The sequence below is a fragment of the Cupriavidus pauculus genome (assembly GCF_003854935.1).
In the GTDB taxonomy this organism is placed as follows: Bacteria; Pseudomonadota; Gammaproteobacteria; order Burkholderiales; family Burkholderiaceae; genus Cupriavidus; species Cupriavidus pauculus_C.
Genome location: NZ_CP033970.1, coordinates 740,203 through 797,873, shown reverse-complemented (window position 1 = coordinate 797,873; position 57,671 = coordinate 740,203). Strand labels below are relative to the sequence as shown.

The 57,671-nt window shown below is 68.1% G+C and carries 47 protein-coding genes and 1 tRNA gene (1 of these 48 running past the window's edge); 18 read left to right on the top strand and 30 right to left on the bottom strand.

The annotated features are described in order from the left end of the window. Positions 1-94 precede the first annotated feature (94 nt). From EHF44_RS21630 to EHF44_RS21605, 6 genes are all read left to right on the top strand, one after another. Entirely contained in the window at positions 95-5,416 is a 5,322-nt protein-coding gene (locus EHF44_RS21630; protein ID WP_172966152.1) for a beta strand repeat-containing protein, read from the top strand. A 336-nt stretch (positions 5,417-5,752) separates the two neighbouring features. After that, complete coding sequence (locus tag EHF44_RS21625; RefSeq protein ID WP_253700316.1) at positions 5,753-7,456, top strand: ShlB/FhaC/HecB family hemolysin secretion/activation protein; 1,704 nt, start codon at positions 5,753-5,755, stop codon at positions 7,454-7,456. A 54-nt stretch (positions 7,457-7,510) separates the two neighbouring features. Continuing rightward, the gene (locus tag EHF44_RS21620; RefSeq protein ID WP_124685758.1) at positions 7,511-9,364 is read left to right on the top strand and encodes a peptide transporter; all 1,854 of its coding nucleotides are present in this window, start codon (positions 7,511-7,513) and stop codon (positions 9,362-9,364) included. Between the two features lie 132 nt (positions 9,365-9,496). Then, the gene (locus EHF44_RS21615) at positions 9,497-11,170 is read left to right on the top strand and encodes a methyltransferase domain-containing protein (protein ID WP_253700314.1); all 1,674 of its coding nucleotides are present in this window, start codon (positions 9,497-9,499) and stop codon (positions 11,168-11,170) included. A gap of 81 nt (positions 11,171-11,251) precedes the next feature. Then, positions 11,252-11,563, top strand: a complete 312-nt coding sequence (locus EHF44_RS21610; protein WP_124685757.1) for a hypothetical protein — start codon at positions 11,252-11,254, stop codon at positions 11,561-11,563. A gap of 37 nt (positions 11,564-11,600) precedes the next feature. Continuing rightward, positions 11,601-13,460, top strand: a complete 1,860-nt coding sequence (locus EHF44_RS21605) for a peptide transporter (protein ID WP_124685756.1) — start codon at positions 11,601-11,603, stop codon at positions 13,458-13,460. 23 nt (positions 13,461-13,483) lie between these two features. On the opposite strand, the gene EHF44_RS21600 is transcribed toward EHF44_RS21605, so the two are convergent. The 5 genes from EHF44_RS21600 to EHF44_RS21580 form a co-directional block, all read right to left on the bottom strand. Beyond that, complete coding sequence (locus EHF44_RS21600) at positions 13,484-13,972, bottom strand: SgcJ/EcaC family oxidoreductase (protein ID WP_124685755.1); 489 nt, start codon at positions 13,970-13,972, stop codon at positions 13,484-13,486. Between the two features lie 177 nt (positions 13,973-14,149). Next, positions 14,150-14,830 carry a response regulator transcription factor gene (locus EHF44_RS21595; protein WP_124685754.1) on the bottom strand — a complete coding sequence of 227 codons (681 nt, stop codon included), beginning with the start codon at positions 14,828-14,830 and terminating at the stop codon, positions 14,150-14,152. After that, on the bottom strand, positions 14,811-16,472 hold the full coding sequence (locus tag EHF44_RS21590; protein ID WP_124685753.1) for a sensor histidine kinase: 1,662 nt from the start codon (positions 16,470-16,472) through the stop codon (positions 14,811-14,813). The genes EHF44_RS21595 and EHF44_RS21590 overlap by 20 nt, the downstream gene beginning before the upstream one ends. Before the next feature lie 102 nt (positions 16,473-16,574). Further along, on the bottom strand, positions 16,575-17,978 hold the full coding sequence (fumC, locus tag EHF44_RS21585; protein ID WP_124685752.1) for a class II fumarate hydratase: 1,404 nt from the start codon (positions 17,976-17,978) through the stop codon (positions 16,575-16,577). A gap of 209 nt (positions 17,979-18,187) precedes the next feature. Further along, the gene (locus EHF44_RS21580; RefSeq protein ID WP_124685751.1) at positions 18,188-18,538 is read right to left on the bottom strand and encodes a four-helix bundle copper-binding protein; all 351 of its coding nucleotides are present in this window, start codon (positions 18,536-18,538) and stop codon (positions 18,188-18,190) included. 206 nt (positions 18,539-18,744) lie between these two features. Here EHF44_RS21580 and EHF44_RS21575 point away from each other — a divergent pair, with 206 nt between their 5' ends. Beyond that, positions 18,745-19,116: a hypothetical protein gene (locus tag EHF44_RS21575; RefSeq protein ID WP_124685750.1), complete on the top strand. Its 372-nt coding sequence runs from the start codon at positions 18,745-18,747 to the stop codon at positions 19,114-19,116. A gap of 52 nt (positions 19,117-19,168) precedes the next feature. Here EHF44_RS21575 and EHF44_RS21570 read toward each other — a convergent pair whose 3' ends face one another. Beyond that, entirely contained in the window at positions 19,169-21,154 is a 1,986-nt protein-coding gene (locus EHF44_RS21570; RefSeq protein WP_124685749.1) for a sensor domain-containing diguanylate cyclase, read from the bottom strand. 385 nt (positions 21,155-21,539) lie between these two features. Here EHF44_RS21570 and EHF44_RS28440 point away from each other — a divergent pair, with 385 nt between their 5' ends. Further along, the gene (locus tag EHF44_RS28440) at positions 21,540-21,707 is read left to right on the top strand and encodes a hypothetical protein (RefSeq protein WP_172966151.1); all 168 of its coding nucleotides are present in this window, start codon (positions 21,540-21,542) and stop codon (positions 21,705-21,707) included. 82 nt (positions 21,708-21,789) lie between these two features. On the opposite strand, the gene EHF44_RS21565 is transcribed toward EHF44_RS28440, so the two are convergent. Further along, entirely contained in the window at positions 21,790-22,119 is a 330-nt protein-coding gene (locus EHF44_RS21565; RefSeq protein ID WP_124685748.1) for a PadR family transcriptional regulator, read from the bottom strand. Between the two features lie 535 nt (positions 22,120-22,654). On the opposite strand from EHF44_RS21565, the gene EHF44_RS21560 reads away from it, so the two are divergent. After that, complete coding sequence (locus tag EHF44_RS21560; RefSeq protein WP_124685747.1) at positions 22,655-23,566, top strand: DMT family transporter; 912 nt, start codon at positions 22,655-22,657, stop codon at positions 23,564-23,566. Positions 23,567-23,576: 10 nt separating this feature from the next. On the opposite strand, the gene EHF44_RS21555 is transcribed toward EHF44_RS21560, so the two are convergent. Together EHF44_RS21555 and fur are read right to left on the bottom strand one after the other, a co-directional pair. Further along, entirely contained in the window at positions 23,577-23,948 is a 372-nt protein-coding gene (locus tag EHF44_RS21555) for a hypothetical protein (protein WP_124685746.1), read from the bottom strand. Between the two features lie 120 nt (positions 23,949-24,068). Beyond that, positions 24,069-24,527 carry a ferric iron uptake transcriptional regulator gene (fur, locus tag EHF44_RS21550; RefSeq protein WP_124685745.1) on the bottom strand — a complete coding sequence of 153 codons (459 nt, stop codon included), beginning with the start codon at positions 24,525-24,527 and terminating at the stop codon, positions 24,069-24,071. A 505-nt stretch (positions 24,528-25,032) separates the two neighbouring features. Here fur and EHF44_RS21545 point away from each other — a divergent pair. From EHF44_RS21545 to EHF44_RS21530, 4 genes are all read left to right on the top strand, one after another. Beyond that, positions 25,033-25,764, top strand: a complete 732-nt coding sequence (locus EHF44_RS21545) for a 2OG-Fe(II) oxygenase (RefSeq protein ID WP_124685744.1) — start codon at positions 25,033-25,035, stop codon at positions 25,762-25,764. Between the two features lie 186 nt (positions 25,765-25,950). Beyond that, positions 25,951-26,412: a tripartite tricarboxylate transporter TctB family protein gene (locus EHF44_RS21540; protein ID WP_124685743.1), complete on the top strand. Its 462-nt coding sequence runs from the start codon at positions 25,951-25,953 to the stop codon at positions 26,410-26,412. A 13-nt stretch (positions 26,413-26,425) separates the two neighbouring features. Continuing rightward, on the top strand, positions 26,426-27,928 hold the full coding sequence (locus tag EHF44_RS21535; protein ID WP_124685742.1) for a tripartite tricarboxylate transporter permease: 1,503 nt from the start codon (positions 26,426-26,428) through the stop codon (positions 27,926-27,928). A 309-nt stretch (positions 27,929-28,237) separates the two neighbouring features. Continuing rightward, positions 28,238-29,536 (top strand): SGNH/GDSL hydrolase family protein, encoded by a 1,299-nt coding sequence (locus EHF44_RS21530; protein ID WP_124685741.1) that lies wholly within the window; start codon positions 28,238-28,240, stop codon positions 29,534-29,536. A 53-nt stretch (positions 29,537-29,589) separates the two neighbouring features. Here EHF44_RS21530 and EHF44_RS21525 read toward each other — a convergent pair whose 3' ends face one another. From EHF44_RS21525 to EHF44_RS21515, 3 genes are all read right to left on the bottom strand, one after another. Beyond that, a complete protein-coding gene (locus EHF44_RS21525) occupies positions 29,590-30,300 on the bottom strand; it encodes a glycosyltransferase family 2 protein (RefSeq protein ID WP_124685740.1) in 711 nt (236 codons plus the stop codon). A 256-nt stretch (positions 30,301-30,556) separates the two neighbouring features. Further along, positions 30,557-31,621: a selenide, water dikinase SelD gene (gene selD / locus EHF44_RS21520; protein WP_124685739.1), complete on the bottom strand. Its 1,065-nt coding sequence runs from the start codon at positions 31,619-31,621 to the stop codon at positions 30,557-30,559. Further along, positions 31,621-32,760, bottom strand: coding sequence for a transglutaminase-like domain-containing protein (locus EHF44_RS21515; protein WP_124685738.1), 1,140 nt, complete (start codon positions 32,758-32,760; stop codon positions 31,621-31,623). The genes selD and EHF44_RS21515 overlap by 1 nt, the downstream gene beginning before the upstream one ends. Before the next feature lie 171 nt (positions 32,761-32,931). Here EHF44_RS21515 and EHF44_RS21510 point away from each other — a divergent pair, with 171 nt between their 5' ends. Then, entirely contained in the window at positions 32,932-33,126 is a 195-nt protein-coding gene (locus tag EHF44_RS21510) for a hypothetical protein (RefSeq protein WP_124685737.1), read from the top strand. Between the two features lie 56 nt (positions 33,127-33,182). Here EHF44_RS21510 and EHF44_RS28225 read toward each other — a convergent pair. The 9 genes from EHF44_RS28225 to EHF44_RS21465 form a co-directional block, all read right to left on the bottom strand. Next, positions 33,183-33,278, bottom strand: a tRNA-Sec gene (locus tag EHF44_RS28225). Beyond that, positions 33,257-35,188 (bottom strand): selenocysteine-specific translation elongation factor, encoded by a 1,932-nt coding sequence (gene selB, locus EHF44_RS21505; RefSeq protein WP_124685736.1) that lies wholly within the window; start codon positions 35,186-35,188, stop codon positions 33,257-33,259. Before selB ends, EHF44_RS28225 begins: the two co-directional genes overlap by 22 nt. Further along, the gene (gene selA / locus EHF44_RS21500) at positions 35,185-36,624 is read right to left on the bottom strand and encodes an L-seryl-tRNA(Sec) selenium transferase (RefSeq protein WP_124685735.1); all 1,440 of its coding nucleotides are present in this window, start codon (positions 36,622-36,624) and stop codon (positions 35,185-35,187) included. Before selA ends, selB begins: the two co-directional genes overlap by 4 nt. After that, positions 36,621-37,556: a formate dehydrogenase accessory protein FdhE gene (fdhE, locus tag EHF44_RS21495; protein ID WP_124685734.1), complete on the bottom strand. Its 936-nt coding sequence runs from the start codon at positions 37,554-37,556 to the stop codon at positions 36,621-36,623. The genes selA and fdhE overlap by 4 nt, the downstream gene beginning before the upstream one ends. Positions 37,557-37,601: 45 nt before the next feature. Continuing rightward, positions 37,602-38,246: a formate dehydrogenase subunit gamma gene (locus tag EHF44_RS21490; RefSeq protein ID WP_124685733.1), complete on the bottom strand. Its 645-nt coding sequence runs from the start codon at positions 38,244-38,246 to the stop codon at positions 37,602-37,604. Next, positions 38,233-39,207, bottom strand: a complete 975-nt coding sequence (gene fdxH / locus EHF44_RS21485; protein WP_124685732.1) for a formate dehydrogenase subunit beta — start codon at positions 39,205-39,207, stop codon at positions 38,233-38,235. The genes EHF44_RS21490 and fdxH overlap by 14 nt, the downstream gene beginning before the upstream one ends. 10 nt (positions 39,208-39,217) lie before the next feature. Continuing rightward, positions 39,218-42,286 (bottom strand): formate dehydrogenase-N subunit alpha, encoded by a 3,069-nt coding sequence (gene fdnG, locus EHF44_RS21480; protein WP_148094324.1) that lies wholly within the window; start codon positions 42,284-42,286, stop codon positions 39,218-39,220. 248 nt (positions 42,287-42,534) lie between these two features. Further along, positions 42,535-43,545: a hypothetical protein gene (locus tag EHF44_RS21470; RefSeq protein ID WP_124685729.1), complete on the bottom strand. Its 1,011-nt coding sequence runs from the start codon at positions 43,543-43,545 to the stop codon at positions 42,535-42,537. A gap of 252 nt (positions 43,546-43,797) precedes the next feature. After that, entirely contained in the window at positions 43,798-44,691 is an 894-nt protein-coding gene (locus EHF44_RS21465) for a metal-dependent hydrolase (RefSeq protein WP_124685728.1), read from the bottom strand. Positions 44,692-45,016: 325 nt separating this feature from the next. Between EHF44_RS21465 and EHF44_RS21460 the strand changes: the two genes are divergently transcribed. Further along, complete coding sequence (locus tag EHF44_RS21460) at positions 45,017-45,385, top strand: mechanosensitive ion channel protein MscS (protein ID WP_124685727.1); 369 nt, start codon at positions 45,017-45,019, stop codon at positions 45,383-45,385. 75 nt (positions 45,386-45,460) lie between these two features. On the opposite strand, the gene EHF44_RS21455 is transcribed toward EHF44_RS21460, so the two are convergent. The 5 genes from EHF44_RS21455 to EHF44_RS21435 all read right to left on the bottom strand — a co-directional run bounded on the left by EHF44_RS21455 (position 45,461) and on the right by EHF44_RS21435 (position 50,535). Continuing rightward, positions 45,461-45,679, bottom strand: coding sequence for a DUF3079 domain-containing protein (locus EHF44_RS21455; protein ID WP_124685726.1), 219 nt, complete (start codon positions 45,677-45,679; stop codon positions 45,461-45,463). 136 nt (positions 45,680-45,815) lie between these two features. Further along, positions 45,816-46,709 carry a DMT family transporter gene (locus tag EHF44_RS21450; protein WP_124685725.1) on the bottom strand — a complete coding sequence of 298 codons (894 nt, stop codon included), beginning with the start codon at positions 46,707-46,709 and terminating at the stop codon, positions 45,816-45,818. Between the two features lie 73 nt (positions 46,710-46,782). Continuing rightward, positions 46,783-48,996: a xanthine dehydrogenase family protein molybdopterin-binding subunit gene (locus tag EHF44_RS21445; protein ID WP_124685724.1), complete on the bottom strand. Its 2,214-nt coding sequence runs from the start codon at positions 48,994-48,996 to the stop codon at positions 46,783-46,785. Positions 48,997-49,027: 31 nt separating this feature from the next. Beyond that, positions 49,028-50,011 carry an FAD binding domain-containing protein gene (locus EHF44_RS21440; RefSeq protein WP_124685723.1) on the bottom strand — a complete coding sequence of 328 codons (984 nt, stop codon included), beginning with the start codon at positions 50,009-50,011 and terminating at the stop codon, positions 49,028-49,030. Beyond that, the gene (locus EHF44_RS21435; protein ID WP_216644007.1) at positions 50,011-50,535 is read right to left on the bottom strand and encodes a (2Fe-2S)-binding protein; all 525 of its coding nucleotides are present in this window, start codon (positions 50,533-50,535) and stop codon (positions 50,011-50,013) included. The genes EHF44_RS21440 and EHF44_RS21435 overlap by 1 nt, the downstream gene beginning before the upstream one ends. 338 nt (positions 50,536-50,873) lie before the next feature. On the opposite strand from EHF44_RS21435, the gene EHF44_RS21430 reads away from it, so the two are divergent. Both EHF44_RS21430 and EHF44_RS21425 read left to right on the top strand, forming a co-directional pair. Beyond that, on the top strand, positions 50,874-52,094 hold the full coding sequence (locus tag EHF44_RS21430) for a helix-turn-helix domain-containing protein (RefSeq protein ID WP_124685721.1): 1,221 nt from the start codon (positions 50,874-50,876) through the stop codon (positions 52,092-52,094). 37 nt (positions 52,095-52,131) lie between these two features. Continuing rightward, positions 52,132-52,764, top strand: coding sequence for a Vgb family protein (locus EHF44_RS21425; RefSeq protein WP_124685720.1), 633 nt, complete (start codon positions 52,132-52,134; stop codon positions 52,762-52,764). 21 nt (positions 52,765-52,785) lie between these two features. On the opposite strand, the gene EHF44_RS21420 is transcribed toward EHF44_RS21425, so the two are convergent. Then, positions 52,786-53,811: an MBL fold metallo-hydrolase gene (locus EHF44_RS21420; protein ID WP_124685719.1), complete on the bottom strand. Its 1,026-nt coding sequence runs from the start codon at positions 53,809-53,811 to the stop codon at positions 52,786-52,788. Between the two features lie 313 nt (positions 53,812-54,124). Between EHF44_RS21420 and EHF44_RS21415 the strand changes: the two genes are divergently transcribed. Then, positions 54,125-54,679: a ferritin-like domain-containing protein gene (locus EHF44_RS21415; RefSeq protein ID WP_124685718.1), complete on the top strand. Its 555-nt coding sequence runs from the start codon at positions 54,125-54,127 to the stop codon at positions 54,677-54,679. A 109-nt stretch (positions 54,680-54,788) separates the two neighbouring features. On the opposite strand, the gene EHF44_RS21410 is transcribed toward EHF44_RS21415, so the two are convergent. The 3 genes from EHF44_RS21410 to EHF44_RS21400 all read right to left on the bottom strand — a co-directional run. After that, positions 54,789-55,832 (bottom strand): DUF1254 domain-containing protein, encoded by a 1,044-nt coding sequence (locus EHF44_RS21410; RefSeq protein WP_423194005.1) that lies wholly within the window; start codon positions 55,830-55,832, stop codon positions 54,789-54,791. Between the two features lie 183 nt (positions 55,833-56,015). Continuing rightward, positions 56,016-56,405, bottom strand: coding sequence for a hypothetical protein (locus EHF44_RS21405; protein ID WP_124685717.1), 390 nt, complete (start codon positions 56,403-56,405; stop codon positions 56,016-56,018). Positions 56,406-56,510: 105 nt separating this feature from the next. Next, on the bottom strand, positions 56,511-57,671 hold the 3' portion of the coding sequence (locus EHF44_RS21400) for a cytochrome c biogenesis protein DipZ (protein ID WP_124685716.1). 627 nt of this gene lie beyond the right edge of the window; 1,161 of the gene's 1,788 nt are visible here — the last part of the coding sequence; its start codon lies beyond the right edge, outside the window; it ends in the stop codon at positions 56,511-56,513.

The window sequence follows — 57,671 nt, the reverse complement described above, 5'->3', positions numbered from 1 at the left end:
CCGGCACGGTCGTGGCCGATGCTGGCAAGACCGGTGACGTGGTCATGACCGGCCGCATCGACGCCTCCAACCGCAACGGCGGCCAGGCGGCACGGTGGTACTGGCCGGCGACCGCGTCGGCCTGTTCGACAGCGCTTCGATCGACGCTTCGGGCGACTCGGCTGGCGGCAAGGTCATCCTTGGTGGTGACTCGCTCGGCAAGCTGGAAGGCACCGAAGCACGCAAGCTGCTGCAGGACGGTGCTGGTTTTGCCAACTTCACGCAGGTGGGTGTCAACGCGCGGGTCGATGCGGGTGCACGGCATGGCGATGGCGGGTTCGTGGAGACGTCAGCCCACGACCTCAACGTCCAGGGCACGATCACTGCCTCAGCGCCGAACGGCAAGTCTGGCGAATGGTTGATCGATCCGACCAACATCACCATCGGCACAGGTAACGATGCTGGCTACAGCGGTAGCGTCTCGGGTGGCTTCACGCCCACGGGCAGCACCGCCACGGTTCGCAACACGTCCATCAACGACGCCCTGAACGCAGGCACCGACGTCACGATCACCACGGGCAGCTCAGGTACGGCGACCGGGAACATCGTGCAGAACACCGGTGCCGACATTACAAAGACCGGCGGCGGCGCGGCGAATCTCACGCTGGTGGCAAACAGATCGATTACCCTCAACGGCAATATCACGTCCACCTCCGATGCGCTGAATCTGAATCTGACCTCGGGGATGGGCGGCGGATATGGCACCGTTTTCCAAGCAAGCGGCAGAACCATCGACTTGAATGGCGGACGGTTAACGGCGTACGGGGACACGACAAGCGCCTCAAGCGGCCATGCCATCAACATAAGCGGCACCCTGGCAAATATCGGCGGCGGCACCATTACCGGCTTTAGCGCCGGCAGCACTGGCGTGTATATGAACACCGCCCTGACGCAGGTGGGTGGCAGCCTTTCCATCTATGGCAGTTCCCGCTCGCAGACCGGCGTCTATATTGACAACGGATCCAACCTTACGATCTCCGGAGGATCACAACTGGTCATCCATGGGGAAGGTGGCGGCTACGACGGCATCATGCACCGCGGCGTTCTTACCCTCAATGATGATGCCGCCGTCAGCTTGATTGGCAACACGACGGGCCGTTTGTACTCGGGCATCCGTCTCAACACGCTCAAGATTACAGTCAACAACAACGCCTCGCTGGATATCGAAGGCCACTCCACGGGCTCAGGAATCGACTCGCAAGGCGTGACGATCCTGGGTGGCAATTACGCGACCAGCAGCATCTCGGTCTCGGGCAACGGGGTCGTCAACATTACCGGCGTAGGCAACTACGCGGATGGTATTCGAGCCTGCGGTGCGACGTCTATCAATATCTCGGACAACGGTGCGGTGAATCTCAACGGTACATCGAACAACGAGCCAGGCATATTCTTCGACACACTTCGGTATAACCTGCAGAACAATGCCACGCTGAATCTCAGCGGCAGCGGTAACGGATCGAATCCCGAATGGGCCGGCGTGGGTATCCTTGGCCAAGGATCCATGTCCGGAGACAGCAAGCTGACAGTCAACGGCGACGGACCCAAGGCCGCCGGTGTACGTTGGCAAGGTACGTTGAATATGTCGGGAAACGCGACCGTCGACATGACCGGCCAGTCGGATACCCAGGACGGCGTACTGATCCAAACCGTCATCAACGCCACTGACGATGCTCGAATCAACGTTTCGGGCACGTCGCGCGCCAACACCGCCACCTCAGCCGGCGTGCGCTTCGCATCCAACTCCAGCCTGAATCTCTCTGGAAACGTGAAGACCGACATCACTGGCGATTCGCGGTACCGTGAAGGGGTCCATTTCCAGGGTGGCGTCAACATCACCGACAACGCCTACATGAACGCTACCGGCACCTCCAGCGGTGGCGGTGACGCGGGCATCGGCGTGCGCGTGGGCACCACCAGCAACATTACCGTGAACGGCAACGGTACTGCCGTCCTGACGGGCGCCGCCCCCGACGGCCGCGACCACGCGCTAGAAGGCCGCATGCGGGTAAACGGAAACGGTGCCATCCACATCCTGACCGGCGATCGCGTCGCGCCTACCGATGGCAATGGCAACGGGACTGACGGTAACGGCAATGGCCCGGACGGCAATGGCAACGGTCCCGATGGCAACGGTAACGGCCCTGACGGCAATGGCAACGGTCCCGACGGGAACGGCAATGGCCCCGACGGGAACGGTAACGGCCCCGACGGCAATGGCAATGGCCCCGACGGCAACGGCAACGGTCCCGATGGGAACGGCAATGGCCCCGATGGCAACGGCAACGGCCCCGATGGGAACGGCAATGGCCCCGACGGGAACGGTAACGGCCCCGACGGCAACGGCAATGGCCCGGACGGCAACGGCAATGGCCCGGACGGCAACGGTAACGGCCCCGACGGTAACGGCAACGGTCCCGACGGCAACGGCAATGGCCCGGACGGCAACGGTAACGGCCCCGACGGTAACGGCAACGGTCCCGACGGCAACGGCAATGGCCCGGACGGTAACGGCAACGGCCCCGACGGGAACGGTAACGGCCCGGACGGCAATGGCAACGGCCCCGATGGGAACGGCAACGGCCCCGATGGGAACGGCAACGGCCCCGACGGCAACGGTAACGGCCCCGACGGCAATGGCAACGGCCCGGATGGCAATGGCAACGGTCCTGACGGCAACGGCAACGGCCCCGACGGTAACGGCAACGGTCCCGACGGTAACGGCAATGGCCCGGACGGTAACGGCAATGGCCCGGACGGTAACGGCAACGGCCCCGACGGGAACGGTAACGGCCCGGACGGCAACGGCAACGGCCCAGACGGCAATGGCAACGGCCCCGACGGTAACGGCAATGGCCCCGACGGTAACGGTAACGGTCCCGACGGCAACGGCAACGGCCCGGATGGTAACGGCAACGGCCCGGACGGCAATGGCAACGGCCCTGACGGGAACGGCAACGGTCCCGACGGCAACGGCAATGGCCCGGACGGCAACGGTAACGGTCCCGACGGCAATGGCAACGGCCCAGACGGCAACGGCAACGGCCCCGATGGGAACGGCAATGGCCCGGACGGCAATGGCAACGGTCCCGACGGGAACGGCAACGGTCCCGATGGCAATGGCAACGGTCCCGACGGGAACGGCAACGGCCCGGACGGCAATGGCAACGGCCCCGATGGGAACGGCAATGGCCCGGATGGCAATGGCAACGGTCCCGACGGGAACGGCAATGGCCCGGACGGTAACGGCAACGGCCCCGATGGGAACGGCAACGGCCCGGACGGTAACGGCAACGGCCCCGATGGGAACGGCAACGGCCCGGATGGCAATGGCAACGGTCCCGACGGGAACGGTAACGGCCCCGACGGCAATGGCAACGGCCCCGATGGGAACGGCAATGGCCCCGACGGCAACGGCAACGGCCCGGACGGCAATGGCAACGGCCCGGACGGGAACGGCAACGGCCCCGATGGGAACGGCAACGGCCCGGACGGCAACGGTAACGGCCCGGACGGGAACGGCAACGGCCCCGATGGCAACGGCAACGGCCCCGATGGGAACGGTAACGGCCCCGACGGCAACGGCAACGGCCCGGACGGTAACGGCAACGGCCCCGATGGGAACGGTAACGGCCCCGACGGCAACGGCAACGGTCCCGATGGGAACGGCAATGGCCCGGACGGGAACGGCAACGGCCCCGATGGGAACGGCAACGGTCCCGACGGCAACGGCAATGGCCCGGACGGGAACGGCAACGGCCCCGACGGTAACGGCAATGGCCCGGATGGCAATGGCAACGGTCCCGACGGTAACGGCAACGGCCCGGATGGGAACGGCAATGGCCCCGACGGCAATGGCAACGGCCCCGATGGCAACGGCAATGGCCCCGATGGGAACGGTAACGGCCCCGACGGTAACGGCAACGGCCCCGACGGGAACGGTAACGGCCCGGACGGCAATGGCAACGGCCCCGATGGCAACGGTAACGGCCCCGATGGGAACGGCAACGGCCCCGACGGGAACGGCAACGGCCCCGACGGCAATGGCAACGGCCCCGATGGCAATGGCAATGGCCCCGACGGGAACGGAAACGGTCCCGACGGCAATGGCAACGGTCCCGACGGGAACGGCAATGGCCCCGATGGGAACGGCAACGGCCCCGACGGGAACGGCAACGGCCCCGACGGGAACGGCAACGGCCCCGACGGCAATGGCAATGGCCCCGACGGGAACGGAAACGGTCCCGACGGCAATGGCAACGGTCCCGACGGGAACGGCAATGGCCCCGATGGGAACGGCAATGGCCCCGATGGGAACGGTAACGGCCCCGACGGCAATGGCAACGGCCCCGATGGCAATGGCAACGGCCCGGACGGTAACGGCAACGGCCCCGACGGAAACGGCAATGGCCCGGACGGGAACGGCAATGGCCCCGATGGGAACGGTAACGGTCCCGACGGCAATGGCAACGGCCCCGACGGCAATGGCAACGGCCCCGACGGTAACGGCAACGGCCCGGACGGTAACGGCAACGGCCCCGACGGAAACGGCAATGGCCCGGACGGGAACGGCAATGGCCCCGATGGGAACGGTAACGGTCCCGACGGCAATGGCAACGGTCCCGACGGCAATGGCAACGGTCCCGACGGCAATGGCAACGGCCCCGACGGTAACGGCAACGGCCCGGACGGCAATGGCAACGGCCCCGATGGGAACGGCAATGGCCCTGACGGCAACGGCAACGGCCCCGACGGCAACGGCAACGGCTCCGACGGCGGTAACGGCTCCGACGGCGGTAACGGCTCGAACGGTGGCAACGGCTCCGACGGCGGCGACAAGACGCCTGACGGTGGTTCGGACGGCTCCGGTGGTTCGGGCTCGGGTGGCTCCAACTCGGGTGCCACGGCCGGTGCAATCATGGGCGCGGTTGGCGCGGGCGGTATCCTTGCCTACGTGATCGACGACCTGGCCGACGCAAGCTGGTACCTCGATGCCCCGGTGCCGCTGACGGTCGAGTCCGATGAGGACAAGGCGTGGGAAGGTGCGCTGATGTCGGGTGCCACCGTCCAGGTGAAGGGCACGACGGCCACGGTCCAGGTGAAGACCAAGACCGGGACTGTCGAGCGCACGCTGACGTTGCGGGACGGCGCCAACGGGACGAAGCACTTCGTCTACGAGGACCCCGTCACCAAGACCAAGGCCGATCTGGCGGTGAACATGGAGACACGCGAGTTCTTCTACACCGAGGCCGGCGCGCCGAATGGCAAGCGCTACGTCGTGAAGAGCCACGGCTGGTTGAAGAGTGACGCTGCGCCAGCAGCAAGCACCAGCTCCACCGTCTCGGCTACGCCGGGTACGGCAGGCGGTATCGGCGGCTGACGATAGCCATGTGCCGGCGTCGAAAGGCGCCGGCATATTGGCGCCCGCCATGGGTCCAATCATTCAACAAGAACCAGCGGTTCCGATCAGTTTCCGATGCTGTCGATGCGGAAACTGATTCGGACCATTTTCATTTCGAACGCGCACATTCCCTGCCACACTCCGCTCACATGCATGGGGTGGGAGATGCTGGGTATGCGCCTAACGCTCGGGTCCACGTCGAGATTTCGTAAAACGGCTATTAGCCAGTGGCCGCTGCGCCGTTACGCTGACTTGCATGAACGCTCTCTGAGCAGAATCGGACATGCAAGATGTCTCGACCGGTTCTGGAAAATCTTGAAAACCATCGAAACCATGCTCCGGCAGCATGCCAGCCGTACGCGCATGCTCATGCGCTGCCTGTGCACCACGCTGCTAATCGCCGTCGCGCCTGTGCAGGCGCAGTCGGAAACACCACCCATCACGCAGACTGGCATTGCCGCCGCCAACGTCGCCTTTGACGTCGTCCCGGCGGGCAGCCGCGCACACGACGACATCGTCGGCGTTCTTCGCAAGGCTTCCGCCACGCTGGGCGACACGCCGACGACCCTCGAAGCCGTCGGGCAATGGTCGGACAGCCTCACCAATGCGTTGCGCCAGGGCGGCTATCCCGTCGGCCAGGTCCTCGTGACCGAGCCAGACTGGCAGGCGAGCCGGCAAGGCGCGCCGCTGAAATTCACGGCCTTTCCTGGCCGCATTCATGAAGTCAAGATCGACAACAAGTCGCGCGTGAAGGATGCCCGGCTCTATCGGCTCATCACGAAGGCACTCTGTGGTGCCGACACGCTCGACCGCGTCTGCGTACTGCAGACGTCGCGGCTGGAACGCACCACGCAGCTCCTGCAGGACGTGCCCGGCGTGGCGATTGCCAAGGCGCCGCAGTTCTCGTCCGGTGGCGCGCTGGGCGGCATCGACGTGCTGTTCAGCCTGCAGCAGCGCGGCAAGCCCTTGAGCGGCGACATCTTCATCGACAACCAGGGTATCGAGGCAACAGGTCTCACCCGACTCGGCGTGACCGGCTCCGGCAACAACTTCTTCGGGCTGGGCGAAAGCTACGCGCTGACGCTGACCGGCACCGAGAAACGCATGTGGACCGGGTCGCTGACCGGCAGCATCCCGATCTTCGACGACGGGCTGCGCCTTACGGGCGGCTTCACGCGCCAGCAGTACACGATCAACGCCTCCACGCGGCTGGCCGGCGTGGCCAACACCGCGCAGCTCGGGCTGAGCTACCCCATCACGCGCGGGCTCGACCGCAACGTGTGGGTCGGCGGCTCCTACCTGCACAGCCGCACGTCGACGTCGTATGTCGACTTCGAGAATGCGTTCTCGCACAGCACGCTCGATGCCTTCCGCTTCTCGCTGCAGGGGAACAATGGCGACCGGGCGCAGCAACTGCGTACCAACATCTGGAGCGGCGAAGTGGCCCTGACGGCCGGCCGTCGGCGCAGCAGTTCCCCGGCCACCGACGCGGCGGTCAATCGCAAGGACCATTACGGCAAGCTCGGCGTGTCGGCCTTCGGCACCTATGCACTGAACACCAGCGGCGACTTCTTCCTGTCCGGGCGCGCGAACGGCCAGTACGCCAGTACCAACCTGGACCCCAGCGAGAAGCTCAGCGTGGGCGGCCCCGGCGCCGTGCGCGCCTACCGGGCCGACGAAGGGTCGTTCGATGACGGCGTGATCCTCAATCTCGGCGTCCACAAGCGCGTGCCGATCGTCGCCGGCAATCAGCTCCAGTTCGGCCTGTTCTCGGACTTCGCGATCGGCAAGGTCAATCACAAGCCCTGGAGCCGCTGGGAATCCGGCTACGTCGGCATCCCCGGTGTCACCAACCGACGCATCCTGTCCGGCTACGGCCTGAGCGTGGAATGGCTGACATCGTTCGGCGCCACGTTCTCGGCCTCGGTATCCAAGGCATACGGCTTTTCCTCCACCTCATGGGTCGACCCCGGCAAGAAACCCGTGCAGTACTGGCTATCCGTGTCCTGGGCGAACTAGGCCAACGCAACGCAAGCACAACACGCCAAGCGCCCCTTTTCGAGAAAGACGGCTATGAAATTCGATATCACGACGTTCGAGCATCACTGTTATCGCAGTGATCCCGCGATTGCCTTCAACGGCCTGCGCGAGTTGCTGCAGAAGATTGCCGATGGCTATGGCGAGACCAGCCACCTCGATGAATGGGAGCAGTCGACGGAGGCCATCAATATCCGCGACGAGCATATGGTGACGCGGCTGGCCGCGGCGATCACCGCGCTGGCGACCAATCCGGACTTCCACATGTCCGAGCAGGACAGCGCATCGGTGCTCAAGCACCAGCGCTGGCTGGCGAGCATCTTTGCCAGCAGCCCGTTCCGCAATGCCGACCACATCCTGCGGGCGCTGGGCATCGACGAAACGGCGCGCGACAGCTTCGACATCCACCCGGCCGACCTGTGGAAGTTCCAGCTCTTCTACCTGCCGCAGTCGGAAATCAAGCTTGACTGGGACGCACTGTGGAAGCTCGACAAGGGCGCGGCTGGCGGGCTGGCCATGGCGATCCTCTCGCCGCGGTTCCAGGGCACCGTCGCCGCGCACCGGAAACGCGAGTTCCTGCTGGAATGGCTGCCCGGCCGCCTGGACCAGGTGGAAAACCTCGACCGGCTGCCGCATGTGATCATGCACGACGTCAACATGTTCTGCAGCTACGCGGACACGCCGGAAAAGCACAGCATCAAGAAGCCGCTCTGCACGCTGGTGCGCCGCAAGCTGGCGGGGATGGGCGTGCATGACACCGAGCGCAAGGCCGTGGCGCCGAAGGACGGGAAGAAGCCGGTGCTGCTGGTGGTGCTGGAATCGTTCCAGAAGAACCATTCGATCTACCGCACCCATTCGCAGACCATCGACCTGATGCGCCGGAAGTTCCACGTGGTCGGCATGGGCTACCGTGACCGGGTGGACGACGCCGGCCGGGCGGTGTTCGACGAGTTCATCGAGTTGCAGTACCACGGTGTGTGGAACTCGGCCGCCCATGTGCGTGACATCAGCGAGAAGTACCAGGCGCAGATGTTCTACATGCCCAGCGTCGGCATGTTCGCGGTCACCGTGGTCGTCTCGGCCTTCCGCGTCGCGCCGATCCAGATCATGGCGCTGGGTCATCCGGCGACGACCCATTCCCCGGCGATGGACTACGTGGTGGTCGAGCAGGACTACGTCGGCGATCCGGCCTGTTTCAGCGAGCAACTGCTGGTGCTGCCGCCCGATGGCATGCCCTACCGGCCGTCGGCCAACCTGCTGGCCTGGCCGCCAAAGCCGCCGGCCCGGTCGTCCGATGTCGTCAAGATCGCCGTGGCGGCCACGACCATGAAGCTCAACCCGGGGTTCATCGAGACCTGCGGCGCGATTGCCCGCGAGGCGCGCGTGCCGGTGGAGTTCCATTTCCTGGTGGGGCAGGGCAGCGGGCTGGTGTATCCGCAGGTCCGCAACATGATCCAGCGCGTGATGGGCAACAAGGCGGTGGTGCATCGGGACCAGCGCTACGGCGTCTACATGGACACCATCGCAAGCTGCCAGATGTTTGCGAACCCGTTCCCGTTCGGCAATACCAACGGCATCGTCGATACGGTCTGGCCGGGGCTGGTCGGCGTCTGCAAGACCGGCCGGGAGGTGCACGAGCACATCGACGAGGGCATGTTCCGCCGGCTGGGATTCCCGGAATGGACCATCGCCAAGACCGTGGACGAGTACAAGGCGGCCGTGATCCGCATGGCCGAGAACCACGAGGAACGCGAGGCGCTGGCGGCGAAGCTGGCCGGGCGAGAGGCCATCGAGACGCACATCTTCAAGGGCCGCCCGGAGATCCTGGGCGAGCGCATGTATGCGCTGTGGTCGGAACAGGTTGCCAATGAGAACGCGAACAGATCATGAATGAACTCAGCAAATCGGCGCTGCGGCGCTCGCACGACCCCGCCTTCCTGCAGCATTACTTTGCCGGCCGGGGACTGGATATCTGCGGGGGCGGGCGAGAGCCTGGCCACGTTCGCGGGCTGGTTCCCGCGCGTGCAGGACGTGAAACCCTGGCGCAAGTCGGCGTCGGACATGCAGGAGGTGCCGGGCATCGACGAACAGTCGCTCGACTTCGTCCACGCCAGCCTGCGCCTGCAGACCCTGGCCAACCCGCACAAGGCGCTGGCGCGCTGGCTGGACCTGGTAAAGCCCGGCGGCTATGTGATCTTCACCGTGCCGGACGAGGACTTCCTGACGCCGCGCAATACCATCCGGCTGACGATGCCCGGCAAGAATGCCAAGGCGCAGTCGTCCGGCCAGGGCGGCGGCGCGCGCTTCACGATCTACAAGCCACCGCACGACGACGCGACCACCCAGAACCTGCTGGACACCATCCAGCTGTTCTCGCGCGTGGCGTCGTGCGAGCGGATGGCGCTGGTGCGGGACCATGAAGGCGAGGCGCCAGCCAACGGCGAGGCCGATACGCGGCGCTTTGTCGAGGGCGTGATCGAGGTGGTGCTGCGCAAGCGCGCCGCGCCGGGCATCCAGGACCTGCTCGGCCGCGCCAACGCGGCCCAGAACGCGGACGACTGCGTGCGCTGCTGCCGCGAGGCCGTCGCGACCTATCCGTACCGGTTCCAGGCCTACCTTCGCTCGATCATGCTGGCGCAGCGCTGGAGCCTGATGGACGAAATCGACCACGTGCTGGATCTGGCCACGAAGCGCCTGCATGGCGAATGGAATCCGCAGCTTTACCAGATGCTCCACTACATCAAGAGCGGGCGCCTGAACCAGGGCTTCCAGCTGCGCGAGCAGATGTACGCCCGCATCAACTGGCAGCGTCGCACCAAGGCGCAGCCGCCGGCCAACACCCCGGCCTGGACAGGCCAGCCGCTGGAGGGCAAGCGCATTGTCATCTGGAGCGAGTTCGGGCTCGGGGACGAGATCTTCTTCCTGCGGTTCGCCCGGGTCCTGCGGGAGCAATGTGGCGCCGCCCATGTGACCGTGGTGTGCCAGGGACCGATCTTCGAGCTGTTCAAGGCGTCGGGCGAGGCGGACGACGTGGTCCGCGTGGACGCCACGTCCAGCCTGGCGCCGCACGATTTCTGGGTCTATCCGCACGCGATCATGGCCCACCTGCCGGTCGATGTGTCGAACCTGCCGCAAACGGTGCCGTTCCTGCGCGTGCCGGAGGCGGCCAGCCTGCCGGGGCGGCCCGAGGCGCTGAAGGTGGGCGTGGTGTTCAAGGGCGCGCCCAATCACGAGAACGACCATGCACGCTCGCTGCGGTCGCTCTCGGTGCTGGACGCGCTGTTCGCGCATCAGGAAGTGGACTTCTACAGCCTGCAGAAGGGTCCCGGCGCCGACGAGGCCGCCGATTACGCGCGGCGCCTGCCCAACTTCTACGACATCGGCGCCGGCGTGCAGACGATGATCGAGACGGCGCAGGCGGTCCAGGCGCTCGACCTGCTGGTGACGGTGGATACCTCGGTCGCCCACGTGGCCGGCGCGCTGGGCAAGCAGACGTGGCTGTTCCTGCCGTTCTACACGGACTGGCGCTGGTTCTACGAAGGCGAGGACAGCCCCTGGTATCCGTCGATGCGGCTGTTCCGCCAGCGTTGGGGCGCCGAGGTGCCCGAGGTAATCGCCCGCATGAACGGCGAACTGCTCGGTCTGATGCTAGACAAGCAGAGACGCCAGGTGACTGTCGGCGAACCCAGAATCTGATGCCAATTGTTTAAAGAAATTGCTATTCGATGCGGTCAGGGACGGCTCTACCCTTCAGGTGAATTGACCAAGGAGTCCATCATGAAACATCCAGTCGACCGGCTGATTGCCGGCATCTTTCTGACAGTCGTGACGACGGTGGTGGCGATGCTGCTGCTGTCCGTCATACCCGTTGCCGAGATGAACGAAGGGCGGAACATCTGGCATCTGCTGATTGGCGTGACCATCGCCGCCTGCATTTGCCTGCCGCGTCCGATTCTGATGCGTACGTACTGGCGCGAGCGCTATCCGTTCGTGCTGGACGACGAACTCAACAACATGCTGCTGGGCCGGTTGATCGGCCTGGCCTGCGGGGCGATGGCGGGCATGTTCGTGCTCGCGAAGATTGCCTGACGTGCCACTGTCCTATCCTTTTCCTGCGAGGCCGATCATGACGATCACAAAATTCAGCATCAACAAGTTCGAGTACCTGTGCTACCTCGGCGAGCACGAAAAGGCCGGCCGCGAGCTGGTGGCCCTGATGGAGCTCATCGACCGCCACTACGGGCTGCTGATGGACGTCGACGAGTGGCCGCAATCGGTTGAGGCGCTCGACATCATGGACGACCACCTGCTCACGCGGCTGGCGTCCGCCATCACGAGCCTCGTCGCCAATCCGTCGTTCCGCTTCTCGGACCATGGGGCCGCCGTGCTGCTCCAGTACCAGCGCTGGCTGGCGGCCCTGTTCGCGGCCAGCCCGTTCCGGAATGGCGACCACATCCTGCGTACGCTGGGCGCGGACGAGGAGGCGCGCACGGCGCTGCAACTGCGCACGTCGGAGCTGCAGAAGTTTCAGTTGTTCTATTTCCCGGAATCGGAAGTCGTGCTCGACTGGGACGTGATCTGGGGCGTCGACAAGGTGCTGGCGGCCGGCCTCGCGCTGGCGATCATGTCGTCGCGCTTCCTGGCCACCCCGTCGGCGCACGCCAAGCGCGAGCTGCTGCTGCGCTGGCTGCCGCCGCGGCTGGCCGAGGTGGACAGCGTCGATCAGTTGCCGATGGCCATCCTGCACGACGTCTACATGCACTGCAGCTACGCCGACCTGCCGGGCAAGCACGACATCAAGAAGCCGATCAACACGCTGATCCGGCGCAAGCTGGCGTCGCTGGGCGTGGCCGACGTGGCGCGCCCGGCGGCCCGGCCGGCGTCGGGCAAGCCGGTGATCCTGGTGGTGCTGGAGTGGTTCTCCGAGAACCATTCGATCTACCGCACCCATTCGCAGACCATGGTGGCCATGCGCGACAAGTTCCATCTGGTCGGCATGGGCTACGAGGATCGTGTGGACGACGCCGGCAAGGCCGTGTTCGACGAGTTCGTGCCGCTGGAGGGCGGCAGCGTCTGGGAAAACGCCGCGCACGTGCGCGCCACCAGCGAGAAGTACCAGGCCCAGGCGGCCTACATGCCAAGTGTCGGCATGTTCCCGATCACGATGCTGCTGGCCAGCCTGCGCGTCGCGCCGCTGCAACTGATGGCGCTGGGCCATCCGGCCACGACCCACGGCCATGCGATGGATTACGTGGTGGTCGAGGAAGACTACGTCGGCGACGAGGCGTGCTTCAGCGAGACGCTGCTCAAGCTGCCGCCGGACGGCATGCCGTACCGGGCCCCGGCGGCGATGCTGCGGCTGGACCTGGACGCGGCAAGGAAGCCGCGGCCGACCGAAGTCGTCAAGGTCGCCGTGGCGGCCACGACGATCAAGCTCAATCCCAAGTTCCTGGCGGCCTGCGCGGCGATTGCCCGGACGACCAAGGTGCCGGTGGAGTTCCACTTCCTGGTGGGGCAGGCCACGGGGCTGATGTTCCCGCAGGTCCGCAACGTGGTGCGCCGGATCATCGGCCCGTCGGCCATCGTGCACAAGCACCAGAGCTACGACGACTACATGGCGGTCATCGCGGACTGCGACATGTTCCTGAACCCGTTCCCGTTCGGCAACACCAACGGAATCGTCGATACGGTCTGGTCGGGCCTGGTGGGCGTGTGCCGCACCGGCGCCGAGGTCCACGAGCATATCGACGAGGGCATGTTCCGCCGGCTCGGCTTTCCGGACTGGACGATCACCACGTCCACCGAGCAGTACATCGCGGCGGCCGTGCGGATGATCGAGCGCGCCGAGGAGCGGCGGGTCATGCAGGGCAAGCTGGCGGGCCCGCAGGCCATCGAGCGGCTGATCTTCAAGGGCCGCCCGGAGATCCTTGGCCAGCGCATCCAGGCGCTGTGGGAAGACAAGCTCAGGACGGCCACGCCGGCCTGAGCGCTGGGCGCCAAGGGTATCGCTTACTTCGCCCCCGTCACCGGCTCCGGCATGGCCGACGAGTGATGGTGGGCGATCAGCCACTTGCCGTCCTTCCACTCATAGACATAGGTGTACCGGGCGTGGACGGTCTTGCCGTCGGCGTACCGGAACGTGTAGTTGCCGACGTCCTGGGCCACGTTGCAGCCGATGCGGATAAAGCGGTCGTCGATCGATCCCTGCGGCTTGTACTTCAGGAACTTGATGAAGTAGTCCTTGATGGCGGCCGGCGTGGTGCGGGCCTGGTTCGACACGGTCGGCAGCAGCACGCCGTCCGGCGCGTAGTTGGCCAGCACCTTGTCCGGGTCGCCGGTGCGCAGCGAGTCGTTCCAGCGGTCGAACAGGCTGGCGATCTGCTGCTGGGTGGCGGGCGCGCAGGCTTGCTGCGCGGCGGACTGCGCGGCGGCCGGCAGCGAGGTGAGAAGAACGCCTGCGGCAACGGCGGCGAGGGAAGCGGCACCAACGTATGTCATCGAATTTTTCCTGTGGTCAGTCTGGTCGTCACCCCTGTGCAGGGGTGGCGCCGGTGAATCGGCACGGGAAAATTCTGGGGGCCGAACGTTAACCGCAGGGCCCGGCTTCGATGAAGCGATGCTGACGATCAGATGAACGGCAGATGAACGAATCGTGCCGGGACCGGCGCAACTGGCTCAGGGTACATCGTCGATGCGGTAGCCAAGCCCGCGCACGGTCTTGAGCAGCGGCAGCGCGTGGCCGTCGTCGATCTTGCTGCGCAGCCGGCGCACGTAGACGTCGACGATATTGGTCAGCGGATCCTCGTTGGCGCCCCAGACGTTGGACAGGATGCGCTCGCGGCTGAACACCCGGCCCGGCGCGCTCATCAGCAGTTCCAGGAAGGCCAACTCCTTGGCCGTCAGCGGGATGGCCTGGCCGCCGCGCATGACCTGCATGCGGTCGCGGTCGAGCACCAGGTCCGCCACCTGTAGCTGCTGGGATATGGGCTGCTGCTCGCGGCCACGCCGCAGCAGGGCCTCGATGCGGGCCAGCAGTTCCTCGAACGCGAACGGCTTGGTCAGGTAGTCGTCGGCGCCCAGCCGCAGGCCGGCCACGCGGTCGCCCACGTCGCTCAGCGAGGTCAGGATCAGGATCGGCACGTGGTTGCGCTCGGCGCGCAGCGTCTGGCACAGCTCCAGGCCGTCGATGCCGGGCAGCATCAGGTCCAGCAGCAGCAGCGACGCGTCGCCGCGGCGCGCCATGTCCAGCCCCTCGGGCCCGGTGCGCGCGAGCTGGACGAGATAGCCCTCCGCGCGCAGCCCGCGCACCAGGAAATCGGCCACGCGGGCGTCGTCTTCAATGACCAGGATGTTCATGGTGTGGGATGGCTGTGGCGCCGGCGCCGGCGGCATCGGCGCGCGGCCCGGGCGGCAGCTCGATGCAGGCGCGGGTGCCATGCGGCGCGGCGGCGCTGACGGAAAGGTTGCCATGATGGGCCCGCACGATCGCCAGCGCAATCGACAGGCCAATGCCGGTGCCGTCCGCCCGATGCGCCCGCGCGCGCCGGCCGCGCATGAAGCGCTCGAACACCGACCCCAGTTCCTCGGGGTCGATGCCGATGCCCTGGTCCTCCACTTCGATCCGCACGCCGTCGCCGCTGGCCGCCGCGCGCAGGCATACCGTGCTGCCGCGCGGCGAATAGCGGATGGCGTTGTCCAGCAGGATCACGATGGCCTGCCGCAGCCGGTCGGCATCGGCCATGACGGTGAGGCCGTCGGCGCCCTCGGGCGCCTGGAGCTGGATCTTGACGTCGTGCTCGGCCCCCAGCGCATCGGCAAAATCGGCGGAATCCTGCAGGAGCTGCCACAGCGCCACGCTGCGCGGCTGCATGACCAACTGGTCAGCTTCCGCCCGCGCGATCAGCAACAGGTCGTTGATATGCCCGGTCAGTTGCTCGGCGGCGCCGACGATGTGCTGCAGCGCCTGCCGGTACTCGTGCGCGGGCTTCTCGCCGCCGCGCAGCGCAATCTCGGCCTCGCCGCGAATGGCCGTGGTCGGCGTGCGCAACTCGTGGCCCAGGTCGGCAAACAGTTGCCGGCGGCGCTGGTCGATGCGCTGGAGCGTCTCGTGCGCCGAACTCAACTCGGCCGTCCGGGCCTGCACCGCCTCTTCCAGCCGGCGGCGCGCCGCGTCGGCGTCGATCCGGTGCTGCTGCAACTCGGCGGCCATGGCGTTGAAGCCGGCCGCGACGTGCCCGAATTCGTCGCCGGAATGGATCGGCAGGCGGTAGTCGAGGGCCCCGCTACGCAGCGCGCCGACGCCTTCGAGCAACTGGTCCAGCGGCCGCTTGAGCCGCCGGCCCAGGTGCAGCGCCAGCACGACGGCCGCCAGCAGCGTCACGGCGGCCATCACGAACGCCTGGGTCCGCAGCCGGTCCAGCCCGCGCTCGGTGGCGGCCCGCGCCACCGGCACGGCGGCGCGCTGGCGTTCGATGGCGCCGTAAAGCAGTTCGCGCAGGTCACGGCCGCGCGCCTTGTCGAACACCTCGTTCAGCTCGTTCCAGACGCCCGCGAAGTCGGCGTCGCGCGGCAGGGGCTGCAGGGCCACGAGGCGGCCTTCCACGGCGCGGATGTTGTCGCCCAGCAGTTCGGACATGCCGGCCAGTTCGTTGACCTCGGGCGGCACGGGCACGCCATCGAGCGCCGAGATGGTGTTCCAGAGCACGATGTCCCGCTGGGCAAGCTGCTGCAGCCGGCCGGCGCTGCGCTTCATGCTGGCCAGCAGGCGGTCGCGGGCCTCGGGCGAGGCATCGGCGTTCATCAGCCGCTGCGACGCCCAGACGCGCAGCCGCTGCTTGTTGGCGGAAAGGTCCAGCAGTTCGGCCAGGATGTCGTTGGCCAGCCGGCTGTGCTGGGCGTAGTCGTTGACGCGGTTGGCGCCCCAATAAACGAACGCCGCCTGGATGCAGACGAGGGCGACGAGCAGGGCAAAGGCGAGCGTCAGGCGAAAACGGAACATGGCGAGGGTATCAGGGGCGCAGCGGTGGCGCGGCGCGCCACCGGGCTTGGCTTGGCGCGGCCAGCGGGCACCTTCCGGACGCCCGCTGGCCGCAGCCGGCGCTCATACTTCCTTCGTCAGCGCCTTGAAGTCAATCCACTGGTCGAACTGTTCGTTCGTGACGTGACCGGAGTCAATGGCGGCCTCGCGCAGCGACAGGTTCTTCTTGACCGCGAGCTTGGCGATCTCGGCGGCCTTGTCGTAGCCGATATGCGGATTCAGCGCCGTCACCGACATCAGCGAGCGCTCCAGCAGTTCCTGAATCCGCGCGCGGTCCGGCTCGACGCCTTCCACCATGTGCTCGGCAAAGCTGGCGGCGGCGTCGGCCAGCAGCGTGACGGACTGCAACAGGCTGTAGACGATCACCGGCTTGTACGCGTTGAGTTCCAGCGTGCCCAGGCTGTTGGCCAGCGTGACCGTGGTGTGATTGCCGATCACGCGGCAGCAGACCATCGCCAGCGCCTCGGCCTGCGTGGGGTTGACCTTGCCCGGCATGATCGACGAACCCGGCTCGTTGGCGGGCAACTGCAGCTCGGCAAAGCCGGCGCGCGGGCCCGAGCCCAGCAGCATGAAATCGCGCGCGATCTTCAGGAACGACGACGCCGTCGTGTTCAGCGCGCCGGACAGGTCCGCCAGCGCATCGTGCGCGGCCTGCAGCGCGTAGCGGTTGGCCGCCGGCTCGAACGGCAGGCCCGTGTAGCCGGCCAGCGCTCGGGCAAACGCCGCCGCGAACCCCGGCGGCGCGTTCAGGCCCGTGCCGACGGCGGTACCGCCCTGCGCCACGGGCATCGCACGCAGCATGGCCTGCTGCAGCCGCGACTGCGCGTCGGCCACTTGCGTCATGTAGCCGGAAAATTCCTGGCCCAGCGTCAGCGGCACGGCATCCTGCAGATGGGTGCGGCCGACCTTGACGATGTCGGCAAAGGCGTCGACCTTCCTGGCGAACGCCTGTTGCAGCGTCTCCAGCGACGGCAACAGTGTCTGCTGGATGGCACGCGTGGCCGCGATATGCATCGCCGTCGGGAAACTGTCGTTCGACGACTGGCTGGCGTTGACGTGGTCGTTCGGGTGAACCGGCTTCTTGCTGCCCAACTCGCCGCCCAGCATCTGGATGGCGCGGTTCGAGATCACCTCGTTGAGGTTCATGTTGGTCTGCGTGCCGGACCCGGTCTGCCACACCGACAGCGGGAACTCGCCCGGCCACTTGCCGGCGATGACTTCCTCGGCGGCCTTCTCGATGGCATCAGCCACGTCGGGCTTGAGCACGCCAAGCTCGCGGTTGGCGCGTGCGGCGCACAGCTTCAGGACCGCGAACGCCTCGATCAGCGCGGGCGGCATTTTCTCGGTGCCGATACGAAAATTCTGACGCGACCTTTCGGTCTGGGCACCCCAGAGATGATCGGCCGGGACGGCAACGTCTCCCAGGCTGTCTTTCTCGATGCGGGTGGCTGGGGACTTCTCGGACATGGACGGACTCCTTCAGGAAAGAGATCGCAGTTGAATCTGAGCAGACCTAGAGGATAGCCGCCCGGTGGCATATGCGCCGCAAAGCCCTGCCGCCGGCGCGTGCTTGGGCAGCGGCCGGCGGCGGTTGCCTGGAATCAATGCCTACGGAGCGATTGGCGGGGCCAGGCCGGTGCCGGCGTCCCGCGCGCGCCACGCATGGCGTGGCACGGTCATGCGGTCATCTTCAAGCACATTTCCATGCAGGCCGTGCACGCCTTGGCGCATTCCTGGCAGTGCCAGTGGTCGTGCCGCTCGCATTCTTCCTTGCACCACTTGCACACTTCAGCGCAATCTTCGCAGACCAGCGGGGCGAACTCGCTGTTGCGGAGCATGTAGGACGCGGCCAGGTTGGCGATGCCGGCGCAGTCCATGTCCAGCGCGATGCAGCGCGACATCTTGCGGGTGTCGGGTTCCTCCAGGCACGCCGCCGCGCACTTCAGGCAGGCCGCCGCCGCGGCGTTGCACGCGGCGATGCAGTCGGCGTAGCGGGCAAAGTTTTCCTGCACGTTGGGTCGTATCATCGGTGTCCTCCTTGGGGGGATAGGTGGTAGGCAACCGTTATCCACAATAGGCAACATCGGGCGGCCGTGCAGTCCGGCGTGGTCTACAATGGCCCCCTCCACTTCGCCTACATGGCCCGATGGCGGCGGGGCGAGGGCGGGGTTGCGCGCAGTTCGGCGCAGTACGCGGCAGTTGACAGATCCGGGCGGCATGAAAGGACAGCATCATGGGTGAGGCAAAACGACGGGGTACGCCTGAGGAACGGGCGCAGCAGGCGCGGGCACGGGTAGACGCGCTGCGGCCGGCGCAACTGGTCTGCGGATCGTGCAAGACCGCCTTCACGAACTTCGACGCCATTCCGGCGCCGGGCCTGCACGGCATCGACGCCGTGTTCGGCGGCGAGTGCCCCAACTGCGGCAACGACGTGGTCGTGTTCAAGGGCGAATCGAAGGCGGTGGCCGAGGCCATGCTGGCCTACCAGAGGATGATGGGCGAGAACGCCAAGCTCGGTTACCAGTCGGCCGACGGCCGGCACGTGCCGTTCGACGCCGACGCCCCGCAGGCATCAGACGCTTCCGACGAATCCACCAAGCACTGACAGGTCTGCAGCCGCGCCGCGCGCGGCGGCTTTCAGCGCCGAAAGTCGGCGCTCAGGCGTCCACTTCCAGCAATTCCGCCGGGCCGATCTCGTAGCGGCCGCGGCCGGCCGCCTTGGCGCGGTACAGCAGCACGTCGGCCTGGCGCATCAACGCTTCCTCGCTCATCGGCGTGCCGCGATACAGCGCCACGCCGATGCTGACATCCACGTCGGCCAGCACCCCATCGAAATAGAATCCGCGCGCCACCGCCTGCAGGATGGCCTCGGCCACGCGCTGCGCGGCGGCCGGGGTGGCGATGTCCGACAGGATCACGGCAAATTCGTCGCCACCGAGCCGCGCGACGTGGTCCTGCTTGCGCACGCAGCGCCGCAGCCGCAGCGCGAACGATTGCAGCAACTGGTCGCCCGTGGCGTGGCCGTGCATGTCGTTGACGGCCTTGAAGCGGTCCATGTCCAGATAGAGCAGCGCCATCAGTGCATCGTCGCTGCGGCTCAGCGCCATGGCGTCGCGCAGGTGGGTCTCGAACGCGGCGCGGTTGGGCAGCTGGGTCAGGTGATCGGTGCGGGACAGGTGCGACAGCCGCTGGGCTTCCAGCTTGCGCTGGGTGATGTCCTGCACGTGGATGTGCACGCCCACCACCTGCTTGCCGTCCTCGCTCCACTCGGGCCGGTAGCTCGTTTCCATCCAGTGCAGGTCGGGGTAGGCATATTCGGCCTCGAAGCTGACCACGCTGCCCGCCAGCGCCCGCTGCAGGTGGGGCCGGGCGCGCTGGTAGCGTTCCTCGCCCAGCAACTCGCGCATGGTCATGCCGCGGATGCGGTCCACCGGCAGGCCGAACGCGCGCTCGTAGGCGGCGTTGTTGAAGACGTAGCGCTCGTCGTTGTCGATGAAGGCCAGCAGCGACGGCAGCGTATCGGTCACGGCGCGCAGCCGGCGCTCGCTGCGCGCCAGTTGCTGGCCGCGCTGCCGCACGTCGCGCATCAGGCCGATAAAGGCCCGCGTGACGTCGCCGATCTCGTCGCGCTGGGGCCGCTGCGGCAGCCGCTCGAAGGCGTCGACGTCGTTCGCGCTCTCGCGCACCACCTGGTGCAGCCGCGACAGCGGCATCAGCAGCCGCCGCACGGCCAGCCAGATCAGCAGCGCCACCACGGCCAGCACGATGCCGGACAACGTCAGGAAGCGCGCCTGCATCTGCCGCAGCGGGGCATACGCCTCGCGCGCGGGCAGCACGGCCACCAGCTCCCAGCCCGTGGTGGCCATCAGGCGCCGCGCGATGACCGGCTGAGCCGGCGTCAGGAATTCCAGCCGGGCAGTGTGATTTTCGACGCCGCAGGTATCGTCGAACGGCCGCGCGGGCTGATGCAGCCGTGCCGCATCGGGATGCTGGATGTAGACCGGCGCCGCGCCGGCCGACACCAGGCAGTAGAAGCCCGTGATGCCCAGCCGGCTGCGCGCGATCTCGACCAGGAAATTGGAGTGGGCCAGGTTGAGCCAGCCGCCCACCAGCCCCATGAACTCCCCGGCCGGGGAAACCACCGGCACCGCCACCAGGGCACCCATCGCCCCGTTGGTGCGGGCGCGCAGCGGGGCGGCCACCACGACGTTGCGCGTGCGGGCTGCCTCATGGAAGTAGATGCGGTCGCTGACGTCGGCCGGCATGCCGTCCATCGTCAGCACCGTGCCGCGGGCGTCGGCGATGACCACGGCGTCGAACGCATCGGGGATCGAGATGGCGCGGTTGACCACGTCGAGCAGGCGCGGGCGCAGTTCGTCGTGCGGCGTGCCGGTTGCGGCGGCCAGCAGCGGCACGAGCTGGGGCGCCAGGTTCGTCAGCATCACGATGCGGTCTTCCATGGCCGTGTCCAGCAACTCGGTGGACAATTTGACGATGGAGTCCTGCTGGTTCTGCAGCACGTCCTCAAGGTCGCGGTGCGCGTGATAGAGCGAGCCGAGCACAATGCCGCCGCCAAGCACGGCGGCAAGCACCGTGGTGATCAGGGCGATTCGCGCCTTGAGCGATGGCAGTAATCGGGGCATGCGGTTCGGATGATTCCCGCGCGGCGGGCGGGGCGCCTCGGTAGTCGGCGGAGGCCGGGATTGCCCTGTGCCAGGGTCCGTCGAGCCAAAGTTACGGTATCACGACTCACCCGTTTGAGGCAGTCCGGGCATTCCGGGTTTGACAGCGCGGCCGCGCTGGCGCGTGTGGCCGGTGACGCCATGTTTCGGCGGCAGCGGCCACGCTTCGTGAAGTTTCGGTGTCAGCGTCATCTGTCCTGTCACATAGCGCGTTCAATCTGCACGTTTGCGACCCAAACAGCGTGCAACGCGGCGCGCGGGCGGGCCGCCGTACACCAATAATCCACGTCATGGGCGGCGCGGACATGCCTGGGCATGCCGCCCGCCACCATGCGGAGGGGTCACCATGATCAAGACAATGCTGGGTCGGCTGGCTGCCATCCGCGTGCGGCGGCGGGCGGCCGTGCCGCGGCCGGCCCGTGGCATCGAGCGGTTCGAAATGCAGCGCATGGCACCGGCGCAGCGCCGCCACCTCTGGCTGTCGTTCGTCTGCTGCGTCGCGTTGCTGGGATAGCCATCCGCCAAAAAGAAAACCCGGCTGGACGCACACGCGTGCAGCCGGGGTTTCAGGGGCGGGGGCGCCCGGTCTACCGCGTTCAGGTCTTGCTGGCGATGGTCAGCGGTTCGCCGACGCCGGTCGGGTTGTGCAGGCGCCGGTAAAGGTCGTCGATCCGCGAGCGGCTGCTGGCCAGCTCTTCGCGGCCTTGCTCGGTCAGCAGGTAGACCCGTCCGATCCCGTCGCGCAGCACGCTTTCCAGGTAACCCTCCATCTGCAGGGCGCGGAGCAAGGGCCGGACCGTGCCGATATCGACCTGGAATCCATACTCCATGAGCATTTCTGCAAGCATGGCCACGGTGGCGGGCACCTCCATGGCGAACTGCATGACGTAGACGCGGGCTAGCAAGCCGAGGAACTGTCGTTTCATGTGGCAGGCAACGCAAAACCGGGGCGGTAGGTTGACGCAGGAATGCAACGTGCGCGCAACGCCCCATCCCCCGATCGCTGCGCAGTCGCTACGATACGCCTTTCCGCCGACAAAAAAAAAGAAGCCGCCAGGAGTTGCCTGGCGGCTTGTCGGGAATGCGTCGGAGGGGTCAATTAACTCTGGCGCAGGGCAGATTTTAATGGAACTGAATACGCGATGTCACGCCCTGTGGTAAGGCCCCCTACCACGGGGGGGTAAACCTGTAAGGCATCCGAAAGCGTCACTGCGGCGTGCATGCAGCAAACGCCGCTTTTGCCCCGTTTTTGGGCGCCGATCCGGGACGTTGGGCGTTGCAGTCTGTCGTATTTGCCGGCCCGCATGTCCGATTCCAGCGCGCCATGGTGGCCGGTTTGCGGTGAAATGGCGCCCATCCAGTGCCATGGCAATCCTCGGATTGGGGCGTAAAGCGGCACAAGTGTTGCTTGGCTGCAACGGTCTGCGCTCCCAAACTCTAATTCTTGCTCCGATCGAACTGATGAAACCCGCTGACCTGCTTCGCCTGCTGCTGCTTTCCGCCATCTGGGGCGCAAGCTTTCTGTTCATCCGCCTTGCCGCGCCAGTGCTGGGTCCGTTCCCGACGGCGTTCTTCCGCGTGCTGATCGGCGCCGTGACCCTCGTGGCCTGCCTGCCCCTGCTGGGCGTGAAATGGGACATGAAAGGCAAGTGGCCCGCCGTGGTGGGGCTCGGCATCATCAATTCGGGCATTCCATTCGTGATGTACTCGGTGGCGGCGCTCTGGCTGCCGGCCGGCTATTCGGCCATCTTCAACGCGATGACGCCGCTGATGGGCGTGGTGATCGGCACGCTGTTCTTTGCCGAGAAGCTGACGCGGGCCAAGGCGGCCGGCGTGATGATGGGGCTGGCAGGCGTGGCCGTGCTGACGCGCACCGGGCCGGTCGTGTTTTCGCACGATGTGCTGCTTGGGGCGCTTGCGTGCCTGATGGCGACGTCGTGCTATGGGCTGGCGGGCTTCTTGACCCGGCGCTGGATTACCGCCCAGGGCGGGCTGGACAGCCGGCTCGTGGCGGGCGGCAGCCTGGTCGGCGCCGCGCTGTTCCTGCTGCCGTTCAGCGCGGTGGCGCTGATCCGCGACAACACGCTGCCGGCCACCGGCGTTGGCGTCTGGGCGGCGATGCTGGGCCTGGGCATGTTCTGCACCGCCATCGCCTACGTGCTCTATTTCCGGCTGATTGCCGACCTGGGACCGGTGCGCTCGCTGACCGTGACCTTCCTGATTCCGCCGTTCGGCATCGTCTGGGGCTGGATGTTCCTGGGCGAGGCGCTGTCCTGGGCGCATGCGGGCGGCATGCTGCTGATCGGATTGGCGGTGTGGCTGGTGCTGCGGCCGGCCGCGCCGGCGGCGACGCCGGCCGTGGCGCGGCCGTGACGGCGGTGGCTTAGCGGCGATAGTTGCCGTGGTCGTAGCCATGACCGTGGTCGTGGCGGTGCCAGGCGTGGTATTCGCGGCGATCGTACCAGCGGCGGCCATCCCAGTAGCGGTCGCCGTGCCAGCCGATGATGACGGCGGGCGGCGGCGCCACCACCACCGGCGGCGCCGGGCGATAGACCACGGGCGGCGGCGGAGGCGGGGCTACGTACACGGGTTGCGGCGGGGCATAGACCGGCGCCGGGGCGACGACCACGGGGGCCGGCGCGATCGGCACGCCGAGATTCACGTCGACATCGACGCGCGCCATGGCGGCGGTGGAAGCAGCCAGCGCGGCGGCGCCGGCAACGAACAGCGAGAGGTAGAGGGGGCGCTTGCTCATGGAAATCACCAGTGGGTGAGATGCGATGGCTCCACTCTACCCATCTGGCGTATTACCGTTTGCGCACCTTTGTAACGGCACCTGACCTTTCTGTAAGAAACGTCCGCGCTACTTGCCAGGCTAGGGGGCGGTGGCGCTTTCGGCACCCGCCGACTGGCAGGCCGGGCACAGGCCGTACAGCACCAGCATGTGCTCGCGCAGGACAAAGTCGTTCTGGGCGGCCACCTGTTTCTGGCGCTGCTCGATGCCTTCGTCGCGGAATTCCTCGACCACGCCGCAGCTCACGCAGATCAGGTGGTCATGGTGGCCGCCCTCGTTCAGCTCGAATACCGCGTGGTCCGACTCGAAGCTGTGGCGCAGCAGGATGTTGGCCTGCACGAGCTGGTTCAGCACGCGGTAGACAGTGGACAAGCCCGCGTCAATATCGAGGTCGAGCAGGATCCGGTAGACGTCTTCCGCGCTGAGGTGCCGACGCTCGCTGCTGCGAAACGCTTCCAGCACGTGCATGCGCGGCGACGTGGCCTTCAGGCCCGCGCGCTTCAGGGGAACGGCATCGGAGTTCACGGTGGACATAGTCATGCGGCGGCTCGCGCCCGGTTGGGGGCGCCTGGTTAGTACTCCAGTCGGTGGAACCCCGACGGGGCGGAAGCCGGCGCGTGGGGCCGGCCGCCACCGCCGGAGGCGTGGCGGGAGCAGGCGGAGAAGCGCCGGGCCGCATCCGCATGATGTGCGGGAGCGTCCCGGGCGGCGCGCTGTGCCTGCGTGGCGCGCGGAATAAAAAGGTGGCCTGGCTTGCTGCAGGATGACGCGATCGGGAAAACGGGGTCTGGATGTTTTCCCGATCTTCCTGCAGCTGGCTACTACCAAACGCTCCGTGTCTCGGAGCGGTCCCCACAAAAGACGGTATCGGGCGCCGTATCGGCGGGTGCGGACACGCCGCACGCTGAACCACGCCCTGCAATCTGTGCCTGCCCGGTGTCGGCGGTGCCGTGCGTCGGACAGTGATGGGAATAGTAAATGGGAATCGATCTCATTTCAAGGAATATTTTTGCCGTGGGGATTCGACCCTGCGGCGGGAGTGGTCATGGACACGACAACGCAACCGGGCTTGCCCCTGCGCCAGCGCATCGACGCGCTGGACTGGCCCGCCATCGCACACCAGCTCGACGCCTTCGGCTGTGCCGCCATCCCGGCGCTGGTGCCGCACGGGGTCTGCGACCGGCTCGTCGATCTCTATCGCGATGACACCCGCTTCCGGGCCCGCATCGACATGCGCCGGCACGGCTTCGGGCAGGGCGAGTACAAGTACTTCGCCTATCCGCTGCCTGACGTGGTGGAGACCCTGCGGACCGGCCTCTTTCCCCAACTGGTGCCGATCGCCAACCGCTGGAACGCGGCGATGGGGATCGACGCCCGCTATCCCGCCGCGCACGCCGATTTCCTGGCCCGCTGCCACCGTGCGGGCCAGCCGCGCCCCACGCCGCTGCTGCTGCAGTACACGGCCGGCGACTACAACTGCCTGCATCAGGACCTCTACGGCGAGCATGTCTTTCCGCTGCAGGTGGCGGTGCTGCTGTCCGCACCCGGCCAGGACTTCACGGGCGGCGAGTTCGTGATGACCGAGCAGCGGCCGCGCATGCAGTCGCGCGCCGAGGTGGTGTCGCTGCGCAAAGGCGACGCCGTGGTCTTCGCGGTCAGCCAGCGGCCCGTGCAGGGCACGCGCGGCGTCTATCGCGTGAACCTGCGGCATGGCGTGAGCCGGCTGCACACGGGCCACCGGCACACGCTCGGCATCATCTTCCACGACGCGGCGTGAGCCGTATCGCCGATTTACATCACAGGATGATGTAAATCTTGCCGCCCCGGGCGAGCCGGGAAATCGCTCGGGGATTTCCCGTAGCTTCGCCCAATTACATCACGACATGATGTATTGTCCGTCCCTCCTGCACCGGCACATCGCGCAAGACGACCGACGGTGCGCAGACGAAACGGGGAAAGACAGATGCAAATACGGAGACAGACGGACCTGCTGTCCGGACTGATGTTCATCGCGGTGGGGCTTGGATTCTCGTTCATCGCCCGCGGCTACACGATGGGAACGGCGGCGCGCATGGGGCCGGGCTACTTCCCGTTCTGGCTCGGCATCGTGCTGGCGTTGCTGGGCGCGGTGGTGGCCATCGGCTCCACGTCGGGCAAGGCCGAGGCGGACCGCATGGCGCGCTGGGACATCAAGACGCTGCTCTGGATCCTGGGGTCGGTGGTGCTGTTCGGGCTCGTGCTGAAGCCGCTGGGCATGGTGCTGTCGGTGCTCGTGCTGGTGCTGACGTCGTCGATGGCAAGCCATGAATTCACGTGGAAGGGCGCCTGCCTGAACGCCGTGGTGCTGGTGCTGATCAGCACGTTCGCGTTCGTCTACGGCATCAACCTGCAGATGCCGGTGTGGCCGGCATTCCTGACCAACTGAGGAGGGCGCGGACATGGAACTGCTGAGCCATCTCGCGCTGGGATTCTCCACGGCGCTTTCGCTGCAAAACATCGCCTACGCCTTCCTGGGCTGCGTGCTGGGCACGCTGATCGGCGTGCTGCCGGGGCTGGGGCCGCTGGCGACCATCGCCATGCTGCTGCCGGTCACGTACTCGCTGCCGCCGGTGGCCGCGCTGATCATGCTGGCCGGCATCTACTACGGCGCGCAGTACGGCGGATCGACCACGGCCATCCTCGTGAACCTGCCCGGCGAGTCGTCGTCGGTCTGCACCACGCTGGACGGCTACCAGATGGCCCGCCGCGGCCGCGCCGGCGTGGCGCTGGCAACGGCCGGGCTGGGGTCGTTCTTCGCCGGCAGCGTCGCGACGCTGATCCTGGCCGCGTTTGCCACGCCGCTGTCGGAGCTGGCGTTCAAGTTCGGGCCGGCCGAATACTTCTCGCTGATGGTGCTGGGCCTGATCGGCGCCGTGGTACTGGCGTCGGGCTCGCTGGTCAAGGCCGTGGGCATGATCGTGCTGGGCCTGCTGCTCGGGCTGGTGGGCACCGACGTCAACTCGGGTGCCGCGCGCTTCTCGTTCGATGTTCCCGAGCTGACCGACGGCATCAGCATTACGGCGCTGGCGATGGGCCTGTTCGGGTTTGCCGAGATCATCGCCAACCTGGAGCAGAAGGAAACGCGCGAGACGTTCACCGACAAGGTCTCCGGCCTGTTCCCGAACCGCGAGGATTTCCGCCGCATGATCCCGGCCGTACTGCGTGGCACGGCGCTGGGGTCGGCGCTGGGCATCCTGCCGGGCGGCGGGGCGTCGCTGGCGTCGTTTGCGGCCTATTCGCTGGAAAAGAAGACGTCAAAGTTCTCGCACGAGTTCGGCAAGGGCGCCATCGAGGGCGTGGCCGGGCCGGAGTCGGCCAACAACGCCGCCGCGCAGACGTCCTTTATCCCGCTGCTGACGCTGGGCATCCCGCCCAATGCGGTCATGGCGCTGATGGTGGGCGCCATGACGATCCACAACATCCAGCCCGGCCCGCAGGTGATGACCAGCAACCCGTCGCTGTTCTGGGGGCTGATCGCGTCGATGTGGATCGGCAACTTCATGCTGGTGGTGCTGAACCTGCCGCTGATCGGCATCTGGGTGAAGCTGCTGACCGTGCCGTACCGCTTCCTCTATCCGGCCATCCTCACGTTCTGCAGCATCGGCGTGTACTCGGTCAACAACACGGTGTTCGACGTGTTCGTGGCCGCCGCCTGCGGCCTGGTGGGCTACCTGTTCCTCAAGCTGCGCTGCGAGCCGGCGCCGCTGCTGCTGGGCTTTGTGCTGGGGCCGATGATGGAGGAAAACTTCCGCCGCACGCTGCTGCTGTCGCGGGGCGACTTCAGCGTGTTCGTGTCGCGGCCGTTGTCGCTGGGCCTGCTGGTGGCGGCCGCGGCGCTGGTGGCCGTGGTGGCGCTGCCGTCGATCAAGGCCAAGCGCGAGGAAGCATTCCAGGAGGAATAATGTGAGCGACCCCACATTCTTATCGGTCACATAATCGGTAAATTACGGCGCTGTCATTATCCATATAATGACAGCGCCGTCATGTTAGGGTGTAGGCCGTTCCGGAAACCGGGCATTTAAAACGGGTCACTACAACCATAAGAACGAGGCCAGCAGCCAGATCCGGCTGTTACCGCACGAATATCCACCCATTATCGGACGTAGCCGTAATCCCGTTGTCCGATGCCCTTCCAGACGTATGGCCAAGTGTGCCGGCGTGCCCGCTGTGAAAATATGGGAAACACATTCCATAAACCGAGGGGCATGCAAATGAAAGCGAAACTGGCTTCGTTATCGATGGCCGTGCTGTTGACGCTGGCCGGGTGCGGCGGCGGCGGAGACGGCGATTCGACGCAACAGGCGAACAACGGCGGCGGCACGCCGGCCCAGCCGGCCCAGCCCGCGCCCGCCACCCCCACGCCCGAGAAGCCGGCGACCGTCCTGGAGACCAACCAGGCGCTGCTCAAGGCCGCGTCCGCGCAGGGCGCCATGCCGACCAACATGGCCTCGCCGCCCATCGTCACGCCAGGCACGCCCAACATGCCGACGACGATCGCCAATGGCGTGCTGATCGCGCCCGGCGACCCGGCGCTGCGCTTCAGCGGCACCATGGTGCAGAACGGCACCGTCCACCCCGACCAGCTTCTGATGAAGAACATCGCCGTCAACTACGGCGGGCTGGGCCGTGGCTCCAACGTGCTCTACATCGATTTCGTGACCGATGCGCCGGTCTTCGAGATCCTGGTCAAGGGCAACGTGGAGATCTCGCGCCACCGCATCCTCGTGGACGGCGCCTACGTGTCCGGCACGCCGGTCGGCTATCCCGACGACGGCAACCTGTACCTGACGCGCGTGGACTTCCAGGGCGCCCGCAAGACGCGCCACATCCGCATCGAATCGAACGACATGCGCTTCGGTGGCCTGTACGTCGCGCCGGGCGACAAGGTCACCGCCGCGCCGACGCTGGGCAACGTGCGCGCCATCGCGCTGGGCGACTCGGTCACCGAGGGCATGTCCGGCCAGGGCGACAGCTTCGACAACTACGCCAGCCGCCTGGGCTACATCATGGGCTGGAAGGACATGTACGTGTCCGGCGTGGGCTCCACGGGCTATCTGGCCGCGCCGTCCAGCAAGCTCAAGTTCCGCGACCGCATGGAGACCGACGTCTACCCGTTCAACCCGCACGTGATCCTGATTGCCGGCGGCATCAACGACGCCCCGTTCACGCAGCAGGCGCTGCAGGCCGAGGCCGCGACGCTGTTCGACGAGATCGCCACCCGCCTGCCCAACACCACGGTGTTCGTGCTCGGGCCGTGGTCGCCCGGCTCCACCCACGTGGAGCAGCGTGACGCGATCCGGGCCGCCGTGGGCCAGCGCGCCAACTTCCACTTCATCGACAACATCGCCGAGCAGTGGCAGACCGGCACCGGCAACGTGGCCAACCCCAAGGGCGACGGCAACGGCGACATCTACGTCTCGGCCGATGGCACCCACCCGACGCTGGCCGGCCACATCTACCTGGCCGACAAGGTGGCCGCCGCCATGCGCGCGGTGATCGGCAAGTTCTGACCTGGGGGGCGCGCCGTCCGCAGGGGCGGCGCGCGCGGGGCGGGCCAGCCGGATCAGAGCAGGTCGATGGCGGCCAGTACCGAGCAGGCCAGCGCGAAGACCAGCCCGCCCAGGCCCATCCGCTGCTGGATGATGCCGAATTTCTCGCGCCGCTTGGCCGCCGGGTACGACGCGCTGATGCCGCTTTCCTCGATCAGCGACAGCGCGAACGGCACGTGGCGGAACGCCTTGGCCTTGAAGCGCGTGTAGTACTGCAGCACGAAGTCGAGGTCGCTGTAGATGCGCCATTTCTCGTCGTAGCGCAGGTCGCAGACGCGGAACGCCATGGCCTGGTGGCAGGCGTGGATGATGCCGGCGCGCAGCCGGTAGAGCGGGGCGGCCGGCTCCAGCCCGCGCGGGCTGATGTTGTCGCCGTAGATCAGCCACGCGCCACGGTGCTCGTGGGCGGCCTGGACGACGATGGAGAGCGCGTCGGGCCGGGCGAAGCAGTCGCCCGAGTTCATGAACAGCACCCATTCGCCGGTGGCGCGGGCCAGGCCCTTGTTCATCGCGGCGTAGACGCCGTTGTCGGGCTCGCTGACGAACACGTCGATCTCGGCGGCCCGGGCGCGCGCCAGTTCCACGGAGCCGTCGGTGGAGCCGCCGTCGATGACCAGGTACTGCACGTCGAACGTGTCGGCCTGCTGCTGGGCCACGCTGTCCATGGTGCGCGCCAGCCCGTCGCGGTTGTTGTAGTTGACGGTGACTACGGAAATCTGGGTCATGACGAATTCCTGCCTGCGTAAGCGATAGCCAATATGGCGGCCGTCCGCGCCGATGACCCCGGCCGTCCCCTTCTTTTTGCATCGCGCAAGTTCGACGGCATGGCGCCAGCGTTCCACGTAAACGCTGGCGCCGATGTGGGACGCCGCACACAGCGTGCGCGGCGTGCGGCAGGAGGCTGACAGGAAGGATGCGGAAGGCGTGCGGAAAGAACGGACGCCGGCAGGTCAGGCCCGGATCAGCCCGGATCAGCCCGGATCAGGCCGAAACAGTGACCCGGGCGTCACCCGCGGTCATGATGCCGATCTGGGCCGCATGGCCGAAGCCTGCCTGGCGGAAGCAGCGCAGGACCGCGTCGGCGGCGGACGGGGCGCAGGTCACCAGCAGCCCGCCGCTGGTCTGCGGATCGGTCAGCAGCGCCTGCTGGACGTCGGACACGCCCGCGCCCAGCACCACGTCGTGCCCGTAGCTGGCCCAGTTGCGGCGCGACGCCCCGGTCACCGCGCCATGTTCGGCCAGCGCGGCCACGCCCGGCAGCAGCGGCACGCGCGCCATGTCCACCGTGGCGCCCAGCCCGCTGCCCCGGCACACCTCCAGCAGGTGGCCCAGCAGGCCAAAGCCGGTGACGTCGGTGATCGCGTGCACGCCGTCCAGCTCGCCCAGCGTGCGGCCGGGCGTGTTGAGCTGCGTGGTGCTGGCAATCATCTGGCGGTAGCCGTAGTCGTCGAGCAGGTCTTTCTTGATTGCCGCCGAGTAGACCCCCACGCCGAGCGGCTTGCCCAGGATCACCACGTCGCCGGCCTGCGCGTCGCGGTTGCGGCGGATGCGGTCCGGGTGGACCAGCCCCATCACCACCAGCCCGTAGATCGGCTCCACCGAGTCGATCGAGTGCCCGCCGGCAATCGGAATGCCGGCCTCGGCGCAGACCGCCTGGCCGCCGGCCAGGATCTTGCCGATGGTCTCGGGCGACAGCTTGTCCACCGGCATGCCGACCAGCGCCAGCGCCATGATCGGCGTGCCGCCCATCGCGTAGACATCGGAAATGGCATTGGTGGCGGCGATGCGCCCGAAGTCGTAGGGGTCGTCCACCACAGGCATGAAGAAGTCCGTGGTGGCAATCAGCGCCTGCGTGTCGTTGAGGCGGTAGACCGCCGCGTCGTCGCTGGTCTCGATGCCCACCAGCAGCGCGGGCGGCGCCGGAAACTGGCCGGTATTGCGCAGGATGTCGCTCAGCACACCCGGCGCGATCTTGCACCCGCAGCCGCCACCGTGCGCCAGCGACGTCAGCCTGACCTCTTTGTCCCCCGGCTTCGCATCCGCCATCACGCCACCCTGCGCGACGTGATGCGGTAGCCGAACGCGGCCGGGGCCAGGCTGTCCAGCGTGCCCGCCACCGTGCGGCCCTGCGGATACATCAGGAACGGTACCGGCGCCGCGCTGCTGCCCGGCAGCCGCACGTCGTGGCCATGGTTGTAGGCCACCCAGTTGCCTTCCCACGCGCCGAACAGCATCGCGCGCGCGGCGCGTACCTTGCCGTCGGTCATCGGCAGGCCGCCCGGCGTTTCCTCCAGCGCCACCTTGCGCACGTCGCCGGGGTCGGCCGGGATCCAGCCATAGCCGGCGGCGTAGAACTCGGCGCGGCAGTGCTGGGCCTTGGAGATGTCGCCCGACTTGCCGAGCGCCCGGAAGCCTAGCTGCGAATCGTCGACGCGCACGCCATAGGCGTCGCGCGCCGGCACGCCGGCCGCCCGGGCCAGCGCGACAAACAGGCCGTTGATGTCGGCACACTTGCCGTTCATCACGCCGCCGGTCTTGAGCATCGTCACCACGTCGCCGGTGCCGCAGCCGCGCACGCTGGCGTCGCGGCAGGTATGGTCCACCACCCACTGGTAGATGGCCTGCGCCTTGGTCATGTCGTCGGTCATGCCGGCCGTGATGGCCAGCGCGGTCTGGCGCACGATGCCGTCGGTCGGCATCAGCGCCGTGGGCCGCAGGTATTCGCGCAGCGCCGCCGGCGATTCCGCGCCGGCGCCGCGGGCCGGTGCGGCGCCCAGATCGACGTCGCGGTCGCGCAGCGCCACGGTGTTGGTCAGCCGGCCCGTCAGCGGCGCGCCATGCGTGGCGTTGGGCCAGTCGATGACCAGCATGTCGACGCCATAGCGCCCCGTGCGCACGGGGCGGACTCGCCCGCCGGGCGCCAGCCATTCGTTCGATACGGTGCGCTGGTAGTCGCCAAGCTGGCCGGCCGTCATCGGCACCCACACGGTGGCGGGCGCGGAGGCGGCGGGTAGCTGGATGTCGGTGGTCAGTTCGTAGACCCGCCAGCCCGCCGTGGCCGGAAAGGCGTCCGGCGTGGCTGTGGCAGCGGGGGTGGAGGTGGCGGCGAAGGCCGGGGCGATGCCCGTGGCGCCGAGGGTGGCCGGAATGGCGGCGCCAAGCCGCAGGAACGCGCGTCTGTCCATGGTGATCCCCTGGATGAGAAGTTCGAGACTCGAAACATGCCCAACCGCTGCCCTAGGATGGTAGGCGACGCCAGGGCGACAGGAAAGCGGAAACTGCCCCGGCTGGAACGAAAGTTGCGCGTCAGTCTGCGGTCGGGGCCGCATGGGGCGGCCGATCCAGCAGGAGACGTCATGAAGCAGAGCAGGCACGACACGTCGGGCAATCGCGAACTGGACAAGCGCCAGGGGCTCGACGACCGCGAATTGCGCGAGAACGCCGCCGCGAACCAGCAGGCGCGCGAGCGGGCGGACAAGGACTGGGAAAACGCGGCGTCGCATCGCAAGCCGTCGGAGCCGGAACCCGACAAGCCGGCCGGCCGGAAATAGCGCGCCGCCGGGCGTGCGGTGCCGGTCAGATTTGCACCGGGCACCGGCAGGAAAGATGGCGGAAAGCAGCAGGAGTCGAACCTACCTGGGAACGTCTGGCGCCCCCAACCGGGTTTGAAGCCCGGCCGCATCACCGGATACGGATGCCTTCCGTGGTGGGTGGCGCCGCCGGCCGCCATTCGCTGTCCGGCCGCAGCATGCGCGCATTCGCCACGCGGCGAGTGTATCCCGCGCGGTCGAAGAACTCCAGAAGCTGGATCGTCCGCTTGCGGCCCAGCCCCACCGCGTCACGGAACGCGATGACCTCCACGCGCCCGTGCGCGGCGGCCATCGCGCCAAACCGGCCCGCCAGCGCCTCGATGACCGGCGCGGCGTAGAACAGGTCGCGCACCACCTGGTGCACGTCGCCCTGCCGCGCCAGCTTGCGCAGCACCTGCCGCACCTGTTCCTCGGGCGCGTTCAGTGCCACCGCGTGCTCGCGCACCCAGGGCGGGTCGAAGCTGCCAGCCGCCACGCGCGGCAGCAGCCGTGCGGCCAGCGCCTGCTCGGCATCGGTGAACGTGATGGCATGGCCGGGCAGCCGCAGCCAGCCGCCGTGCCGTTCCACGTCGTGCCGCTGGAGCAGCGTATCGAGCAGCGCGGACCAGAGCGCGTCCGGCAGCGGCGCGCCCGCAAAAGCCACGCGGCGCAGCGAGCCGGCGCCCAGGCCGGGTTCGTCGGGCATGCGCGCGTGAAAGCCGGCCAGCGTGTCCAGCACGCGCGCGCGCAACGCATCGACATCGCGCGCCAGGATCCACGTGTCGCCCACGTGCTGCGCGTCGGGCGGCAGCGTCCCCGCATCGGCGGCGCGGCCCGTGAGCCGCACCAGCCGGCGCTCGCCCAGGCCGTGCGGCGCGTGTTCCAGCAGCGCCGCGAGACCCTGGCCGGACAGGTAGCGCTCCACGGCCTGCAGCCACGCCAGCCGGGCCGGCGTGCGGCGGTGCCGCTCGGGGGCCAGGTTGTCCAGCACCACGCCACCGCCCACGGTCTGCGTGGCCTGCGCGTTGCGCACGATGATGCGGTCACCGGCCAGCGCGCAGAGCGGCGTGGCGAACACCAGCTGCGCCAGCGCGGTGCCGCCGGCATCGAGCGACTCGGCGTCCAGCAGCACCACGTTGGCCACGCGATGCGCGGCGCCCAGATGCACGTGCACGGGCGTCCAGTGACCGATCCGCAGGTCGGCGCCCGGCTGCAGCGTCAGGCGGACATCGAGCCGCGTCACCGGCGCCATCAGCACGGGGTCGACGATCCAGTCGCCGCGCCGGATCGCGTCCTTGTCGACGCCGGCCAGGTTCAGCGCGCAGCGCTGGCCGGCCAGCCCGGCATCGGCCGGACGGTTCTGGGCGTGGATGCTGCGCACGCGCGCCGGCAGGCCCGACGGCGCCACCTGCATCACGTCGCCCACGGCCACGCGGCCGTCGAACACGGTGCCGGTGACGACCGTGCCGTGCCCGGCCAGCGTGAACACGCGGTCCACGGCCAGCCGGAACCGGCCATCGCTGCGGCGCGCGGGCTGCTGCCGCGCGGCATCGTGCAGCCAGTCGCGGAGCCGGGCCACGCCGGCGTCGGCGGCATCGGTGGCGTTGACCGCGAAGATGTCGGCGCCGGCATAGGGCGTGGCGGCCAGCAGCGACGCGATCTCGTCGCGCACGGCGGCCAGGCGCGCCGCGTCGGCATGGTCGGCCTTGGTCAGCGCCACCACCGCGCGCGGCACGCCAAGCCGCTCGACGATGGCCACGTGCTCGCGTGTCTGCGGCATGACGCCGTCGTCGGCGGCCACCACCAGCAGCGCCAGGTCGATGCCGCTGGCGCCGGCCGCCATCGTGTGGATCAGCCGCTCATGGCCGGGTACGTCGATGTAGCCCAGCACGTCGCCGCCGGGCAGCGGCGTGTACGCGTAGCCCAGTTCGATCGAGATCCCGCGCGCCTTTTCTTCCTTGAGCCGGTCGGTGTCGACGCCGGTCAGCGCCCGCACCAGCGTGGTCTTGCCATGGTCGATATGCCCGGCCGTGCCGACGATCATGCGTGCAGCGCCTCGGCCAGCCCGGGCAACTGGCCCGTGAACGCGGCTTCGTCGTGCGCTTCCAGGCAGCGCAGGTCGAGCCAGAGCGCGTCGTCGCGGATGCGGCCGATGACCGGGCGAGGCAGCGCGCGCAGCGCCGCTTCCAGTTGCTGCAGCCGGCGGCCGGCGCGCTTGCCCGCATCGCGCGGCGCCACCGCAAGCCCGAAGCTCGGCAGCTGCCCGCCCGGTAGCGCGCCGCTGCCAATCTGGCTGACGGTCGGCACCGCCGACACCTGCCACGCATCGCCCAGCGCCGCCTGCATGGCCGGCACCAGCCGCCCGGCCAGCGTCGCCATCTCGCCGGCGGGGCGCGTCAGCAGCCGCAGCGTCGGCAGCGACGCCGCCAGCGTGTCCGGATCGCGATACAGCCGCAGCACCGGTTCCAGCGCCGCCAGCGTCAGCTTGCCCACGCGCAGCGCGCGCTTGAGCGGGTTCTTCTTGATCCTGGCGATCAGGTCCGCGCGGCCGACGATCAGCCCGGCCTGCGGGCCGCCCAGCAGCTTGTCGCCGCTGAAGGTCACCAGGTCCGCGCCGGCCGCGATGGTGTCGCGCACGGTGGTCTCGGGTGGCAGGCCCCAGCGCGCCAGGTCGCACAGCGTGCCGCTGCCCAGGTCCACCACCACGGGCAGGCCGTGCGGCTGGGCGGTGCGCACCACCTCGGCCACGTCGACGCTGCGCGTGAAACCGGTGATCTCGTAGTTGCTGCAGTGGACCTTCATCAGCAGCGCCGTGCGCGGGCCGATGGCGTTGGCGTAGTCGTGCGGATGGGTGCGGTTGGTCGTGCCGATCTCCACCAGCCGGGCGCCGGCCCGCTGCATCACGTCGGGAATCCGGAACGCGCCGCCGATCTCGACCAGTTCGCCGCGCGACACCACTACCTCGCGGCGCTGCGCCAGCGTGTTCAGCATCAGCAGCACGGCCGCCGCGTTGTTGTTGACCACCGTGGCGGCCTCGGCGCCGGTCAGCTCGCAGAGCAGGTCGTCGACCAGGTCGTCGCGGTCGCCGCGACCGCCGGTGTCGAGGTCGAACTCAAGGTTGGCTGGCGCGGTCATCGCCCGCATCACGGCTTGCACCGCACTGTCGGGCAGCAGCGCGCGGCCCAGGTTGGTGTGCAGCACGGTGCCGGTCAGGTTGAACACGGCGCGCAGGCGGGGCTGGCTGTCGCGCTGCACCTGGGCGGCCAGCGCGTCGCAGAGCGCGGCGTCGGCGATGGCGTGGCGCGTGAGCCGGCCTGCCACGGCCTGCGCGCGCAGCGTATCCAGCAGGCGGCGCAGCGCGGCCGTCACCGGGGCGCGGCCGTACTGGTCCAGCAGCGCCTGCGCGCCGGGCAGCCGCAGCACGCGGTCCACCGACGGAATGTCCGCCGGCTGCGCGGGCATCGACACGCTGTCGTTCATCGTCGCGCCTCCCCGCCGTCCGCGTCGTCGTCATCGTCGTCGGGCAGCCACAGCAGCGGATTGCCGTTGGCGCGGCCGTAGCCGGCCTCGCCCATCATCACGTCGAGCGCCAGCGACGCCAGGTCGTCGGCCAGCGGCTCGGCCAGCGGGTCCTTCTCCATATAGCTGATCTTGCGGTAGTGGTGGCACTGGTCGCAGGTCTCGGCCTTGAGCGCGTCGCCGTGGCCTTCCACGGCGTAGTAGCTGATGCCTTCGGTCGTCTCGCAATGGCTGCACTTGACGCGCACCATGTGCCATTCGGTAGCGCACAGCCCGCAATGCAAGTAACGCAGGCCCTGGTAGCGGCCGCCGATGCGCACGATGCTGGCGACGGGCGGGGTGCCGCAGACCGGGCAGACCGTGTGGACGTCGAGCACCGGGATGTCGCCCTCGCGCAGGCCGCTGGCCAGCACCGTGCGGTCCAGTTGCAGCGCCGCCATCAGCAGCGGGGCCAGCGCGGGGTCCACGGGGCCGTCATGCTGGCCCAGCAGCGCGCGGACCTGATCGGCCAGCGCGGCCGGCGACAGGGCGCGCAGCGTGGCCAGCGGGGCGGCAAGCTCGGGCAGCGCGGCCAGGCGTTCGAACAGCGCCGGGGCCGACACCGGCACGCCGGCATCCTGCGCGGGCAGCAGCGGCATGCAGTGCTCGCCGGCGCGTTCGATGGTCTGGGGGGAGGGCGGGGGAATGTCCAGGGACTGGGCCACTGCGTGCTGCGCGTCGGCCACGGCGGCCATCAGCAGCAGGTAGGGCCCGATGGGGCTGGACGGCGCCAGCTGCCGCAGGCGCTGGGCCCGGGCGCCAAACACTTCGGCGCGCTCGGGCAACCGCACGCGCGCAATGGCGATGTGGTCGATCGATTCGATCTCCGCCGGCTCCAGAATGCGCTGCACCATCGTGTCGTCATCCTTTGGCGAGCCGGCCCGGGGGGTGCCTGCCCGCTATTTGTCGCCTGGCCGGAAGTTCTCGCGGAACCAGGCGCGATGATGTTTCCACGCCCAGCCCGGCGTGACCGTCCCGCGCGTCATGGCCTGCACGGAACCCTTGACCCATACGGCTGCATAGATGTGCACAATGATGCCGCAAATCAGCAGGAAGGCGCAAACGGCGTGCACCACCGACGCGAGCCGGATGGCCCAGATCGGGAACAGGGCGGAGAACCACGCGCGCCACATCACCAGCCCGCTCAGCAACAGCAGCACCAGGCACGCCACCATCACGAAGAACAGCAGCTTCTGGCCCGCGTTGTAGCGGCCCACCTCGGGCACGTTTTCCTCGTGGTTGGTCAGCACGTCGCGGCCGTGGCGCAGCCATTCGCGGTCGCTCCAGGTCATCAGGTTGTGGTGCCAGAAGCGCAGCGCCAGTATCAGGAACGCCACGAACATGAACACGCCGATGTACGGGTGCAGGATGCGCGTCCACGTGCCGCCACCGAACAGCGCGCTCATCCAGTACATCGACGGATGGAACAGCGCCAGCCCGGACAGCGCCAGCAGCACGAACGTCAGCGCCACGATCCAGTGGTTGGTGCGCTCGCCGGCCGTATAGCGGCGGATGTTGGCCTCGCGGCGCTTATCGATTCTCATCGCGCACCTCCTCTGGCGGCGTCACTTCGTCGGGCGTGCCGCGCGGCCGGGGATTGTCGCGGCCCCAGCGCACGATCTCGTCCTCGGCGGCGGCCTCGTCCTCGGGGCCGGTCTCGTTCGGGCCCACGCGGATGTAGTGGAAGAAGCCCGCGATGGCCGCCAGCGCCATGCCGGCCACGGCCAGCGGTTTCGAGATGCCCTTCCACAGGCTCACCAGCGGGCTGATGTGCGGGTCGTCGGGCAGCTCGTGGTACAGGCTCGGCTTGTCGGCGTGATGCAGCACGTACATCACGTGCGTGCCGCCCACGCCGGCCGGGTCGTACAGGCCGGCCTTCTCGAAGCCGCGCGACTTCAGGTCGACGATCCGCTCCTCGGCGTGGGCCACCATGTCGGTCTTGGTGCCGAACACGATGGCGCCGGTCGGGCAGGTCTTCACGCAGGCCGGCTCCTGGCCCACGGCCACGCGGTCCGAGCACAGCGTGCACTTGTACGCCTTGTGGTCGGTCTTCGAGATCCGCGGGATGTTGAACGGGCAGCCGGTGATGCAATAGCCGCAGCCGATGCAGTTTTCCTCGTGGAAGTCGACGATGCCGTTGGCGTACTGGACGATCGCGCCCGGCGCGGGGCACGCCTTGAGGCAGCCGGGGTCCTCGCAGTGCATGCAGCCGTCCTTGCGGATCAGCCATTCCAGGTTGCCGTTCGGGTTCTCGTACTCGGTGAACCGCATCAGGGTCCACGTGTGCTCGTCCAGGTCGGCCGGGTTGTCGTAGACGCCGACGTTCACGCCCACGTCGCCGCGCAGGTCGTTCCATTCCATGCACGCCGCCTGGCAGGCCTTGCAGCCGATGCACTTGGTGGTGTCGATCAGCTTGGCCACGCTGCCGGTAACCGGCTGCCGCACGCTGGGCGGCTGCGTGGTGGTGGCCGAGCGGCGCACGATATCGAGAGACTGTAGTGCCATCGTTGCGCTCCTATGCCCTTTCCACCTTGACCATGAACGACTTGAACTCGGGCGTCTGGGTGTTGCCGTCGCCCACGAACGGCGTGAGCGTGTTGGCCAGGAAGCCCGGCTTGGTCAGCCCCGTGAAGCCCCAGTGCAGCGGTATGCCCACCATGTGCACGGTCTTGCCGTCGATCCGGAACGGCTTGATCCGCTTGGTGACCAGCGCCACGGCCTTGATGTAGCCGCGCGTCGAACTGACCTTCACGCGGTCGCCCGCGTTCACGCCCACCTGCTTGGCCAGGTCCTCGCCGATCTCGACGAACTGCTCGGGCTGCAGGATCGCGTTGATGTGGGCGTGCTTGGTCCAGTAGTGGAAGTGCTCGGTCAGGCGGTACGTGGTGGCGATGACCGGGTAGGCGTCGGGCTTGCCGAACTGCGCCCAGTCGTTCTTGAACACGCGCGCCGCCGGGTTGCTGACCACCTTGGATTCGCGCCCGTTCAGCGGGTTGTAGCCCAGCGGGTTCTCGAACGGCTCGTAGTGCTCGGGGAACGGCCCCTCCACCAGCGTCTGCCGGGCAAAGAACCGCGCCACGCCTTCGGCCTGCATGATGAACGGCCCCATGCCGTTGGCCGGGTCCTCGTCCAGCTTGAAGTCCGGCGTGTCGAAGCCCGTCCAGCTCTTGCCGTTCCAGGCAATCAGCTTGCGGCCCGGGTTGAACGGCTTGCCGTTCACGTCGCACGATGCCCGGTTGTACAGCACGCGCCGGTTGGCCGGCCACGACCACGCCCAGTTCAGGTTCTGGCCGATGCCGGTGGGGTCGCTGTTGTCGCGCTTGGCCATCTGGTTGCCGGCCTGCGTCCACGACCCGCAGTAGATCCAGCAGCCGCTCGCGGTGCTGCCGTCGGCCTGCAGCTCGCCAAAGCTGTTCAGCTGCTCGCCGGCCTTGCGCACGACCTTGGTCGGGTCCTTCGGGTCGACGAGGTCGGTCAGCGCGCGGCCCGAATACTCCTTCGCCAGCTCCTCGGGCGTGGGCGAATGCGGCACCGCGTACGGCCAGTGCAGGTTGACGATGGGGTCCGGATACTTGCCGCCGTCCTTCTGGTACAGCGTGCGGATGCGCAGCCACAGGTCGGACATGATCTCGATGTCGCTGCGCGCCTCGCCCGGCGGGTCGGCGCCCTGCCAGTGCCATTGCAGCCAGCGCGACGAATTCACGAGCGCGCCGTTTTCCTCGGCAAAGCAGGTGGTGGGCAGCCGGAAGACCTCGGTCTTGATCGACTTGGTGTCCACGTCGTTCGATTCGCCGACGTTGCGCCAGAACTCTGACGTCTCGGTGGCCAGCGGGTCCATCACCACCATGAACTTCAACTGGCTCAGGCTCTGCAATAGCTTGGCCTTGTTCGGCGCCGCCGCCAGCGGGTTGAAGCCCTGGAGGATGTAGCCGTTGACCCGGCCGGCGTGCATCAGCTCGAAGACCTGCAGCATGTCGTAGGCCTTGTCGAGCTTGGGCAGGTAGTCGAACGCCCAGTTGTTTTCCCTGGTGGCGGCCGGGCCCCACCACGCCTTCATCAGGCTGACGTGGAACTTGCCGTAGTTCTGCCAGTAGCTGAGCTGGTTGGGCCGCAGCGGCTTGAACGAGCGGGCCTCGATGTACTTGTCGTAGTCGACCTCGGAGTCGGCCGGCAGCGTCAGGTAGCCGGGCAGCAGGTTGGTCATCAGGCCCAGGTCGGTCAGGCCCTGGATGTTGGAGTGGCCGCGCAGCGCGTTCATGCCGCCGCCGGCAATGCCGATGTTGCCCAGCAGCAGCTGCACCATCGCGCCGCAGCGGATCATCTGCGAGCCGATGGAGTGCTGCGTCCAGCCCAGCGCGTACATGATGGTCATGGCGCGGCTTGGCGTGGCCGTGCTGGCCATCATCTCGCAGACCTTCAGGAAGCGGTCCTGCGGCGTGCCGCAGACGCGCTCGACCATTTCCGGCGTGTAGCGCGCGTAGTGGGCCTTGAGCAGCTGGTAGACGCAGCGCGGGTGCTGCAGCGTCGGGTCGGTCTTCACATAGCCGTCGTCGCCTTTCTCCCAGTCCCAGCTTTCCTTCAGGTAGTGGCGCTTCTCGGCGTCGTAGCCGGAGAAGATGCCGTCCTTGAACTGGTAGTCCTCGCGCACGATGAACGTGAGATCAGTGTAGTTCTTCACGTACTCGTGCTGGATCCGGTCGTTTTCCAGCAGCCAGCGGATGACGCCGCCCAGGAACACGATGTCCGTGCCGGTGCGGATCTGCACGTAATAGTCGGCCACGGACGCCGAGCGCGTGAAGCGCGGGTCCACCACGATCAGGCGCGCCTTGTTGTGCGCCTTGGCTTCGGTCACCCACTTGAAACCGCACGGGTGGGCCTCGGCGGCATTGCCGCCCATGATCAGGATAACGTCCGCGTTCTTGATGTCGACCCAATGGTTCGTCATCGCTCCACGGCCAAACGTCGGGGCAAGACCTGCCACCGTCGGGCCATGTCAGACACGTGCCTGGTTGTCGAACCCCAGCATGCCAAGACTGCGGATCGTCTTGTGCGTGATGTATCCCGTCTCGTTGCTGCTGGCCGACGCGGCCAGCATCGCGGTACTGAGCCAGCGGTTCACGGTCTGGCCCTGCTCGTTCTTCTCGATGAAGTTGGCGTCGCGGTCCTGCTTCATCAGCGTGGCGATGCGGGCGAGCGCGTCGTCCCACGAGATGCGCTGCCACTTGTCCGATCCCGGCGCGCGGTACTCGGGGTACTGCAACCGGTTGGGACTATGGATGAAGTCGATCAGGCCGGCGCCCTTGGGACACAGCGTGCCGCGGTTGACCGGGTGGTCCGGGTCGCCCTCGATGTGGATGATGCTGGCCTTCGCGTTCTTGGCCTTGTCGCCAAGGCTGTACATCAGCAGGCCACATGCCACCGAGCAGTAGGGGCAGGTATTGCGGGTCTCGGTGGTACGCGCCAGCTTGTAGGCCCGTACCTCCGCCAGCGCCGTGTCGGGCGCAAACCCGACCAGCGCGAGGCTCGATCCCGCCAGCGACGCTCCCGTGAACTTCAGGAACTGTCGGCGGTTCATCGTAACCATGAGCACACCTCCTTGTACCGACTCGCCGGCCGGTCATGGACTTGTTGCAGGGACAAGGACCAGTATAGGCATTAGTGGCGTTTTCGCTATGTATGCAGACCGAACGGGTGGCTCAAACGGCGATATTGGGGGTTTTGTGATTTAACGATTACTTTAAGGTGCACGCGAGGCGAAAAAAAACCCGCTGGCGAACCAGCGGGTTTCTCGTCTGGACAGCAATGGCTTGCCATGCACTGTCCGATGGCCCATTACCGCAGGCTTTGCAGTTCCTGCGTGTACACCTTCATGAACGTCGGGTTCGAGAAACCGGTGGGATAACCGTAGTTCGAAACCCATTTCACCGTACGGCCGTTTTCCGGCGACCACCAGCCCGTGACCGTTTCGCTGTACGTGGCGGTACCGAGGTTGCCGTTCGGCAGTTGAACATCGTTCGAGTTCGTGTAGGTGATGACGTAGTTGATGCGCAGCGCGTTGAACGTGCCGGCGGCCGTGGTGACCGGCTCATAACCCGCAACGGTAGCCTTCACTGCGCCGCTTTCACGATAGCCAGCCTGGCAGCTATAGGCCCACGTATCGCTCCACGTCTTGCCGACGTACATCGGGAAGCTGTAGAGATTGCGCTTCGGGGCGTACGTGCACACGTTGCCGTTGTCCAGGTACGTACGCGTCAGGCGGTTGCGGTCCTGATCCTGCGTGTAGCTCTGGGACGGCGTGTTGGTGTCGATGTTGAGACCGGTGATCGATGCGATACCGTTGCTGACCGCCGTCGTGGTGTAGGCGATGTGCTGCGTGCCACCGCCGCCGCCGAGACGTTGCGACGTCTCGGCGTACGTGGCGACTTCGCCAGCCTTCTGGACGGGCGAGGTGTAGCGCTGCGGCGCCACGGTCAGGTTCAGCTTGAACACCTTGCTGGCATCGCTCACCAGCGTGGCCGTGAGCTGGATGGTGTCGCCCGTCGGGCTGACCAGATTGCCCGACCAGTTGGTCTCGTTCAGCGTCTGGTTGGTCACCGTGGTCTGATTGCTCGTGATAACCGCCTGCCACTTGACCGGCGCGCTCGTCCGCAGTGCCAGGTAGTCACCCGACTGCACGCTCAGCGACGCGGCCTGGCCGGTAGCGACCGAGGTGCCTTGCGTCGTGCTGCCCGATGCGCTGACGCTCAGCGTGGCGCCGCCGCCGCTATCGTCGCCGCCACCACCGCACGCGCCAAGCATTGCGGCCAGCGCGAAGCTGGCCATCCATTTACCCATTCCCTTCATGATTTCCCCTAACGTTCTTTTTCGGTGTCTGGCCCCGGACCTGGTTTTCATATCAGGGCCGGGGCAGATTCTAGGGGGAAGTGATTTAAGCTGCGCCCCCAACCTCAGGGGGGCTTGACGGCGTTGCCGGGAAATCAGCGGCCGATAATCAAGGTCGGGTTATACCGATTACCTGCCATGGTTTTCGGGGTTGCCCGACAACCGGTAATAACGATTATCTTGGGATGCGCCCGAGCTACCGAGCTTCAACCTTTAAAAATCCACCTTCTGCCCCGGCTCCGGCACGATCACGGCCGTGGCCGGGTTGTTGCCCAGCGCCGTCTTCAGCTCTGCCGGCGTGCCACGCAGCATCGGGCTGGTGCCGTAGTGCATCGGGATCGCGTATTTCGGCTTGATGAAGTCGCGCAGCGCGATGGCGGCGTCTTGCGGGCCCATCGTGAAATGGCCGCCGATCGGGATCAGCACCAGGTCAGGCTTGTAGCGGTCGGCCACCATCATCATGTCGCCGTACAGGCCGGTGTCGCCCATGTGCCAGATCTTGAAGCCGTTTTCCATCTCGATGATGTAGCCCACCGGTTCACCGCCGTAGTGCGTTTCGTCCTTGCCGGTGGCGGGATTCTTCCAGACCAGTTCCGACGAATGCTCGGCATGCACGGCTGTCACCTTGGGGCCGTTCGGGCCCAGCGGCTGGACCGTGCCGCTCTTGTTGAAGCGTTGCGACAGGTTGGCCGGCACCATGCCCAGGCTCACGAGCTGCTGGCCCATGCCGCCGCCGTTCCAGATGGGCGCGTTGTTGAGCTTGGCCAGTTCGGCCGCGTCGCCCAGGTGGTCGCCGTGGGCGTGGGTGACCAGGATCAGGTCGACCTTGCCCAGCGCCGATAGCTGCTTGAACGGGGCCGGGGTCTTGGGATTGCCGGTCAGCCACGGGTCGACCACGATGACCTTGCCGCCCGGCGTGGTGATGCGCATCGCGGCCTGCCCCAGCCAGAGCACCTCGGTCTTGCCGGCGGCTACCGGCGCGCCGGTGGCGCCGGGCTGGGCCGGGGCGGGCGGATTCGAAACATTGCTGGCGCAGGCGGTGAGCAGGGCCACCGCGCCGGCGATCAGCAGATGGCGGGGGCGCAGCGCAAAGCGGCGTGTGATCATGGTCGTCCCTTTTGGAATTGTCTAGACATTTGCCAGAACCGCACCGCTTCAGCAGGCTGCCGCGCAGGCACCGAGGCGTTGCGATGTGGAGTATTTGCATCGCCCGAAACGCTGTCAACTGGCATTTCCCGCGCCATGACCGGACAGAAGTTGTAACGTCAGATTCAAGAAACGGCTATTTGCGGGCCGGTGCGGCCCGGCTGGCGGGGCGCCGGGGTGGCCTGGCATTTACATCTGCTCACCAGCGTGTAACCCATCGTAATCATCGGGCGTCCATCATGCATTCCGTAGTGCGGGCCATTCGCGGCCCGCCAAGGAGTGAAAGATGCGCAAGTCGATTCGTTACACCGGTATCGCCGTCCTGAGTGCCGCCATGCTGGTCGCGGGGACGGCCTCGGCCCGTGACCGTTACCACCATGGTGGCGGCGGATCGTCCGCGGGGGCGGCGATTGCCGTGGCGGCCGTGGCGGGGCTGGCGCTCGGCGCGCTGGTGGCCAGCAGCCAGCCGGTGGTGGCCGCGCCGGCGCCGTACTATGCCCCGCCGCCGCAGCCGGTGGCCTACGCCGCGCCGGCCGTGCCGCCGGGCTACTGCTACGACAACTACCGCGGCGGCTACGTGCCGTGCGGCCGCCCGGCGCCGGTGCAATATGCGCCGCCGTCGTCGTACTACGGTTCGTCGTACTACGGGTATTGAGATCCGGGCCCGGCCGGGCCCATCGGGGGATGGACGGGAAGGCAGCCTGCGTGGCTGCCTTTCGTCATCTGGGGGTCAGGTCGCGGCGCCCAGCGTGATGGTGGACGCGCCGGCATCTTCCACGTCGATGCCCCAGTCGCCATGCATGTACCAGTCGTCGCCCAGCAGTTCGGCCGGATGCTGCGTGCGGCTGGAGCCGTTGCCGCAGCCCATGGCGTCGACGGCGCAATATTTGTCGCAGCCCCAGCAGATACGCTCGGGATGCCTGGGATGAAGCGGAAATTTCTTGGCCATGTGGATGCGCCGGCGTGCGGATGGGGCGCCGACGCATTCGATGGTAGTGCGTCCGCCGGCAGGTTTTGGCGATTTTGCTAGTCGGTTTGCGCAGGATCAATTGCGATGCCACGCTGTGGAATCAAGGTCCTCCCCGCTAGCGCCGGCGCATCACCAGATACAGCCCGGCCGCCGCGATGGCCATCCCCGGCCACGCCATCGGCGGCAGCGACTCGCCCAGCAGCACGAACGCGATGACGGCCGTCATGGGCGGCACCAGGAAGAACAGCGCCGACACGCGCGACGCCTCGCCATGGCGGATCATCGCCAGCAGCAGCGATATCGCCACCAGCGAATTGCACAGCACCAGATACGCCAGCGAGCCGAACAGCCCCGGCGTCCACGCCACGTGCATCGGCTCGGTCAGCCACGCCAGCGGCGCGGTTACCGCCAGCGCCACCCCGTACTGCACCGTATTGGCCAGCACCGGATGCACGGGCGAGCCGAAGCGCTTTTCCCAGAGCGTGCCGGCCGTGATGGCCAGCAGCGCCAGCACCGCGAACAGCAGGCCCAGCGCGGAACTCATCTGCACGGACGACCGGGCCGTGATGACCAGTGTCGCGCCCGTCACGCCCAGCGCCAGCCCGGCCCAGCGCACGCGGTCCACGCGCTCGCCGGCAATCAGCGGCGCCAGCAGGCCGATCAGGATCGGCTGCTGCGACGTGACCAGCGCCACCGCGCCGGCCGACATCCCCAGCTTCAGGCTCAGGTACGTGAACGCAAAATAGCCGGCCTGGATCAGCAGGCCGATCATCGCCAGGTGCAGCCACGGCGCCAGCCCCGGCGGCATGGCGGGCCGCAGCCACAGGCACGGGCCGATCAGCAGCCCGACCACGATGGCGTAGCGCAGCGCCAGGAACGTCAGCGGATCGGCATATTGCAGGCCGAGCTTGAGGAACACGAAGCCGCAGGACCACAGCAACAGGAACAGCGCGGGAGCCAGGCGCAGCCAGAGCGGGGCGGCCGGCGCCTGCAACGTACGGTCGGTCATGGATGGGCCAGCCGGGGCGGGCCGGCCACGGCGGAGTCAAGGGGGCAAGCCGAGACGATAGCACCGCATCGCATCAGGCCATCAGCTTTTCCTTGACGATCGGCAGGTCGCGCACGCGCTTGCCCGTGGCGTGGTGCACCGCGTTGGCCACGGCGGCGGCAAAGCCGGTGATGCCGATCTCGCCAATGCCGCGCGCGCCGAACTCGTTGAACGCCAGGTCCGGATGGTCCAGCAGCAGCACGTCGATCTGCGGCTGGTCGGCGTGCACCGGCACCGCGTACTCGGCGTAGTTGTTGTTGCCCGGCATGCCGTTGCGCTCGTCGTACTCGGTGGCCTCGAACAGCGCCATGCCGATGCCCATCACGATGGCGCCCTCCACCTGGTTGCGCGCGGTCACGGGGTTGATCACGCGGCCCACGTCGATGGCGCTGACCACGCGCGACACGCGCAGCCGCGAGATGCCGGGGTCCCAGCGCACCTCCACGAAATGCGCGCCGAACGACATGAACGACATCTTGTCGGTGTTCGGCGCGCCGCCCGTGCGCCCGAAGCCCTCGGCCGCGGCAAAGCGCTGCTGGTTCAGCACGTCCGCGTAGCCCACGCTGCGCTTGCCGTCGGTCAGCTTGCCGTCCTGGAGCTTCAGCGTCTCGGGGTTGGCGCCGGCAAACGCGCCGCCCTCGCCGGTGGCAAAGCCGCGTAGCTGGCCGATGGCCTCGCGCGTGGCCTCGGCCACGGCGGGCAGCACGCTGGCCGTTGCCCACGACCCGCCCGCCACGGGCGCGGCCGGGAACGACGAATCGCCAATCCGCACGTCGATCTTCTCGAACGGCAGCCCGGTCAGCTCGCTCACGGTCTGCGCGACGATCGTGTACATGCCGGTGCCGATGTCCTGGATCGCGCAGGTCACCTGTGCCGTGCCGTCGCTGCGCAGGAACACGCGGGCCTCGGCTGGCGTGCGCCAGGCGTCCCAGTTGCAGACGGCCACGCCGTAGCCGATGACCTCGTGGCCGTCCCGCATCGACCCCGGGCGCGGGTCGCGCCTGTCCCAGCCGAACTTGCGGCTGCCCAGCTCGATGGCCTCGCGCAGGTGGTTGCTCGACCACGGCAGGTTCATGCTTTCGTCGCGCGTGGACAGGTTGGTCATGCGGAACTGCACCGGGTCCTGCCCGCAGGCCAGCGCCAGTTCGTCGATGGCCGATTCCAGCGCGAACAGCCCGGGCGCGGCGCCCGGCGCGCGCATCGACGTGGGCGCGCCCCGGTGCACGCTGGTCGTGTGGTGCGTGACCAGCACGTTCGGGCACGAATAGAGGCTCTGCGTCATGCCGCCGCAGTTCTCCACGTACTGCTCGATGAACGACGTGGTGTTGACCGATTCGTGCCGGATCGACGTGATGCGCCCGTCGGCACTGGCCGACAGCCGCAGGTGCTGGCGCGTCTCGGGCCGCTGGCCCGTGGTCGTGAACATGGCCGCGCGCGGCACCACGAACTTGACCGGCCGGCCCGTCATCTGCGCCGCCGCGCTGGTGGCCACCGAATGCGGCCACATGAACAGCTTGGCGCCAAAGCCGGACCCCAGGAACGGGCAGTCCACGGTCACGCGCTCGGGCGTCAGGCCGAATACCTGCGCGATGGTATTGCGGTGCACGGTGGCACCCTGCGTGGCCTCGTAGAGATGCAGCTCGCCGCCTTCCCACCACGCCACGGTGGCGTGCATCTCCATCGGGTTGTGGGTCTCCACGGGCGTGCGGTAGATGGCGTCGACCTTGACCGCGCCCTGGTCGAACGCCGGCGCCGGCGTGCCGCGGGCATGGCCCGCTTGCGTCGGCTTCAGGCCATTGGCCTTGACGCCGTGCTCCAGGTCCGCCACCGCCTTGTCTGGCGCGTACGCCACGCGCACGCGGTACGCGGCGTCGCGCGCGTGCTCGAACGTGTCCGCCACCACCAGCGCCACCATCTGGCCGCCGTAGTGGATCGTCTCGTCCTCGAACGGCAGCCGGTGCTCGTCGGTGATCGACGCGGTCAGGATGGTGGCGCCCGAGATCGGGCTCTTCGGCGTCCTGTACAGGCGCGGAAAGTTGCCGTGGTGCAGGATGTCGACCACGCCCGGCACGCGGCGCGCGTCGGCCACGTCGATGCCGGTGATGCGCCCGCTGGCCACGGTGCTGTAGACGCCGTAGGCGTGCAGCATGCCCGGCATCGAGCGGTCGGCGGTGTAGAGGGCGGCGCCGGTCACCTTGAGCCGGCCATCGATGCGGCGCGGCGAGGCGCCGATAGCAGTGCGGTTCACGCGGGTCTCTCCTTGGGCGGTGCCGGGCGCGTCAGGCCATCAGCCGCGACAGGTTCCGGATCACGGCCTGCTGGCCGAGCGGGATCTTGAAGCCGTTCTGGCCGTACGACTGCGCGCCGGCCAGCGCCGCGGCCGCGGCGTCGCGGATCGATGCCTCGGTCAGCGGCTTGCCGCGCAGCACGGCCTCGGCATCGGCGGCACGCCACGGCTTGGTGCTCACGCCGCCCAGCGCGATGCGGATGTCGCGCACGCTGCCGCCGTCCATCGCCACGATGACCGCGCTCGACGCCAGCGCGAACTGGTACGACGTGCGGTCGCGCAGCTTCAGGTAGGCAGACCGGCTGCCCGCCATCGGCGCGTCCAGCGTCACGTGGGTGATCAGCTCGTCGGGCTCCAGCGCGTGTTCCTTCCAGGGCGTGTCGCCGGGCAGCAGATGGAAGTCCGCGAACGCGATGTCGCGCTTGCCGCGCGGGCCCTGCACGTGCACGGTGGCGCCGATGGCCACCATCGCCACGCACATGTCCGACGGATGCGCGGCGATGCACTGCGGGCTGCCGCCCAGCACCGCGTGGACGTTGCGGTTCAGGCCCTCGATGGCGGCACAGCCGGACCCCGGCGCGCGCTTGTTGCACGGCGACACCCCGTCGCGAAAGTAGCCGCAGCGCACGCGCTGCATCACGTTGCCGGCCGTGGTGGCCTTGTTGCGGAGCTGCGTGCTGGCGCCGGACAGAATCGCTTCGGACAGCACCGGGTAGTGCCGGGCGACGTGCGCGTGCCGGGCCAGGTCGGTATTGCTGACCATGGCGCCCACGCGCACGCGGCCGTCGGGCAGCGGTTCGATCTGGTCCAGGCCGAGCTTGTGGATGTCCACCACGTGCGCGGGGCGCATGACGTCGAGCTTCATCAGGTCCAGCAGCGTGGTGCCGCCGGCCAGGAAGACCGTGTCGGCGCTGCGCGCGTGCAGCGCGATGGCCTGCTCCACGTCGGCCGCGCGGGCGTATTCGAAGTTGCGCATCACGCCCCCCGCAACTTGCCGCGCGCGTCCTGGATGGCCGCCACGATGTTCTTGTACGCGCCGCAGCGGCAGATGTTGCCGCTCATCGCCTCGCGCACGGCCGCCTCGTCGGCGGGCACGCGCTTGTCCTGCAGGATGCCCACGGCGCTCATCATCTGCCCGGCGGTGCAGTAGCCGCACTGGTAGGCATCGTGGTCCCAGAACGCCTGCTGCACGGGATGCAGCTGGCCGTCGCGCGCCAGGCCCTCCACGGTCGTGATCTCGTCGCCGTCGTGCATGACGGTGACCGACAGGCACGCATTGACCGTGACGCCGTTGACGATCAGCGTGCACGCGCCGCACTGGCCGTGGTCGCAGCCCTTCTTGGTGCCGGTGAGATGAAGCTGGTCGCGCAGCGTATCGAGCAGGATCGCATTGGCCGGCACGGTCAGCCGGTGCGCGGTGCCGTTGACCTTCAGCGTGACGGGATAGCCCTGCGCCTCGCCGGTCAGCGTGGCGGTGGCCGCGTTCGTGGGGTCTTCCATATGTTCTCCTTGTTCTGGAGCGCGTCCACGAGCCCGGCCACATTGCACCAATGTCATGTGCCGGGCAGGGGCAACAGCGTCGGGCGCGCTCTCACTTTATGCGCAACCCCAGCTTTTTCAAGGACGGCTTGCCGCGGCACGGCGCGCGCACCGTCGTGAGGCAAATGTCTTTGCTTGTCTCATCGGATGGGGCTCGCTCGTTCCCGCCGGGACACGGTATTGTCACGCTGATGTGCCTCGTCGGCGGGGCGCGTGTGCCGATGAACGGTCCACCGTGGGCGTGCTAGATTGGCCACCTGCCCCCGCCATGGGGCGCAACCGCGTGGAGCCGGATGTCCATGGATTCATTGATTACCGCCGCGGCGCGGGCGCTGGCCCACGGCGATCCGCTGGGTGCGCTGGATCGCGTTGCGCTGCGTGACGATGCCCCGGCGCTGGCCTTGCGCGGCATCGCCATGTCGCAACTGGGCGACTTTGCGCGCGCCCGGGCGCTGCTGCGCGGAGCGGCGCGGGCGTTTGGTCCGCGCGAGAGCCTGGCGCGGGCGCGTTGCGCGGTGGCCGAGGCCGAGGTGGCGCTGGCCGCGCGTGACCTGGGCTGGCCCGCGCGGGCGCTGGATGCCGCGCGGCGCGTGCTCGACGCCCATGGCGACCACGTCAACGCCGCGCATGCCGGCTACCTGATCGCGCGGCATCACCTCATCACGGGACAACTGGAAGACGCCGAGCGGACGCTGGCGACGCTCGATGCCGCGCCGCTGCCGCCGGCGCTGCGCGCGGTGCACGAACTCGTGGCGGCCGGCATCGCGATTCGCCGCGTGCGGGCCGCCGATGCGCACGCGGCACTGGCCCGGGCGGCGGAGGCCGCGCAGCGGGCCGGCATCCCGGCGCTGGTCGCGGAGGTGGCGGCGGCCGAGCAGGTGCTGCAGGCCCCGGTCGCGCAGCGCGTGGCGCGCGGGCAGGCGCTGCCGCTGCGGCTCGATGCAGTGGAAGCCTGCCTGGCGTCCGATGCGCTGATCGTCGATGCCTGCCGCATGACCGTGCGCCGGCGCGATACCGTGGTGGCCCTGGCGCGCCGGCCGGTGCTGTTCGGGCTGGCGCGCGCGCTGGCGCAAGCGTGGCCGGAGGACGTGCCGCGCGATGCGCTGATCGCCACGGCGTTCCGCATGCGCCATGCCGACGACACGCACCGCGCGCGGCTGCGCGTGGAGATGGGCCGGCTGCGGCAGGCGGTGGCGCCGCTGGCCGGCATCGACGCCACGCCACGCGGCTTTGCGCTGCGGCCGGCGGATGACGCCGAGGTGCTGCTGGTCGTGCCGCCTGCCGACCAGCTTTACGCGCCGGTGCTGGCGTGCCTGGCCGACGGGCAGTCGTGGTCCAGTTCGGCGCTGGCGCTGGCGCTGGGCACCAGCCAGCGCACGGTGCAGCGCGCGCTCGACGCGCTGGCCGCCGCCGGGCAGGTCCAGCCGGTGGGCAGCGGCCGCACGCGGCGCTGGATGACGCCGCCGGCCACCGGATTCGCGACGGCCTTGTTACTCCCCGCGCCGCTGCCTGGCGCGTAGCATGGGTTTCACGTTCACCACGTCAAAGGAAACCGTCATGAAACGCAATGCCGCAGAAATCGTTCAGGAATACGGCCCGTTCCCGGGGGTCGAGCATGTGCACGGGCTGACATTCGATGGCCGGCAGGTCTGGTTCGCGGTGGGCGACAGGCTGCTGGCGCTGGACCCGTCCAGCGGCGCCACCGCGCGCGAGATCGGCGTGCAGGCCGATGCCGGCACCGCGTTCGATGGCCGCTACCTGTTCCAGATCGCCGAGCGCCAGATCCAGAAGATCGATCCGCAGACCGGCAAGGTGGTGGCGACGATCCCGGCGCCGGGCCATGGCAACGATTCGGGCCTGACCTGGGCCGAGGGGTCGCTGTGGGTGGGCCAGTACCGCGACCGCAAGATCCACGAGATCGACCCGGAGACCGGCGCCATCCGTCGCACCATCGAATCGAGCCGCTACGTCACGGGCGTGACGTGGGTCGACGGGCAGCTCTGGCACGGCACCTGGGAAAACGACCAGAGCGAGTTGCGCCGCGTCGACCCGCAGACCGGCAAGGTGCTGGAGGCGCTGGAGATGCCGGCCGGCGTGGGCGTATCGGGGCTGGAATCGGATGGCGCCGACCGCTTCTACTGCGGCGGCGGCAACAGCGGCAAGGTGCGCGCGGTGCGGCGGCCGCGCTAGCCGACCCGGCCCCGCGGTGCGTCAGCGGTCGCTGCGGATCGGGCCGAATTCCACGGGCACCCAGGTGTAGCCCACCTGGTCGCGCCGCACGTGGCCCAGGCCCGGGAACGGCAGGTGCGCGCCGCCCACCCAGAGCTTGTTGCGCGCCGCATCGGCCAGCACGCGCTTGCGCGTCTGCACGGCCTGCTGGCTGTCCACGTCGAACTCGATGGCGATGTTGGGCCGGCGGAACTGCGTGGCGTGGCTGTGGACGATGTCGCCCCAGAGCAGCAGGTTGTCCTTGCCGGCCGTGAACAGGTAGCCGGTGTGGCCCGGCGTGTGGCCCGGCGTGGGCACCGGCTGCACGCCCGGCACCGGCGACTCGCCCGACGCGCCGCGGAACGTGCGGAAACGGTTGGCTGCCTGGTACGGCGCCACGGCATTGCGCGCCATCGCAAAGAACGCCTGGGCGCCCTCGGGCGCGGCGGTGGCCACCGATTCGCTGAGCCAGTAGTCGGCGTCGGCCTGTTCCGCGTAGACCGTCGCGTTCGGGAACACCGGCTTGCCGTCGGCCACGAGGCCGCAGGCGTGGTCGCCGTGCAGGTGGGTCAGGAGCACCGCATCCACCTGTTCGGGGCTGTAGCCGGCCGCGCGCAGGTTCGGCACGATGCCGCCGAGCGTGGGGCCGAAGCAGGCCGCCGCGCCGGTATCCACCAGCACGAGTTGCGTGCCGGTGTGGACCAGGTAGGCGTTGACGGCGGTCTGCATGCCGGGCGTGGAGGCCACGAACATGCGCGCCAGCAGGCTCTGCACCTCGCGCGCGCTCGTGTACTTGAGCACCTTGGGGTCGAGGTCGATGTAGCCGTCGTAGAGGGCCGTGACTTCGAGCTGGCCGACCATCATCCGGTAATAGCCGGGCACTTGCGTCTTCTGCTGGGCGGGCGGGGCGGCATGGGCCACGCCGGACGCCAGCGGCAGTGCCGCGGCGGCGGCCAGCAGCGCAGCGGCCATGGCAGCCCGTGCGCGGGGCTGGCGGATTCGGGGGGCGCGGGGCAGGCGCAGTTCCATCTGGGTTCTCCCTGGGGTCGGATTCGTCAAAGTGCGATGAAACGGAGATGCACGACGCCGCACATTACGCGGATCGACACGACCGGGCAAGTTGGCACTCCGGACAACAGGGCCATACCTTTGGCTGATGCCCCGCACGGCCGCCATGGCAGGGTTCGCTGCCCGGCTTTGTAAAAACCACACACGGCACGGCGCGTGGTGATCGGTGCCACGGGGGCTGGCGCAGTGGCATCGATCTTGCCTGCAGCGTTTGAATCCGCTCCCGCCGCCGCGCGGGAAGCGGGACCATTCGAACGATGATGAAGGAGTCCCCATGTCTGAGAAGCAACCGTTCCTGACGGACGTCAAAACGATTCGCGAGCGTGCCCGGCAACACATCGACGACGGCGCCGTGACCGCCGGGTACAACGCCGAGCGCGACACGGTGATCAAGTTGCTCAACGAGGCGCTGGCCACCGAGATCGTCTGCACGCTGCGCTACCGCCGCCACTATTTCATGGCCAAGGGGCCGAACTCGAAGGGCGTGGCCGAGGAATTCCTGGCCCACTCGAACGAGGAACAGGGCCATGCCGACCAGATTGCCGAGCGCATCGTGCAACTGGGCGGCGAGCCGGACCTGTCGCCCAACACGCTGACCACGCGCAGCCACGCCGAGTACGTGGAAGGCACGTCGCTGTCGGACATGATCAAGGAAAACCTGGTGGCCGAGCGGATCGCCATCGACACGTACCGCGAGATCATCCAGTACCTGGGCGAGAAGGACCCGACGTCGCGCCGGCTGATGGAGAGCATCCTGGCCGTCGAGGAAGAGCACGCCGACGAGATGCTGGACCTGCTGTCGTCGCGCGAGGACGGGCAGAAGAAGTAGGCGGAAGCCAGCGGCCGCCGGAGTCTGGCCGGCAGCCAAGGAGAAAGGCGAGGCCACGGCCTCGCCTTTTTTCGTCGTGGCGCGTGGCGCCGTGGGCCCCGGTCGTCCGTCAGTTAACCGGCTGCGGCTCGGGGAAGCGGTACTTGCCGCCCAGCACTTCCTGGCGCGGGCGATACAGCCGCACCGTGTAGTTCCAGCCTTCGACGATCGGCAGGCAGTTGCTGGCGTTGGCGTCGCAGCCACCGAACTGGATCGTCACGCCGCCGTCGGCATCCTTCTTCGCCGTGAGGTTGTTCAGCGTGTAGGCGTTGGCGGCGTTCTTTTCGAAGTAGCCCTTGGCGTTGTAGACGCTGACCGACCAGAAGCCGTTGACGGGCACGTCCTTGACGTGCAGCCGGTAGACGGTCTTGCCGTCGTTTTTCGGCGGCGTGATGTTCAGGTAGGTGGCGTCCTTGTCCGGGTTGCCGCCCCACGCGGCGGCCGCGCCGATCAGGTGGCGCACCGGGTCCACCTCGCCGCGCTTGCCGAAGGCGCGCTTGAAGTCGGGCACCGTCGACGCCAGCACCAGGATGGCCTCGCGCACCTTCTTCTGGCTGGCCGCGTCCCAGTTCGGCAGTTCCAGTTGGCCGGGCGACTTCTGGGTGACCTGGATGGCGTCCTGCAGCGCGTGCACCTGCCGGACGTCGTCCGGACTGTTCGGGTCAACCAGCGTGCGGATGCCGACCACGGCGTAGCGCGTGCCCACGCTGTCGCGCGTCAGCACGCGCTTGCCGGCGCCGTAGTAGACGGCCGGCACGTAGTGGTCCGCGTTGATGACCTGCAGCGACATGTAGCGCTTGCCCGGATCGGGCATCGTGATCGTGACCGGCCCCGCGTCGAGGTCGAACACGGCCGACGAGTACAGCGTGTCGCGGTTGAGCCGGATCACGGTCTGCCGGTCGATCGACGACGGCTCGCGGCGGTGGTAGATCTTGCCGAGCCCGCCCTGTTTGGCCAGGCTGGCAATGTAGGTATCCGATTCCGCGCGGACGAAGTTGTCGACGGTGACCGGTACCGGATTGGTCGCGGGAGCGGTTGCGTCCTGCGCGTGGGCCATGCCGAAACCGGCCAGGGCCAGGCCCGCGAAGGTATTGACGATCTGCTTTCTGTTCACTGGTTTGCCTTCCACAAAGCGTGGCGCCAGGCCACTTGCGGGGCAAGTATGCGGCAGCGCGGCCGTGCCCGGCATCGCGCGCGAAAGGACTCAGATCGGGCGCCGAAACCTTTTAATTGGCGGGCGCCGCCGGCCGCCTGGCCCGCGGCCCAGCCGGCATCGGACGCATCCGAGCCTGCGCGGTCAGCGTACCGCCGTGCCGGGCTTGCAGTTCTGCACATAGCCGGTGACGCGGCTCTTGCTGAGCATCGGACGCCAGTCGCCGGCGCTGCGGATCTCCACGTCGGTGCCCTGCCGGGCCGCGCGCAGGCTGATCAGGTACGACGTGCCGGCATCGGCGCGATGGCCGTAGCCCACGCGCACGTCGACCTTGCCGGGCTCGGGGTACGCCTGCACGCTGGCGTCGTCGCCGAGCTTCTGCTTCAGGCACAGCACCAGGTCGCCGACGCTGGCGTCGGAGTGCAGCGTGCTGCCGTCCTGCGATTCCAGGTATTCCATGCTGGTGCCGCTGGCGCAGGCCGCCAGCAGCGGGGCGAAGATGGCCGCGATCATGAGTGGCCGGATTCGGTTCATTGAGGCTCCTGTCGTGCATCGGGGGGGGGGCGGAGGCGTCCGCCCCGCGATGCTGCCATGCCCGGGGCCGCGCGGTCAAAGCCGCCGGGCAGGGCCGGGCGCCCGTCAGCCGAACGTGAACGCGTACGCCTGCGCCCCGGCATCCAGGAAGCGGATCTCGAACGTGTGCTCGCCCACGTCGCCGGCCTGGCGCACGAGCTGGTAGAGCCGCGTGGCGGTGACCGCGCCGTTGCCGTTGGCGTCGATGTCGGCACCGTGGCTGGCGCCGGGCGCCTTGCCGTCGATCGTCACCACGAAGCGCACCGCGCGGCCGTCGGCGCCGGGGCCCAGCACCAGGTGCAGGTCGCGCGCCCGGAAGCGGTAGCGGATGCTGCCATCGGCGCGGTCCAGCATGGCCTGCTCGGGGCCCACGGTCCACTGGCCGGTCAGGCCCCACTGGTTCAGCGGCAGGCGGGTGCCCACGTCGTACCGCTGCGATGCATCGGGCCGGATACCGCCCGGCGAGGCGAAGTTCGACGCCTGGCTGTAGCCAACGTACGTCTCGCCCGATCGGACGTTGCGCAGGTCAGGCGCGGCCTGGGCGCCCTGGGCGTCCGGCACCACCACGTCGCGCGACGCGGACGGCTGGCCGGCCTCGGCCAGCAGCGTCTGGATCACGCGCTCGGAGTTGGCGTAGTCGCCCTCGCCGAACTGGTGATGGCGGATGTTGCCGCGCGCATCGACAAAGTAGGCGGCCGGCCAGTAGTTGTTGTCGAACGCGCGCCAGATGCGGAAGTCGCTGTCCAGCGCCACCGGGAAGTTGATCTTGAAATCGCCAATCGCGCGGCGGACGTTCTCCGGGCGCTTTTCGAACGCAAACTCGGGCGTGTGCACGCCGATCACGGTCAGGCCGGGGTACTTGTCGGCCCACGCCCGCAGGTACGGCAGCGTGCGGATGCAGTTGATGCACGAGTACGTCCAGAAGTAGACCAGCGTGACCTTGCCCTGCAGCTGCTGGCGCGTGATGGGCGCGCCGTTGGGCGTGTTGAACCACTGGACGGCGCCGTCCAGCGCCGGCAACTGGCCTTCCACGGGCAGGCGGCTGCCGAAGCCGGCGCTCATGTCGTTGGCCGCCAGCAGCATGCCGGGGCCGGCCTGGGCCACTTCCGGGGCGGCCGGCCGCACCGGCGCGGCGTCCTTGTGCAGCCGCTCGATCAGCGCCTGCTCCAGCCGGGCCGGGCCGCCAATCGACAGCCGCGCCAGCAGGCCGGTATCGGCGCCGATGGC

Coding starts and splice junctions, on each gene's coding strand:
- EHF44_RS21490 (WP_124685733.1), bottom strand. CDS start 38,246: ATGAGAATCGATAAGCGCCGCGAGGCCAACATCCGCCGCTATACGGCC.
- EHF44_RS21600 (WP_124685755.1), bottom strand. CDS start 13,972: ATGACATACGTTGGTGCCGCTTCCCTCGCCGCCGTTGCCGCAGGCGTT.
- EHF44_RS21515 (WP_124685738.1), bottom strand. CDS start 32,760: ATGGACAGACGCGCGTTCCTGCGGCTTGGCGCCGCCATTCCGGCCACC.
- EHF44_RS21595 (WP_124685754.1), bottom strand. CDS start 14,830: ATGAACATCCTGGTCATTGAAGACGACGCCCGCGTGGCCGATTTCCTG.
- EHF44_RS21425 (WP_124685720.1), top strand. CDS start 52,132: ATGAAACGCAATGCCGCAGAAATCGTTCAGGAATACGGCCCGTTCCCG.
- fdxH (WP_124685732.1), bottom strand. CDS start 39,207: ATGGCACTACAGTCTCTCGATATCGTGCGCCGCTCGGCCACCACCACG.
- EHF44_RS21440 (WP_124685723.1), bottom strand. CDS start 50,011: ATGCGCAACTTCGAATACGCCCGCGCGGCCGACGTGGAGCAGGCCATC.
- EHF44_RS21470 (WP_124685729.1), bottom strand. CDS start 43,545: ATGAAGGGAATGGGTAAATGGATGGCCAGCTTCGCGCTGGCCGCAATG.
- EHF44_RS21545 (WP_124685744.1), top strand. CDS start 25,033: ATGGACACGACAACGCAACCGGGCTTGCCCCTGCGCCAGCGCATCGAC.
- EHF44_RS21430 (WP_124685721.1), top strand. CDS start 50,874: ATGGATTCATTGATTACCGCCGCGGCGCGGGCGCTGGCCCACGGCGAT.
- fumC (WP_124685752.1), bottom strand. CDS start 17,978: ATGTCCGAGAAGTCCCCAGCCACCCGCATCGAGAAAGACAGCCTGGGA.
- EHF44_RS21405 (WP_124685717.1), bottom strand. CDS start 56,405: ATGAACCGAATCCGGCCACTCATGATCGCGGCCATCTTCGCCCCGCTG.
- EHF44_RS21525 (WP_124685740.1), bottom strand. CDS start 30,300: ATGACCCAGATTTCCGTAGTCACCGTCAACTACAACAACCGCGACGGG.
- EHF44_RS21620 (WP_124685758.1), top strand. CDS start 7,511: ATGAAATTCGATATCACGACGTTCGAGCATCACTGTTATCGCAGTGAT.
- EHF44_RS21560 (WP_124685747.1), top strand. CDS start 22,655: ATGAAACCCGCTGACCTGCTTCGCCTGCTGCTGCTTTCCGCCATCTGG.
- fdhE (WP_124685734.1), bottom strand. CDS start 37,556: ATGGTGCAGCGCATTCTGGAGCCGGCGGAGATCGAATCGATCGACCAC.
- EHF44_RS21565 (WP_124685748.1), bottom strand. CDS start 22,119: ATGAAACGACAGTTCCTCGGCTTGCTAGCCCGCGTCTACGTCATGCAG.
- fur (WP_124685745.1), bottom strand. CDS start 24,527: ATGACTATGTCCACCGTGAACTCCGATGCCGTTCCCCTGAAGCGCGCG.
- EHF44_RS21465 (WP_124685728.1), bottom strand. CDS start 44,691: ATGATCACACGCCGCTTTGCGCTGCGCCCCCGCCATCTGCTGATCGCC.
- selA (WP_124685735.1), bottom strand. CDS start 36,624: ATGAACGACAGCGTGTCGATGCCCGCGCAGCCGGCGGACATTCCGTCG.
- EHF44_RS21455 (WP_124685726.1), bottom strand. CDS start 45,679: ATGGCCAAGAAATTTCCGCTTCATCCCAGGCATCCCGAGCGTATCTGC.
- EHF44_RS21450 (WP_124685725.1), bottom strand. CDS start 46,709: ATGACCGACCGTACGTTGCAGGCGCCGGCCGCCCCGCTCTGGCTGCGC.
- EHF44_RS21610 (WP_124685757.1), top strand. CDS start 11,252: ATGAAACATCCAGTCGACCGGCTGATTGCCGGCATCTTTCTGACAGTC.
- EHF44_RS21575 (WP_124685750.1), top strand. CDS start 18,745: ATGGGTGAGGCAAAACGACGGGGTACGCCTGAGGAACGGGCGCAGCAG.
- EHF44_RS21510 (WP_124685737.1), top strand. CDS start 32,932: ATGAAGCAGAGCAGGCACGACACGTCGGGCAATCGCGAACTGGACAAG.
- EHF44_RS21415 (WP_124685718.1), top strand. CDS start 54,125: ATGTCTGAGAAGCAACCGTTCCTGACGGACGTCAAAACGATTCGCGAG.
- selB (WP_124685736.1), bottom strand. CDS start 35,188: ATGATCGTCGGCACGGCCGGGCATATCGACCATGGCAAGACCACGCTG.
- EHF44_RS21420 (WP_124685719.1), bottom strand. CDS start 53,811: ATGGAACTGCGCCTGCCCCGCGCCCCCCGAATCCGCCAGCCCCGCGCA.
- EHF44_RS21460 (WP_124685727.1), top strand. CDS start 45,017: ATGCGCAAGTCGATTCGTTACACCGGTATCGCCGTCCTGAGTGCCGCC.
- EHF44_RS21590 (WP_124685753.1), bottom strand. CDS start 16,472: ATGTTCCGTTTTCGCCTGACGCTCGCCTTTGCCCTGCTCGTCGCCCTC.
- EHF44_RS21535 (WP_124685742.1), top strand. CDS start 26,426: ATGGAACTGCTGAGCCATCTCGCGCTGGGATTCTCCACGGCGCTTTCG.
- EHF44_RS21605 (WP_124685756.1), top strand. CDS start 11,601: ATGACGATCACAAAATTCAGCATCAACAAGTTCGAGTACCTGTGCTAC.
- EHF44_RS21555 (WP_124685746.1), bottom strand. CDS start 23,948: ATGAGCAAGCGCCCCCTCTACCTCTCGCTGTTCGTTGCCGGCGCCGCC.
- selD (WP_124685739.1), bottom strand. CDS start 31,621: ATGGCGGATGCGAAGCCGGGGGACAAAGAGGTCAGGCTGACGTCGCTG.
- EHF44_RS21435 (WP_216644007.1), bottom strand. CDS start 50,535: ATGGAAGACCCCACGAACGCGGCCACCGCCACGCTGACCGGCGAGGCG.
- EHF44_RS21530 (WP_124685741.1), top strand. CDS start 28,238: ATGAAAGCGAAACTGGCTTCGTTATCGATGGCCGTGCTGTTGACGCTG.
- EHF44_RS21540 (WP_124685743.1), top strand. CDS start 25,951: ATGCAAATACGGAGACAGACGGACCTGCTGTCCGGACTGATGTTCATC.
- EHF44_RS21580 (WP_124685751.1), bottom strand. CDS start 18,538: ATGATACGACCCAACGTGCAGGAAAACTTTGCCCGCTACGCCGACTGC.
- EHF44_RS21570 (WP_124685749.1), bottom strand. CDS start 21,154: ATGCCCCGATTACTGCCATCGCTCAAGGCGCGAATCGCCCTGATCACC.
- EHF44_RS28440 (WP_172966151.1), top strand. CDS start 21,540: ATGATCAAGACAATGCTGGGTCGGCTGGCTGCCATCCGCGTGCGGCGG.